The 57,671-nt window shown below is 45.3% G+C and carries 60 protein-coding genes (1 of these 60 running past the window's edge); 6 read left to right on the top strand and 54 right to left on the bottom strand.

Features of this window, described 5'->3' with window-relative positions:
• The 25 genes from fliY to sucC all read right to left on the bottom strand — a co-directional run.
• Window positions 1-580, bottom strand: partial view of a flagellar motor switch phosphatase FliY gene (fliY, locus tag AB4Z45_RS20945; protein WP_441911316.1) — the start only. The gene continues 689 nt to the left of window position 1, outside the view; the window shows 580 of its 1,269 coding nt (coding positions 1-580); the start codon lies at window positions 578-580; its stop codon lies off the left edge, out of view.
• The gene (gene fliM / locus AB4Z45_RS20940) at window positions 570-1,571 is read right to left on the bottom strand and encodes a flagellar motor switch protein FliM (protein WP_054028979.1); all 1,002 of its coding nucleotides are present in this window, start codon (window positions 1,569-1,571) and stop codon (window positions 570-572) included. The genes fliY and fliM overlap by 11 nt, the downstream gene beginning before the upstream one ends.
• Window positions 1,572-1,608: 37 nt before the next feature.
• The gene (locus AB4Z45_RS20935) at window positions 1,609-2,073 is read right to left on the bottom strand and encodes a flagellar basal body-associated FliL family protein (RefSeq protein WP_076269156.1); all 465 of its coding nucleotides are present in this window, start codon (window positions 2,071-2,073) and stop codon (window positions 1,609-1,611) included.
• Entirely contained in the window at window positions 2,070-2,297 is a 228-nt protein-coding gene (locus AB4Z45_RS20930; protein ID WP_054028981.1) for a flagellar FlbD family protein, read from the bottom strand. Before AB4Z45_RS20930 ends, AB4Z45_RS20935 begins: the two co-directional genes overlap by 4 nt.
• 56 nt (window positions 2,298-2,353) lie before the next feature.
• A complete protein-coding gene (gene flgG / locus AB4Z45_RS20925) occupies window positions 2,354-3,172 on the bottom strand; it encodes a flagellar basal body rod protein FlgG (protein ID WP_076269155.1) in 819 nt (272 codons plus the stop codon).
• A gap of 116 nt (window positions 3,173-3,288) precedes the next feature.
• Window positions 3,289-3,666 carry a TIGR02530 family flagellar biosynthesis protein gene (locus AB4Z45_RS20920; protein WP_441911315.1) on the bottom strand — a complete coding sequence of 126 codons (378 nt, stop codon included), beginning with the start codon at window positions 3,664-3,666 and terminating at the stop codon, window positions 3,289-3,291.
• Complete coding sequence (locus AB4Z45_RS20915) at window positions 3,666-4,199, bottom strand: flagellar hook capping FlgD N-terminal domain-containing protein (RefSeq protein ID WP_441911314.1); 534 nt, start codon at window positions 4,197-4,199, stop codon at window positions 3,666-3,668. Before AB4Z45_RS20915 ends, AB4Z45_RS20920 begins: the two co-directional genes overlap by 1 nt.
• Window positions 4,200-4,240: 41 nt before the next feature.
• A complete protein-coding gene (locus AB4Z45_RS20910; protein ID WP_441911312.1) occupies window positions 4,241-5,611 on the bottom strand; it encodes a flagellar hook-length control protein FliK in 1,371 nt (456 codons plus the stop codon).
• Between the two features lie 45 nt (window positions 5,612-5,656).
• Window positions 5,657-6,553 (bottom strand): MotE family protein, encoded by an 897-nt coding sequence (locus AB4Z45_RS20905; protein WP_441911371.1) that lies wholly within the window; start codon window positions 6,551-6,553, stop codon window positions 5,657-5,659.
• 46 nt (window positions 6,554-6,599) lie between these two features.
• Window positions 6,600-7,046, bottom strand: a complete 447-nt coding sequence (gene fliJ, locus AB4Z45_RS20900; RefSeq protein WP_441911310.1) for a flagellar export protein FliJ — start codon at window positions 7,044-7,046, stop codon at window positions 6,600-6,602.
• Between the two features lie 8 nt (window positions 7,047-7,054).
• Window positions 7,055-8,380 carry a flagellar protein export ATPase FliI gene (gene fliI, locus AB4Z45_RS20895; protein ID WP_076269150.1) on the bottom strand — a complete coding sequence of 442 codons (1,326 nt, stop codon included), beginning with the start codon at window positions 8,378-8,380 and terminating at the stop codon, window positions 7,055-7,057.
• The gene (locus AB4Z45_RS20890) at window positions 8,367-9,206 is read right to left on the bottom strand and encodes a FliH/SctL family protein (protein WP_076269149.1); all 840 of its coding nucleotides are present in this window, start codon (window positions 9,204-9,206) and stop codon (window positions 8,367-8,369) included. Before AB4Z45_RS20890 ends, fliI begins: the two co-directional genes overlap by 14 nt.
• Window positions 9,199-10,200, bottom strand: coding sequence for a flagellar motor switch protein FliG (gene fliG / locus AB4Z45_RS20885; RefSeq protein WP_179089844.1), 1,002 nt, complete (start codon window positions 10,198-10,200; stop codon window positions 9,199-9,201). Before fliG ends, AB4Z45_RS20890 begins: the two co-directional genes overlap by 8 nt.
• Window positions 10,201-10,223: 23 nt before the next feature.
• On the bottom strand, window positions 10,224-11,795 hold the full coding sequence (gene fliF / locus AB4Z45_RS20880) for a flagellar basal-body MS-ring/collar protein FliF (RefSeq protein WP_441911309.1): 1,572 nt from the start codon (window positions 11,793-11,795) through the stop codon (window positions 10,224-10,226).
• A 42-nt stretch (window positions 11,796-11,837) separates the two neighbouring features.
• Window positions 11,838-12,146, bottom strand: coding sequence for a flagellar hook-basal body complex protein FliE (gene fliE / locus AB4Z45_RS20875; protein WP_305953893.1), 309 nt, complete (start codon window positions 12,144-12,146; stop codon window positions 11,838-11,840).
• 36 nt (window positions 12,147-12,182) lie between these two features.
• Window positions 12,183-12,632, bottom strand: coding sequence for a flagellar basal body rod protein FlgC (flgC, locus tag AB4Z45_RS20870; RefSeq protein WP_441881295.1), 450 nt, complete (start codon window positions 12,630-12,632; stop codon window positions 12,183-12,185).
• A 2-nt stretch (window positions 12,633-12,634) separates the two neighbouring features.
• The gene (gene flgB / locus AB4Z45_RS20865) at window positions 12,635-13,048 is read right to left on the bottom strand and encodes a flagellar basal body rod protein FlgB (protein WP_441911308.1); all 414 of its coding nucleotides are present in this window, start codon (window positions 13,046-13,048) and stop codon (window positions 12,635-12,637) included.
• A gap of 216 nt (window positions 13,049-13,264) precedes the next feature.
• Window positions 13,265-14,035, bottom strand: a complete 771-nt coding sequence (gene codY / locus AB4Z45_RS20860) for a GTP-sensing pleiotropic transcriptional regulator CodY (protein ID WP_076269144.1) — start codon at window positions 14,033-14,035, stop codon at window positions 13,265-13,267.
• 27 nt (window positions 14,036-14,062) lie between these two features.
• Window positions 14,063-15,463 carry an ATP-dependent protease ATPase subunit HslU gene (hslU, locus tag AB4Z45_RS20855; RefSeq protein WP_441881297.1) on the bottom strand — a complete coding sequence of 467 codons (1,401 nt, stop codon included), beginning with the start codon at window positions 15,461-15,463 and terminating at the stop codon, window positions 14,063-14,065.
• A 78-nt stretch (window positions 15,464-15,541) separates the two neighbouring features.
• Window positions 15,542-16,087, bottom strand: coding sequence for an ATP-dependent protease subunit HslV (gene hslV / locus AB4Z45_RS20850; RefSeq protein WP_076269142.1), 546 nt, complete (start codon window positions 16,085-16,087; stop codon window positions 15,542-15,544).
• 57 nt (window positions 16,088-16,144) lie between these two features.
• Complete coding sequence (gene trmFO, locus AB4Z45_RS20845; protein WP_076269141.1) at window positions 16,145-17,464, bottom strand: FADH(2)-oxidizing methylenetetrahydrofolate--tRNA-(uracil(54)-C(5))-methyltransferase TrmFO; 1,320 nt, start codon at window positions 17,462-17,464, stop codon at window positions 16,145-16,147.
• Between the two features lie 834 nt (window positions 17,465-18,298).
• On the bottom strand, window positions 18,299-20,407 hold the full coding sequence (topA, locus tag AB4Z45_RS20840; RefSeq protein ID WP_441911306.1) for a type I DNA topoisomerase: 2,109 nt from the start codon (window positions 20,405-20,407) through the stop codon (window positions 18,299-18,301).
• Between the two features lie 28 nt (window positions 20,408-20,435).
• A complete protein-coding gene (dprA, locus tag AB4Z45_RS20835) occupies window positions 20,436-21,569 on the bottom strand; it encodes a DNA-processing protein DprA (RefSeq protein WP_441911304.1) in 1,134 nt (377 codons plus the stop codon).
• A 177-nt stretch (window positions 21,570-21,746) separates the two neighbouring features.
• The gene (gene sucD, locus AB4Z45_RS20830) at window positions 21,747-22,679 is read right to left on the bottom strand and encodes a succinate--CoA ligase subunit alpha (RefSeq protein WP_053375706.1); all 933 of its coding nucleotides are present in this window, start codon (window positions 22,677-22,679) and stop codon (window positions 21,747-21,749) included.
• Between the two features lie 59 nt (window positions 22,680-22,738).
• Window positions 22,739-23,899 carry an ADP-forming succinate--CoA ligase subunit beta gene (gene sucC / locus AB4Z45_RS20825; RefSeq protein ID WP_076268348.1) on the bottom strand — a complete coding sequence of 387 codons (1,161 nt, stop codon included), beginning with the start codon at window positions 23,897-23,899 and terminating at the stop codon, window positions 22,739-22,741.
• A gap of 350 nt (window positions 23,900-24,249) precedes the next feature.
• Here sucC and AB4Z45_RS20820 point away from each other — a divergent pair, with 350 nt between their 5' ends.
• Window positions 24,250-25,818: a YifB family Mg chelatase-like AAA ATPase gene (locus tag AB4Z45_RS20820; RefSeq protein ID WP_441911303.1), complete on the top strand. Its 1,569-nt coding sequence runs from the start codon at window positions 24,250-24,252 to the stop codon at window positions 25,816-25,818.
• Between the two features lie 58 nt (window positions 25,819-25,876).
• On the opposite strand, the gene AB4Z45_RS20815 is transcribed toward AB4Z45_RS20820, so the two are convergent.
• From AB4Z45_RS20815 to rplS, 7 genes are all read right to left on the bottom strand, one after another.
• Window positions 25,877-26,281, bottom strand: a complete 405-nt coding sequence (locus tag AB4Z45_RS20815; protein ID WP_441911301.1) for a YraN family protein — start codon at window positions 26,279-26,281, stop codon at window positions 25,877-25,879.
• A complete protein-coding gene (locus AB4Z45_RS20810; RefSeq protein ID WP_441911300.1) occupies window positions 26,271-26,582 on the bottom strand; it encodes an EscU/YscU/HrcU family type III secretion system export apparatus switch protein in 312 nt (103 codons plus the stop codon). The genes AB4Z45_RS20815 and AB4Z45_RS20810 overlap by 11 nt, the downstream gene beginning before the upstream one ends.
• Window positions 26,579-28,405, bottom strand: coding sequence for a hypothetical protein (locus AB4Z45_RS20805; protein ID WP_441911299.1), 1,827 nt, complete (start codon window positions 28,403-28,405; stop codon window positions 26,579-26,581). Before AB4Z45_RS20805 ends, AB4Z45_RS20810 begins: the two co-directional genes overlap by 4 nt.
• Before the next feature lie 250 nt (window positions 28,406-28,655).
• On the bottom strand, window positions 28,656-29,270 hold the full coding sequence (locus AB4Z45_RS20800) for a ribonuclease HII (protein WP_441911298.1): 615 nt from the start codon (window positions 29,268-29,270) through the stop codon (window positions 28,656-28,658).
• 21 nt (window positions 29,271-29,291) lie between these two features.
• Window positions 29,292-30,158 (bottom strand): ribosome biogenesis GTPase YlqF, encoded by an 867-nt coding sequence (ylqF, locus tag AB4Z45_RS20795; protein ID WP_076268343.1) that lies wholly within the window; start codon window positions 30,156-30,158, stop codon window positions 29,292-29,294.
• 9 nt (window positions 30,159-30,167) lie between these two features.
• On the bottom strand, window positions 30,168-30,869 hold the full coding sequence (gene lepB / locus AB4Z45_RS20790; protein ID WP_339208903.1) for a signal peptidase I: 702 nt from the start codon (window positions 30,867-30,869) through the stop codon (window positions 30,168-30,170).
• A 97-nt stretch (window positions 30,870-30,966) separates the two neighbouring features.
• Window positions 30,967-31,308: a 50S ribosomal protein L19 gene (gene rplS, locus AB4Z45_RS20785; protein ID WP_053375699.1), complete on the bottom strand. Its 342-nt coding sequence runs from the start codon at window positions 31,306-31,308 to the stop codon at window positions 30,967-30,969.
• Between the two features lie 203 nt (window positions 31,309-31,511).
• Here rplS and AB4Z45_RS20780 point away from each other — a divergent pair, with 203 nt between their 5' ends.
• A complete protein-coding gene (locus AB4Z45_RS20780) occupies window positions 31,512-32,930 on the top strand; it encodes a CAP-associated domain-containing protein (RefSeq protein WP_441911297.1) in 1,419 nt (472 codons plus the stop codon).
• Between the two features lie 72 nt (window positions 32,931-33,002).
• Here AB4Z45_RS20780 and trmD read toward each other — a convergent pair whose 3' ends face one another.
• The 18 genes from trmD to AB4Z45_RS20690 form a co-directional block, all read right to left on the bottom strand.
• Complete coding sequence (gene trmD / locus AB4Z45_RS20775; RefSeq protein ID WP_339208901.1) at window positions 33,003-33,755, bottom strand: tRNA (guanosine(37)-N1)-methyltransferase TrmD; 753 nt, start codon at window positions 33,753-33,755, stop codon at window positions 33,003-33,005.
• Between the two features lie 3 nt (window positions 33,756-33,758).
• Complete coding sequence (gene rimM / locus AB4Z45_RS20770) at window positions 33,759-34,283, bottom strand: ribosome maturation factor RimM (RefSeq protein WP_076268340.1); 525 nt, start codon at window positions 34,281-34,283, stop codon at window positions 33,759-33,761.
• 162 nt (window positions 34,284-34,445) lie between these two features.
• Window positions 34,446-34,676, bottom strand: a complete 231-nt coding sequence (locus tag AB4Z45_RS20765) for a KH domain-containing protein (RefSeq protein WP_076268339.1) — start codon at window positions 34,674-34,676, stop codon at window positions 34,446-34,448.
• Window positions 34,677-34,701: 25 nt separating this feature from the next.
• Entirely contained in the window at window positions 34,702-34,974 is a 273-nt protein-coding gene (gene rpsP / locus AB4Z45_RS20760; RefSeq protein ID WP_053375694.1) for a 30S ribosomal protein S16, read from the bottom strand.
• 34 nt (window positions 34,975-35,008) lie between these two features.
• Entirely contained in the window at window positions 35,009-36,385 is a 1,377-nt protein-coding gene (ffh, locus tag AB4Z45_RS20755) for a signal recognition particle protein (RefSeq protein ID WP_076268338.1), read from the bottom strand.
• Window positions 36,386-36,411: 26 nt separating this feature from the next.
• A complete protein-coding gene (ylxM, locus tag AB4Z45_RS20750; protein ID WP_076268337.1) occupies window positions 36,412-36,774 on the bottom strand; it encodes a YlxM family DNA-binding protein in 363 nt (120 codons plus the stop codon).
• 163 nt (window positions 36,775-36,937) lie between these two features.
• Window positions 36,938-37,945 (bottom strand): signal recognition particle-docking protein FtsY, encoded by a 1,008-nt coding sequence (gene ftsY, locus AB4Z45_RS20745; RefSeq protein WP_441911296.1) that lies wholly within the window; start codon window positions 37,943-37,945, stop codon window positions 36,938-36,940.
• A 40-nt stretch (window positions 37,946-37,985) separates the two neighbouring features.
• Window positions 37,986-41,561, bottom strand: a complete 3,576-nt coding sequence (gene smc / locus AB4Z45_RS20740; protein ID WP_441911295.1) for a chromosome segregation protein SMC — start codon at window positions 41,559-41,561, stop codon at window positions 37,986-37,988.
• Window positions 41,562-41,771: 210 nt separating this feature from the next.
• The gene (rnc, locus tag AB4Z45_RS20735) at window positions 41,772-42,476 is read right to left on the bottom strand and encodes a ribonuclease III (RefSeq protein ID WP_076268334.1); all 705 of its coding nucleotides are present in this window, start codon (window positions 42,474-42,476) and stop codon (window positions 41,772-41,774) included.
• Window positions 42,466-43,707 carry a beta-ketoacyl-ACP synthase II gene (gene fabF, locus AB4Z45_RS20730; protein WP_054029014.1) on the bottom strand — a complete coding sequence of 414 codons (1,242 nt, stop codon included), beginning with the start codon at window positions 43,705-43,707 and terminating at the stop codon, window positions 42,466-42,468. Before fabF ends, rnc begins: the two co-directional genes overlap by 11 nt.
• Before the next feature lie 289 nt (window positions 43,708-43,996).
• The gene (locus AB4Z45_RS20725; RefSeq protein WP_053375686.1) at window positions 43,997-44,230 is read right to left on the bottom strand and encodes an acyl carrier protein; all 234 of its coding nucleotides are present in this window, start codon (window positions 44,228-44,230) and stop codon (window positions 43,997-43,999) included.
• A 91-nt stretch (window positions 44,231-44,321) separates the two neighbouring features.
• Window positions 44,322-45,071 carry a 3-oxoacyl-[acyl-carrier-protein] reductase gene (fabG, locus tag AB4Z45_RS20720; RefSeq protein ID WP_441911293.1) on the bottom strand — a complete coding sequence of 250 codons (750 nt, stop codon included), beginning with the start codon at window positions 45,069-45,071 and terminating at the stop codon, window positions 44,322-44,324.
• Between the two features lie 15 nt (window positions 45,072-45,086).
• Window positions 45,087-46,025 (bottom strand): ACP S-malonyltransferase, encoded by a 939-nt coding sequence (gene fabD / locus AB4Z45_RS20715; RefSeq protein WP_441911292.1) that lies wholly within the window; start codon window positions 46,023-46,025, stop codon window positions 45,087-45,089.
• A gap of 134 nt (window positions 46,026-46,159) precedes the next feature.
• A complete protein-coding gene (locus AB4Z45_RS20710) occupies window positions 46,160-47,146 on the bottom strand; it encodes a beta-ketoacyl-ACP synthase III (protein ID WP_441911290.1) in 987 nt (328 codons plus the stop codon).
• 9 nt (window positions 47,147-47,155) lie between these two features.
• Window positions 47,156-48,145 (bottom strand): phosphate acyltransferase PlsX, encoded by a 990-nt coding sequence (plsX, locus tag AB4Z45_RS20705; protein WP_430054995.1) that lies wholly within the window; start codon window positions 48,143-48,145, stop codon window positions 47,156-47,158.
• Complete coding sequence (gene fapR, locus AB4Z45_RS20700; protein WP_054029019.1) at window positions 48,129-48,725, bottom strand: transcription factor FapR; 597 nt, start codon at window positions 48,723-48,725, stop codon at window positions 48,129-48,131. The genes plsX and fapR overlap by 17 nt, the downstream gene beginning before the upstream one ends.
• Before the next feature lie 277 nt (window positions 48,726-49,002).
• Window positions 49,003-49,176, bottom strand: coding sequence for a 50S ribosomal protein L32 (gene rpmF, locus AB4Z45_RS20695; RefSeq protein WP_006036546.1), 174 nt, complete (start codon window positions 49,174-49,176; stop codon window positions 49,003-49,005).
• A 38-nt stretch (window positions 49,177-49,214) separates the two neighbouring features.
• Window positions 49,215-49,736 carry a YceD family protein gene (locus AB4Z45_RS20690; RefSeq protein ID WP_054029020.1) on the bottom strand — a complete coding sequence of 174 codons (522 nt, stop codon included), beginning with the start codon at window positions 49,734-49,736 and terminating at the stop codon, window positions 49,215-49,217.
• 161 nt (window positions 49,737-49,897) lie between these two features.
• Here AB4Z45_RS20690 and AB4Z45_RS20685 point away from each other — a divergent pair, with 161 nt between their 5' ends.
• On the top strand, window positions 49,898-51,148 hold the full coding sequence (locus AB4Z45_RS20685; protein WP_441911287.1) for a nucleotidyltransferase: 1,251 nt from the start codon (window positions 49,898-49,900) through the stop codon (window positions 51,146-51,148).
• Window positions 51,149-51,168: 20 nt separating this feature from the next.
• Here the strand turns inward: AB4Z45_RS20685 and AB4Z45_RS20680 are convergent, their stop codons facing one another.
• Window positions 51,169-52,224 (bottom strand): YlbL family protein, encoded by a 1,056-nt coding sequence (locus tag AB4Z45_RS20680; RefSeq protein ID WP_441911285.1) that lies wholly within the window; start codon window positions 52,222-52,224, stop codon window positions 51,169-51,171.
• 208 nt (window positions 52,225-52,432) lie between these two features.
• On the opposite strand from AB4Z45_RS20680, the gene AB4Z45_RS20675 reads away from it, so the two are divergent.
• A complete protein-coding gene (locus AB4Z45_RS20675) occupies window positions 52,433-53,704 on the top strand; it encodes a nucleoside recognition domain-containing protein (protein WP_441911283.1) in 1,272 nt (423 codons plus the stop codon).
• A gap of 39 nt (window positions 53,705-53,743) precedes the next feature.
• On the opposite strand, the gene coaD is transcribed toward AB4Z45_RS20675, so the two are convergent.
• The 3 genes from coaD to AB4Z45_RS20660 all read right to left on the bottom strand — a co-directional run bounded on the left by coaD (window position 53,744) and on the right by AB4Z45_RS20660 (window position 56,052).
• Window positions 53,744-54,247: a pantetheine-phosphate adenylyltransferase gene (gene coaD / locus AB4Z45_RS20670; RefSeq protein ID WP_076268326.1), complete on the bottom strand. Its 504-nt coding sequence runs from the start codon at window positions 54,245-54,247 to the stop codon at window positions 53,744-53,746.
• Complete coding sequence (rsmD, locus tag AB4Z45_RS20665; RefSeq protein ID WP_441911282.1) at window positions 54,234-54,830, bottom strand: 16S rRNA (guanine(966)-N(2))-methyltransferase RsmD; 597 nt, start codon at window positions 54,828-54,830, stop codon at window positions 54,234-54,236. The genes coaD and rsmD overlap by 14 nt, the downstream gene beginning before the upstream one ends.
• Before the next feature lie 508 nt (window positions 54,831-55,338).
• Window positions 55,339-56,052, bottom strand: coding sequence for a hypothetical protein (locus AB4Z45_RS20660; RefSeq protein ID WP_441911281.1), 714 nt, complete (start codon window positions 56,050-56,052; stop codon window positions 55,339-55,341).
• 488 nt (window positions 56,053-56,540) lie between these two features.
• On the opposite strand from AB4Z45_RS20660, the gene AB4Z45_RS20655 reads away from it, so the two are divergent.
• Both AB4Z45_RS20655 and AB4Z45_RS20650 read left to right on the top strand, forming a co-directional pair.
• Entirely contained in the window at window positions 56,541-56,681 is a 141-nt protein-coding gene (locus tag AB4Z45_RS20655; protein WP_441911280.1) for a hypothetical protein, read from the top strand.
• A 696-nt stretch (window positions 56,682-57,377) separates the two neighbouring features.
• A partial coding sequence (locus AB4Z45_RS20650; RefSeq protein WP_441911279.1) for a transposase occupies window positions 57,378-57,671 on the top strand: 294 nt, incomplete at its 3' end.

The following is a 57,671-nucleotide window of genomic DNA, read 5'->3' as shown; positions in this document are numbered from 1 at the left end:
TATCTACCGGTGGCAAATGTTCCATGCCATCACCGTTATTAACATCTAGAATGTCAATGCCCGGCGGCGAAATATTGACAAACCGATTAAATATCGTTGACATCGACGTAGCAGATGACCCCATCATTTGATTCATCGCTTCTTGAACTGCACTAATGTGAATTTCATTAAGCTCTTCTACAGTGATGTTGGTGCCTTCCCCGCCAAGCATCAGATCAGCAATGATTTGGGCATCTTTTGTTTTTATGACAAGTGAATTAATGCCTTGWAAGCCGTCTACGTATTGCACGCTAACTGCAACATGAGGCTTAGGGAAAATGTCAGCAAGCTCATCTTTTCTTACAATAGTAACTTGTGGAGTAGTAATATCTACTTTCTTGCCAAGCAACGTTGACAATGCCGTTGCCGCACTGCCAAATGTTATGTTTCCAATCTCACCCAGAGCAGACTGTTCCATATCGGATAAAAAGTCTGAAAGTTGTGTTCCGACTTCAGTGTGCTGCTCCGGTTCCGGCTCACTGGAGGATTGACGTAGCAATGCATCAATTTCCTCTTGTGACAAATAGTCCTTACTCGTCATAATCTTCTTCCACTCCTTCAGTGACAATCTCATCTACTTGAACAGCTAGCCGATCCTTAACAGAGCCTGCACTGCCAATGAATTTAAGCTTGTCTCCAACTTTAATGTTGAGACCATCATTAACTGATTTATTCAATGAAATAACATCACCAATATTCAGTCCTAGAAACTCTTGAATGGTTAGCGACGATTCGCCAAGCTCAGCTACGATAGGAAGCTTCGCTTTATTTACTCGCTGCTCCAATATTTCAACTTCCTCTGGCGCGCGAGCTTTCTTCTGCGATACAAACCAGTGATGAACAGACAGCCTGGACATAATCGGTTCAATAACGACATGCGGAATACAAAGGTTAATCATACCCGTCGTATCACCAATCTTGGTACTGAATGAAATGAGAGCGATCGTTTCATTGGGCGATACAATTTGCATGAACTGCGGGTTCGTTTCCAATGCTTCCAGCCTAGGAGAAATATCGATTACTGTTTTCCAAGCCTCCTGCAAGCCTTCAAACGTTCGACTGAAAATTTTCTCCATAATAATGGTTTCAATTTCAGTTAAGTTGTTGATTTTGGATGGCGCTATGCCTTGTCCGCCTAACATTCGATCCAGCATTGCGTACGCTACGTTTGGATGAACTTCAAGCACCATACGACCTTCCAGCGGCTCCGCTTCAAAAATGTTCAATATCGTCATCTTTGGTATCGAACGAATAAATTCATCGTAAGGCAATTGCTCGACCTGCACGACATTAATTTGAACAAATGTGCGAAGTTGTGCTGAGAAATAGGTTGTCAAATACCGTGCGAAGTTTTCATGAATCCGCGTCAAACTTCTAATATGATCCTTCGAAAAACGTACGGCGCGTTTGAAATTATACACACTGACTTTACGCGTCGTTTCTTCCTTCTTTAAATCCTCTGCATCCATTTCACCGGAATCCAAGGCAGCTAGTAGCGCATCAATTTCATTTTGCGATAAAACATCAACCAAATATCTCACCTCCTTCGAGGAATGTCTGCGTAGTCAGTTAAAGTGGAGCAAGTGTAAAGTCTGTGATTTCTACCTTAATCAGCTTCCCTTTAGGAATAATTGGGTTGATTAAGTTGAGAAGCTTCGACTCAAGTGCGTCTTCACCTTGAGAACCCTGCAGCTCATCTGCTGTCATATCAGCAATAACTCGGTTAATAATTGGGCGAACTTCAATCTCAAGCAGTTTATCAAAATCTTCTTTTGTTTTCTTCTTGTCGAGCTGGAAAGCAAAACTCAAAATAACGACATATTCACGATCTTTCAGATTTCTTCTGAATTCCTTTAATTCAGAAGTTACGGCCACACGCTCATCAGCCGATAAAGCTTTAACCTCAATCGTTTTTGTTTCCGTCGCCTGCTCCTTAGGGTCAGTAAAAAACGACTTGAACAAGATGATTGAAACAATGGCGATTAATGTTATGGATAACAAAATCGTAATTAACCAAGGTAGCATTTTCTTCATGACGATGGACCCTCCGTTTGCTCACTCTTTTGGGCCGCCGCAATAAGGCCAATTGTGCGAAGATACTGCCCATTAAGCTGCAACAGTTCCGTTGTTTTTTCTTTTACAACCAGCTTCTTGCCCGTCGTAAGTGTAATCACCGTATCCGCTGATTCTTCAATCATTTCAATTAATAAAGCATTTATGGTGACCTTTGTTCCGTTCAACCGCGTTACGGTAATCATCAGTTGCCCCCTCACACCTAGGGGAGGCGTTAAGCCTCCCGCTCGTTATGACTTACTTATCGTTTTAGATTAACTACCTCTTGCAAAATTTCATCAGAAGTTGTAATGATACGTGAATTCGCTTGGAAACCACGTTGTGCAACGATCATTTCTGTAAATTCAGCAGTTAAGTCAACGTTAGACATTTCCAGCTGACCGGCAATGATTGCGCCTGTACCGAATTCAGGATCAGTCGCAAACGTCATGAAATCCTCAATAGAAGCATCCGGATTAGCATTCGCTGTAACACGGTACATATTGCCGCCAAGTTTCTCAAGACCGCTTGGATTTACAACTTTGGCTACGCCAAGCTGTGCAACGGCTTCCGTACCATCCGCTGTTACACCCATGATCGTTCCGTCTTGACCAATGGAAAACGCCGTAATTGCCTCATCAAGTACGATAGGCTCTTGATCAACGCTTAGTACGAAATAGCCATCACCTGTAACAAGCTGTCTATTCGAATCAAGCGTAAAGTTGCCCGCACGTGTTAAAAGCATTTCAGAATCTTCGCTCGCTCTAACTACGAAAAATCCGTCTCCGTCAATACGAAGGTCTGTCGGTTGGTTCGTTGTCATTGCGCTTCCTGCGGTATGTACTGTATCGATAGAGCCGATAGACACGCCGAGTCCGATTTGTTTTGCGTTAACGCCGCCGCGCACGCCTTCCTCAGGTGCGGTAACGCCCGCAACCGTTTGGCTCAAAATATCTTTGAACATGACGCGCCCTGCTTTAAAGCCAACCGTGTTCACGTTCGCAATATTGTTACCAATAACGTCTAGCTTTGTTTGGAAGCCGCGCATACCGGACACACCCGAATACATCGATCTTAGCATTTTCGTAATTCCTCCTAGGGAATGGATTAAAATCTTATGGGCTTCAAAAAAATGTTAGCACTATCATAAACTGCTTCAATCGGTCCACAGCTTGAGGCTCCCTGATAGGTCCAGCCTTACGATAATATAATAGCGCTGTCTATTTGCGTAAATACGTTGCTTCGCATTTGCCCGCCATCCATGGCAGTTACAACTGTACGACTTGGGACATTCACAATCATTGCTATGTCTCGGAAAACGATTAATGAATCCTGAGCGCCTTTGGATGCAGCCTCTTCGACCGCATTCATTATTTTGGTTAATGACTCTGGTTGCAAGTTAATGCCTCGCTGCTGCATTCTAACCTCGGCATGATGACTGAACTTTAAAACCTTGCCATTAAGTATTTCTTGAAATTCAGATGGCTGAGCTGAACGGTTGGCAACTGTCTTGCTAGGCTGCAGAGGTGTCGACTTAACCGGGAAAATATGACCGATTTTTATGCCTTCACTCATTATTTATCAGCCCCTTCCTCAGCACCAGCTGGATCCGAAGGATTCTTGTCTACGCCTTTATCTTCACCTGTAGAATCCTCTGGCGTTGGTGTTTCACCCGTTGTTTCCGAGATAGAGTTGACATAATCAAGAGCAATCTCGGCTCCGCCTACCCTTGCATAAAGGAGACCATCCTTCGAAATAATGGAATCAACTACGCCTTTGGCGGTCTTGATTGCACCAGCATCATCATATTCATTCCATTCAATCGTTTTACCGATCAAGCTGGATGCTGAACCAATGTTTTGACGTATTAAAGATAGCTCGGTGGACATATTCATCAGCTGCTCTACAGAAGTAAATTGCGCCATCTGAGCGATGAACTCTTTATCCTGAAGCGGCTGCATAGGATCCTGGTTGCGAAGCTGCGTAACTAGAATACTTAGAAATTGATCTTTTCCAAGCGTATCCGTGTTTTTTTTGTTTGCTGCAGCTTGTACATTCTCTTTGCTGTAATTCGGCCAAACTACGCGAGTAGAAACGCTATCTGCCATTTCCGATCACCTCCGATCTCTCTGACCCTCTACTAACTTCTCTACGCTTTAACGTTGATGCCTCTGCCAAATCCAAGACCCTGAATTGTCGCTTGTTGAACCATTTCGGTTTCGAATTGAGACTCATTGACAGTATCGTCAGTGTTCACAGCATTACGATTGGATGACTGCTGCTGATTGCTTCCTTGTCCATGCTGCTGTTGAAACAGCTGCGCAGCTGACTGACCTTGCGAAACCTCAAGCTTATCTACCATAAGGCCTTGTGCTTGAAGCGCTGACCGCAGTTGAGCCATTTGATTATCCAGCATGTCCTTGGCCATTGCCGTATCCGTTTGGAAGATCGCGGTTAGAAGTCCATTTTGCATCGTTATTTTTACGTCTACTTGCCCTAAATGTTCAGGGTATAACATGAGTTTCGCTTCTGAAACGCCATTCAATGTTGTAAGATCAAATTTCTGTACGATCATACCTGTCATGGATTGGGCAAATTCATCAGCGACAACAAATGAAGTAGCTGCTGCTGCATTAGCAACAAGAGAAGTAAACGTCCGCATTGTATCCGGATTGTTTGTTCCAAGCTGCATTTGCGGAATCAATTCAATAGAAGAGTCAGATACATCTGATGCGTTTGCCTGCTCCATACCCTGTACTGCAGTTGTTAATAATGCAGGATGGGCGGTTTGCTGTGACAGTCGTTGCAATAGCGTACTAACGTCTGTTTGCTGTACATTTTGAGCTGTAAACAGTTGTTGTGTAAAAGCGGTCGATTTCGTATGAGTCTTAGTCGTATCCACCGGCTCGCCTTCCAAAATCGCTGTTAACGCCTTAAGCTGTTGCGCCACCAAAACCGTTGGCTCTTGCTGTCCAACCAATTTTGTTGTTCCCTGCTGAAGCATCACTTGCATTTGCAGCAACGTATCTTGCAGGCTTGACTTGATATTCACTGCATTTTTCCCCTCTAATGTAATAGAGGAATCTTCCTCACCGCTAGTCGGTTGACCAATCGGTTGCTGAATGACAGGCACTGGAATGCCAAGCAGAGCAAGCAAAGCATTCATTTGATCAAGCACGTCTTCCAACTGTTGGAGCTGCTGATCATCTTCAAGAGGAGCCTTGCCGTCTTCACCATTAGTTGCATCCAATTGCGCTAGCAAACCATCGATGATTGACATGAGGTCAGATAATGTTGGTGCTGCAGCAGCGCCGTCCACCAAAGCCATAGCTTCCTTAGATACGTTGGCAACTAAAGGTGCAGCTTGTGTCTGACTGCTGCTGCCAGCAGCTTCGCTATTAATTTGCTGCACTAACGTTTTCTGGAACGCTGCTCCGCTTGTATTGCCACTTGCTTGTCCCGTTGTTGTTCCTTGTGCTTGCGGTTGTACTACAGCAACTTGTGAAATGTTCATTTCCATTTTTCTCACCTCCTTTCAAATAGAGGGAAAACATAAGGTCAGACATTAACTTCCTGTCATTAATTTGGCTACAATTTTGGCTGTAGTCGTTTCATTAATTCCAGACATTTCTGCAATAATGGATGATCTTGTTTTATTGTCCACCGCATTTAATATCCGAAGCACTTTGCTTGGACTCACATCTATCATTTTGATAAGAAGCTCTGCAGCGCTCTTTGCATTCATAGCTGTAAACGTTGCACTTAATTGCTCTTGATCAAGAACAGAGGAAGCAGGCTTCGTTGTTGGCGATTTCTGCGAATCAAGTCTTGCTTGAAGGGCGGCAATTTGCAAATCCTTTGCCTGCACGTTATCCTTCAGCTTCATCGCTGCATCAGCTGCCGTCTGAGGATTCATCTTCTCCATAATGCGCACTCGATCGTCAGGCCGCATATTTGCAAATACGAGCACCATTTCATCTAAAGTCATACTTTGCAAGATTGGAGCAGCTTTACTTGGCGTAATTTTGGAAAACATGCTTGCCAGTTCTTGAATTTTCGCTTGATACTGCTCATCCTCAAGCAATTGATCATCGTTTACACCTTTAAGCTGGATGTTATCACTTTCCAAGTCCTTTACTTCTTGCTCAAGCGTTGCTTTCGTTTGATTCGCAGCTGCCAGTTCGCTTTCAATTGCAGTAAGCTGTGTTTGCAAATCTGCAATTTTTGCTGACATATTCGCTGACTTCAAAGCATCATCATTTCCAGGCCCGCCTGCAACCTTTGGCTCGGGAAGCACGTCTTTTAGAAATGGAACTGAGTTTCCGGCTTCCAGCATTTTATTGCGGAAATCAATATTGAACAAGGTGTACAAAACACCGAGCAATACGATTGCGAATAAAATTGGTGTCATCAAAAACATAATTCTCTCTAGCGTGCTATAGCCTTGCTTTTCATTATCCATACCCGCCAATTCCACTCACTCCCTCTAGCCGGTGTCACGCATCACTTTATGGGGTTGGTATCATGAAACGGACGCTTGCCATCTCATCTAGTTCGTTCTGCTCTTTGATTTGCATCGCATACTGGAACCGATCACGCGCATGATCTTTTGCTTTAAGCCACACTTTCTCATCTTTCATCTTGTCTGAAAGCTTAAGTCGGCTTTGCTCAACCGCCTTCTGTGCATGCAACACATCTTTCAATTTGCTTGTAATGCAAGTGACCAAATAGTCCAAATATTGCTGAATAACTTGAAGCTCAGATAAAGGAACAGCAGTCTGTGAAGATTCAATCAGCTTGCTTTCCCATTCTTGCTGCTTCGCACGCAATTGCTCTAACGACAATTCTTCAGCCGCTAGAGCACCAATGGCAGATGAAAGAATCCATTCCGCTTGTGTTTTTTCACTAGATTTTAAATCAACAACCTTTTGAAAAGTATAACGAAACGATGCCATCTCGTGATTCAACTCCTGTAGAAGTCATTAATTAAACGACTTTGCGCTTCCTCTAAGCTCACCTTTTCATTGGTCTTTTGCTTTGTGTAGCTTTGAATCGGTTCAATAAATTCTAGCGCCATATCAATTTCTACATTTGATCCTCGTTGGTACGCCCCTATATTGATCAGGTCTTCCGAATCTTTATATGTAGCTAGCATTTTTTTCAGTTCATTCGCCGCATCTTGCTGTTCTTCTGTGACAATTTCCTTCATAACACGGCTGACAGAAGCTAAAACATCGATGGCAGGAAAATGACCCTTATGCGCTAGCTGACGACTTAAAACGATATGACCATCCAATATTCCGCGGACAGCATCCGCGATAGGTTCATTCATATCGTCACCATCAACAAGAACGGTGTAGAAGGCGGTTATCGAGCCTGTTGGCCCTGTCCCTGCACGTTCCAGAAGCTTTGGCAGTGCAGCGAATACAGAAGGTGTGTAACCTCTAGTAGCAGGCGGTTCACCAATAGCCAGACCTACTTCACGAAGAGCCATTGCATACCTTGTAACGGAATCCATCATCAACATAACGTCCAGACCGCGATCACGGAAATATTCAGCAATGGATGTCGCAATTAATGCGCCCTTCATGCGAATGAGTGCTGGCTGATCTGAAGTTGCAACAATAACGACCGAACGGGACAAGCCTTCTGGGCCAAGATCCTTCTCGATAAATTCAAGCACTTCACGACCACGCTCGCCGATCAACGCAATTACGTTAACATCAGCTGAAGTATTGCGAGCAATCATGCCAAGCAGTGTACTTTTCCCTACACCGGATCCGGCGAATATGCCTACACGCTGACCACGCCCGACGGTAAGAAGCCCATCGATCGCTCTTACACCGATACCGAGTGGTTCAACGACACGCGGACGTTTAAGCGGATTGCTTGGTTCATTATAAGTAGAATAATGCGGCATACGCCTTGGCAAAAATGAACCATCCAGCGGATTTCCAAGTCCATCGAGCACTTTACCGAGCAGCTCTGATCCGACTTGAACAGTCAAAGGTTTGCCTGTACCTACAACATCACAGCCCGGGCTAATGGACTGAAGATCACCGAGAGGCATTAATATTACTTTATTATCACGAAAACCAACGACCTCTGCCTTGATAGGCTTTGCGCCTTTGGAAGGATAAATAAAGCAAACATCGCCAATGCTCGCATCAGGTCCTTCTGACTCCACGGTTAGGCCGATGACCTGAGTGACTTTGCCATTGACCCGAACGGGATCAAGCGGCTGCAAATGCTCGATATACTTAAGCACATCTAGATTATTCACTATCATAGGCTTGACCTCGTTCTTCGCCGCTATGATGAGCAAGATGTATTAATTCTTTTTTGATCTCAGCAAGCTGCGTGTCAATTCGAGCGTCTATGCTGCCAAATGAAGAGCGAATAACACAACCATTGTCTTTAACCGTCGAGTCAGGCAAAATTTGCAATTCCGCTTGTGAATCGATGGCCATATGAAGCTCTTCTCTTGCCGCTTGCACGAATGCAAGCTGCCCAGGTGCAACACATAGAGTAATAACTCCTTGCTCTCTGCGTCTAGACAATGATTTGCGAATGAGCTCGATTGCCATTTCAGGTGCCGTAGATAGCTGCTGCCCAATAATTTTTTCGGCAATCGCACAGCTTAGTTCAACAAGAAAGGGTTCTGCTTCCTGAATGATTTGTTCTCTCATTTGGAATGCAGTTTTTAGCACATCCGATGCTTCAGCCAGCTTTTGCTCCCAGATCTCACGCATTTCCTTTTCGGATTGCGCGGCTCCTTCGGCATAACCAAGCTCATAGCCTGATTGCCTGGATGCTTCTGATGCTGATTCATCTTCAGTACGTTTTTCGAGCCACCATACATCGATTTGCTGCTGTGTTTCAGCAAGAAGCTTTTCGCTTTCTTCTGCTGCATCACGCAGTCTCTCTTCTGCATATAGCTGAGCATCATTTAATATTTGATCTCGCAAAGTTATCGTTTCTTCATCAGGAACGGGTTCCATATCCTCTTCCTGATCCAGTGATTCATTGATTTCAAGATTCCGTTGATGCAGCCATTCGAGCTGCTTCAATTGATCAAGAGTAATCACACTCGAAGATTTGATCAAATTAGACAATGATATCGTCTCCTCCACCACGGGCGATGATGATTTCACCTGACTCTTCTAATCTGCGAATCGTAGCAACAATGCGAGTTTGCGCTTCTTCAACATCACGAAGCCGCACTGGTCCCATAAATTCCATTTCTTCTTTGAATGTTTCGGCCATACGCTTCGACATATTGCGGAAGATCGCTTCTCTAACTTCTTCACTTGCCACTTTAAGCGCAAGCTGAAGATCGGAATTCTCGATATCGCGAATGATTCGTTGAATAGAGCGATTGTCGATATTGACAATGTCCTCGAACACGAACATCCGTTTTTTGATTTCTTCTGCAAGCTCTGGATCTTGAATTTCAAGCGCGTCGAGAATCGTACGCTCCGTCCCGCGATCGACACCATTCAATATTTGAACGATAGAGTCGATACCGCCAGCATTCGTGTAATCCTGGGTAACAGTGGCGGACAGTTTTTGCTCAAGCACTCTTTCTACCTGCGAAATGACCTCTGGCGATGTGCTATCCATCAGAGCAATTCGCCTCGCAACCTCTGCTTGTTTCTCTTGCGGCAGCGATGAAAGAATGTGCGAAGACTGCTCCGATTGTAAATACGATAATACCAAAGCAATCGTTTGCGAGTTCTCATTTTGAATAAAGTTCAAAATTTGTGTAGGTTCCGCTTTTCTAGCGAAGTCAAATGGTCTTACTTGGAGCGTTGCTGTTAACCGGTTAATAACTTCAAGAGCTTTTTGTTCACCAAGCGCTTTCTCCAAAATGTCTTTGGCATAAGAAATGCCGCCTTGCGTGATATACTCTTGAGCCATACAGATTTGGTGAAACTCGCTTAAAATTGTTTCACGATCACTACTGTCCACTTTACGGACATTTGCGATTTCAAGTGTTAGCTGTTCAATTTCTTCATCTCTTAAATGCTTGAATATTTGAGAGGATACATCAGGTCCAAGCGTAATGAGTAAAATGGCAGCTTTCTGTCGACCAGATAATCCTTGCATTGATTTTGACACATGAACCACCTCTATTCATCCACAAGCCATGTGCGAAGAAGGTTAACGAACTCATCCGGTTTTCGTTTGGCAAGTGTTTCAAGATTTTTTCTAGCCTGACTGTCGTTGTTGACACTTTCCAAATCAAGTGTTGGATACTCCACTTTAGCTGGAGCAACCAATTCGATTTCTTCCTCGGCAACCTTCTTGCGTCTGCGTGCTAACATGTAGATCAGTCCGCCAATGATGGCAAGAGCAGCAACACCAATTCCGATAATCCAAGGTGTTGATAGGAGGCCTGAGTCCTTAGCAGAACTGCTTCCAGAAAATGTTCTTGCAATAAGAGCAACTTTTTTCTCTATCAATGCGTCATTGGTTACATCTTGACCAGAATCAGCTAGTTGTGCGCGCACCAATGCAGTCAAATATGTCATAATGGCCGTTCTGCTTGCTTCATCATTCATTTGTGACTGTTCGATGCCGATACTAATAGAAAGGTCTTTTAAAACAAAAGGTCCGGATTCAATGTTGTTGTTGATTCGCGTCACATCATAATTCCGAATGGTCGAGTTCGATTCTGAAGAATTGCTGCCCGTCGCAGCTGCTTCGTAGCCTGGTACGTCAGTCTCTCCAGTTCCTGCAACACCGCCAGCGTCTCCTGAATTGCCAGTCGAAGTACTGTTATTCAGCTGTTCACTAATGATGATGCCGTTATTGTTGTTATTGTCTAGCGGTTTCACAACAGATTCTTGAGATGTCTTCTTATCGAAGTTCATGCTGCTAGAAACTTGAACGACTAAATTATCAGCTCCAACGATTGTTCCTAGAAACTGCTGGATATTTTTCTTGAGCTCAGCCTCATATTTCCGCTGAATGACGAATTGGGACTCAACCGCATCTGAATTATTAGCTATTCCGCCAGCAACATCAGAGTAGATTAATTCGCCTTGAGGGCTTGAGATCGTAATATCCTTAATTGCCAAATCCGGAACCGCCGTTTTCACCAGGTTGTAATAGCCGTCGATTTCCTTCTGGCTTGGACGATATCCAGACACGAATTTCATCATAATCGATGCTGATGCTTGCTCCGCGTCTTCTGCAGAAAGAAATACACTTTCTTTTGGCAAGTTAACCAAAACCTTCGAACTGTCCACACCTTGCATCGCATTCAGCAACTGTTGAACTTCACCGTTCAAAGCATTCAAATATTTTACATTGAATTCATTTTCGGTTGTGCCAAACTGGCTTGAGCTTGCATTAAATGCTTCAAAACCAATAGAACCGTTTTGAACTAAACCTTGAGAACCTACATCTACTTTTATTCGTGCTGCATCTGTGCTCGGTACTGAAATGCTTTTCCCATTGTTGCTGAGCTGGTAAGGTATTCCGCTTCCGTCTAAGTAAGTCATAATAGCAGCTGCGTCTGTTGTATCCAAACCTTGAAAAGCAATTTCGTATTCCGTTCTCGTAAATACAATCGTTAACAAAATAATTGCTAACAATAGTCCACTAATAGATGCCCCCAACCAAATTTTTTGTTTTCTGCCCGTCTGGCTCCATAATTGTGTAAGCCTACCTCGAAACTGGGCGATTCTCTCGTTCACATTTTCACCTCACCCAAATACTATGCTAGGTCTTCATGATGGTTAAATTTGCATCCGCATCATTTCTTGATATGCCTCGACCATTTTGTTGCGGACTTGTGAGGTAAGCTGCAAACTTAGTTGCGCCTGCTCAGAAGCAATTAAAACCTTTGAAACGTCAACCTGACCTATTAAGTATTTGTCGTTAAGCTTATGAACGTTCTTTTCCTGATCACTTACATTATTAATTGCCGTTTCTAGATATTGACCAAATGATTGCGTCAATTGTGCCGGAGTCGCTTCTTGAACCGATTTAGTTTCAATGAGTTTGGTTGGCTGAACCGGGCTAAGCGACATCGCTTGTATCATCATTACTCCCCCAATACTTCATATGGAATTGTTAATCAATTACTTTCCTATTTCTAGTGCCTTAATAAACATTGATTTGGTAGCGTTTAGCGCGGTTACGTTTGCTTCGTAAGATCTTGTAGCTGCAATCATATCTACCATTTCCTTCGTTACATCCACATTCGGCATATTTACATAGCCGTTTGCATCAGCATCAGGATGCGTTGGATTATAAATGAGCTTGTTTGGCGATTGATCTTCTTTAATTCTCGTTACTTTAACTCCTTGAGCAGCGGAGTTTTCATTCATTTGCTGAGAAAGCACATTTGAGAAGGACTGCTGCAAAGGTTCAATGACAACCATCTTTCGCTTGTACGGCTGGAATTGTCCATTTACAAAACTGCCTCTCGTCGTTTCAGCATTCGCTATATTAGAAGAAATTACATCCATCCGCAGTCTTTGTGCTGATAGAGCCGAAGCGCTGATATCAAACCCTGTGGACAATTTCATCGTTAAGCTCTCCCTTCAATCGCTGTGCGCATCATTCTTACCTCATGATTAATCTGTTGGACATAAAAGTTGTAGCTTAATTGGTTTTTAGCTAGCAAAGACATCTCACGATCGACATCAACATTATTTTCATTGTTGTTCATCGAAGTTGTTTCATCGGTAATAAGTTTGGGTATAGGTACATTAGAAGAACTTGCTCCAATAGCAATATGCTTTTGATTCGTTCGTTTGCCGATCAATTGCCCTTGCGTATTTCCTATGGATTGCTCTAATAATTCCTCAAACAAAACCTCTGACCGTTTGAAATGCGGCGTATCACCGTTTGCCACATTGTTAGAAATGACGCGCTGCCGCATTTCAGCTGCTTGAAGCGCACCTTCCATTCTTCCAAATGCTGCGCCATTCAACAAATTCACGTAGTTTCACCACTTTCACATAGGGGATCTTCTTAACGTATTCAACAGATTACTGCTCATTCCTTCTTTGTTCGACAGTAAATATTAAAAAAATGAGATACATGTGTCGATTTTTGCCGACATGATAATATTCAACAATTTCCTAAATTATTACAATAAGAAAAAAGCCCTATCTTTAAAATCAGATAGGGCAAAAATGGTCTAAACGTCCTATAATTATCGCTTCATCTTATCTAATTCTTGCAATAATTGGTGATTTAATATTTTAATGTATGTGCCTTTCATGCCTAATGACCTTGTTTCTATGACACCAGCACTCTCCAGCTTCCTAAGCGCATTTACAATAACTGAACGAGTTATGCCTACCCGGTCAGCAATCTTCGATGCGACAAGCAAACCTTCCTTGCCATCAAGCTCCTCGAAAATATGCTCGACCGCTTCTAATTCGCTAAATGACAACGAACCGACCGCAACGGCAACGACTGCACGACTGCGAACCTCTTGCTCAATCTCATCCGCGCGCTCCCGTAAAATCTCCATGCCAACAATCGTTGAACCATATTCAGCTAAAATAAGGTCATCGTCATCGAAAGTACCAGACAAACGGGTCAGGACCAACGTACCTAGACGATCTCCTCCGCCAATAATAGGTACAACCGTCATAATTTCTTGATCGCCTAACCGCGGAAAAGTTTCGTAAATTCCCGAATCAGGCTTGACATTCGTCATCGATTCCTGCATATCAAGAAACCGAACGTTGCTCTCTTGCGGGAAACGAAGCTCATCAGCTGATAACGTTCGCATGAAATCGTGATCAAACGCATCTACTGCGGAGCAGCCAAGTATTTTTCCTCTCCGGCTGACGACAAATACATTGGTTTGGATCGTTGTACAAAGTACTTCTGCCATTTCCCTGAAACTCAGCGCTTTGCCAGCTGCGCGTTGCAACAACCGGTTCAGCGTTCTAGTCTTTGTTAGTAAAGTCATTCTAATGCCTCCCAAAACTCATAACAACTACAGTATATATTGACTCAAATCGCGATTTTGCGCAATGCTTCCGAGTTTTTCTCGAACGTATTCCGGCGTAATCGTCATTTTTTCGAGCGACAGCTCAGGCGCTTCAAAAGATAGATCCTCCAGCAGCTTCTCCAAAATCGTATGCAAGCGACGTGCGCCAATATTTTCAGTATTGCGGTTAACGTCTGCGGCAATGGACGCAAGCTCGCGAATCGCCTCATCCGTAAATTCGATCTGAATGCCTTCCGTTTCTAGTAGAGCTGAATACTGCTTCGTTAAAGCATTTTTTGGTTCTTTCAAAATACTTACAAAATCGTCCAAGCTAAGACTAGTCAGCTCTACCCGGATCGGGAAACGACCTTGAAGCTCTGGTATCAAATCCGAAGGTTTGGCAACATGAAACGCACCAGCAGCGATAAACAACACATAATCCGTTTTAACGGGACCATATTTTGTCATGACAGTAGAGCCTTCAACGATAGGCAAAATATCACGTTGAACACCTTCCCTAGATACATCTGGGCCAGATCCACGTGATGGGCTCGCAATTTTGTCAATTTCATCTATGAAAATAATGCCGGATTGCTCAGCTCTTGTAATCGATTCGGTAATGACATCATCCATATCGATTATTTTGTTAGCTTCCTCCTGCGTCAACACCTTGCGAGCTTCCTTTACAGGCAGCTTGCGCTTCTTCGGCTTCTTCGGCATTAATTGACCGAACAGCTCCTGCATATTCATGCCCATGCCCTCTGGGCCCTGGCCTGAAAGCATATCCATCATATTAGGTGAGGAGTCCTCTACCTCAATTTCAATGATTTCGTTTTCCAGCTTGCCTGCCGCGAGCTGCTCTTTAATTTGCGAACGTTTTTGAAAGAGCGCATTTTCCACTTCCGGCTCTTCCTTTTGCTCTTCTGATTGCTGTTGATTGCCAAACAACATTTCAAATGGATTTTTTTGCGATTTAGCCTTAGCCGTTGACGGAGCAAGCAAAGAAACGATGCGATCATTAGCTAATTTTTCTGCTCTGTCTTTTACTTTTTCCGTTTTTTCTGTTTTCACCATACGTATAGCTGTTTCCACTAGATCGCGGACCATTGATTCAACATCACGGCCTACATATCCGACCTCAGTAAATTTCGTCGCTTCTAGTTTCACAAATGGTGCCTTAACCAGCTTTGCCAAGCGGCGTGCGATTTCCGTTTTACCTACTCCGGTAGGTCCGATCATCAAAATATTTTTCGGAACGATTTCATCGCGCAGCGTTTCATCGAGCAAACTTCTCCGGTAACGATTGCGAAGCGCAATGGCTACAGAACGTTTCGCTGGTTTTTGCCCAACAATATACTTATCAAGCTCCGCTACGATCTGACGAGGCGTCAGTGCATCATTTCCCATTATAAAATCCCTCCGATTTCTATTCTTCGCTAAGACTTTCCGAAGTTTGGCCTTCTATCCAAAATCCTGTTACTCGATTTATACGATCTCTTCAACAATAATATTATGATTCGTGAATACACAAATTTCTGCCGCTATTTCTAGCGATGAACGTGCGATATCCTTTGCTTCCATTTGAGGTGCATGACGCTGAAGCGCTCTTGCTGCCGATAATGCGAAGCTGCCGCCTGAGCCGATTGCTAGAATGCCGTCATCTGGCTCAATGATCTCACCGTTGCCTGAAATAAGCAGCAAGCCGGTTTTGTCCATAACGAGCATCATCGCTTCCAATCTACGAAGGACACGGTCTGAACGCCATTCCTTGGCAAGCTCAACAGCTGAGCGCTGCAAGTTGCCGTGATGCTCCTCCAGCTTTGCCTCAAACTTCTCGAACAAAGTAATGGCATCTGCAACTGATCCTGCAAAACCTGCGACGACTTGACCGCGATAAAGCCTTCTTACTTTTTTAGCAGAGTTTTTCATGACCATGCTATTCCCAAAAGTGACCTGACCATCCCCGGCAATTGCACCTTTTCCCTCATGACGAACTGCGCAAATCGTTGTAGCGTGAAATTGCATTTCCATTGCTTTGCCTCCTCAAGGTTCCAAATAATTAAATTGCCATGCCTTCATTACGCAAGATTATTGCAAATGTTCCTTTTTAAATTGCTCAATACCTTCCAAAGCGCGATTCGCAATCATTTCGTTCTTTTCTTTTTTGCTGCGGATCTTCTTCTCAAGCGGTGGAAATAAACCGAAATTAGCATTCATCGGTTGGAAATGCTTGAAATCGGCTGTTGTAATATAATGAGCCATACTACCAAGCGTAGTTTGCTCCGGCAATACGAGTGGTTCAAGATCTCGAGCTAATCTTGCAGCGTTGATTCCAGCAATCAAGCCGGAAGCAGCAGATTCCACATAACCTTCAACACCGGTCATCTGGCCTGCAAAAAATAAGGTCTCGCGGTTGTTAAGCTGATAGGTAGGCTTAAGCAAACGAGGTGAATTGATAAACGTATTGCGATGCATAACGCCGAAACGGACAAACTCAGCATTTTCCAGACCTGGTATTAATGAGAAGACGCGTTTTTGCTCTCCCCACTTGAGATGAGTCTGGAATCCAACTAGGTTGTATAATGTTCCTGCAGCATTATCCTGACGAAGCTGAATTACAGCATGCGGCAGCTCACCCGTGTGCGGATTTACAAGTCCAACTGGCTTCATAGGTCCAAACAATACGGTTTGTTTGCCTCTGCTTGCCATAATCTCGATCGGCATACAGCCTTCAAAGTAGACTTCCTTCTCAAAATCCTTTACTTCTGCTTTCTCAGCTGTTGTCAGCGCTTCGTGGAAAATTTCAAATTCTTCTTCTGTCATTGGACAGTTCAAATAAGCAGCCTCTCCTTTATCGTAACGGGAAGCTAAATAAACCTTGCTCATATCGATCGAATCCTTTTCAACAATTGGCGCTGCAGCATCATAGAAATAAAAATACTCTTCGCCCAGCAGCTCTTGAATTTGTGAAGACAAGCCCGGTGCTGTCAGTGGGCCTGTAGCAATAACAACAATTCCATCCTTCGGAATTTCTGTTACCTCTTCATTCCGTACTTCAACAAGTGGATGCTCATGCAGCCTGCGAGTAACTTCACCAGAGAAACCGTCGCGGTCAACCGCCAGCGCTCCTCCCGCAGGTACTGCGTGCTGATCAGCACAGCTCAAAATAAGCGAGTCTAGTCGGCGCATCTCTTCCTTTAATACTCCTACAGCATTTGCAAGACCATTAGAACGCAAGCTATTGCTGCATACAAGCTCTGCAAATTGATTCGTATGATGAGCAGGTGTTTTTGTGACTGGACGCATTTCATACAAAACGACAGGTACTCCTTGTGATGCAATTTGCCATGCTGCCTCGCTGCCTGCTAGTCCTGCTCCGATGACGGTTACTTTTTGTGGTTGTGACAAAATATATTCAATCCTTTCAGATATAGTTCACGTAGGTTGACCTTTGGCGCTACTACCTTGCCTTCAAAGGTTTTTTTTATTGTAAATTAATAATTTCAAACCTTCCAATAATTTCAAACATTTTGAAAGTTGTGAAGTTTTTCAACTTTAAAACTTTATAAGCTTTTTGAAGGATGAAAGAGCTTTTAGATACTTTCATGCTTTACAAAACTTTTAAAACACTTTTTGTATTTTAAAATACTTTTACAACAATTTTATAACACTTTTACAAGCATTTTAAAACATTCAATTCCTTTTTAAACATCAAACCCTTTTAAAACTTAAAACACTTTTAAAACTTAAAACCCCCCCAAGCTTTTCGAACCCACCCAAACCCTCCCTTCCAAGGGAGGGCCCCAAGGACTGCGTCCTCTGGACACCTGCAATTGAACTAACCTCTGTGTTAATCAGTCGATTATCCATCCCATTGCCGTAAGATCGCTTCCGTCACTTCGTGACACGCTTCCAGCTTGCGCAAACAAAGATCTCTTCCATCAGCATCAGTTAATGATATGAGTTCAACTTGTGCAGACAAAGATCTCTTCCATCAGTTCGTGATATGAGTTTAGCCTGCGCAAACTTTTGTACCACATGAGTGAAAGACACTAGAAGCTTTGGTGCGATTTGAGCGATTTAAGCCAATTGAAACATCAGAATGAATGAAACGATTATAAATCGATTACAGCAGCTTAATAGCCCGTTTAACAACGGTGTCCCCCCTTTGTAAAGGGAGGACGGGTAAGGCGGTTGTCATTCGATTCTGTAGTATGGCTACTATTGCTAGCTCATGCTTAATTAATCCGTATCGGTACCTTGCTCGTCTTCATCCAATACCTCTTCGGAATAATCACATGTTGAGCAAAGCAGCTTTGCTCCGCTGCGATTGCGCTTTTCAACAAGCTTGGACTCGCCGCATTGCGGGCAAGGTTTGTTCGTCGGTTTATCCCATGACACATAATCACAGCCGGGATATTGATCACAGCCATAAAATATACGTCCCTTTTTGCTCCGACGCTCAATGATTTTGCCTTCTGCGCATTTTGGGCATGTCACACCGATATCTTTGACGATCGGTTTCGTATTGCGGCAATCCGGGAAGCCCGAGCACGCAAGAAACTTGCCGAATCGGCCCATCTTATAGACTAAGTGGCGTCCGCACTTCTCACAAAGCTCATCAGACACTTCATCTTGAATTTCGATTTCCTTCATTTCATCTTCGGCAACTTCTAATCTTTTCTCAAAGGATTCGTAAAATGTAGCGAGCACCTTTACCCAATCCTCTGTGCCTTCTTCCACATGGTCGAGGTTGCCTTCCATGTTCGCTGTAAACTCCGCATCCAAAATTTCAGGAAAAAACTCTTCCATGAGCTGTATGACAAGATCTCCAAGCTCAGTTGGCATAAATTTTTTCTCTTCCATTGCAATGTATCCGCGCTTCTGAATCGTTTCCAATGTCGGCGCATACGTACTTGGACGACCTATACCGAGCTCCTCCAGCGTCTTTACTAGTCGTGCCTCCGAAAAACGTGGCGGCGGCTGCGTAAAATGCTGTTTTGGATCTATCGATTCTGATTGAATGACATCACCTGCGGCTAGCGGCGGCAAAAACTTATGTTCTTCAACCGTGCCATCATCGTTGCCTTCCACATATACCTTCATAAAGCCGGCAAATTTCACTTTAGAACCAGTAGCTCTAAACGTTGTATCGCCTGCCTGCAAATCCACGGTCATCGTGTCAAGCACTGCCGACTGCATCTGGCTCGATACGAAACGTTCCCATACGAGCTTATACAGTCGCAGCTGATCACGACTCAAGAACGGTTTCATTGATTCGGGATCTCTTAATATGGACGTTGGCCGAATCGCTTCATGCGCGTCTTGAGCGTTGCTGTTTTTCTTTGTGTAAATGCGTGGTTGTTCAGGCACAAAAGCTTCGCCATACTTCTCAGAAATGAATTCTTTCGCTTCTTCTTGAGCGATAGGCGAGATGCGCGTAGAATCGGTTCTCATATAAGTAATTAAACCGACTGTACCTTCTTTACCCAGCTCAACGCCTTCATACAGCTGCTGTGCTACTGACATCGTCTTAGAAGCCCGGAAGCCAAGTTTCCTTGCCGCTTCCTGTTGAAGGGAGCTCGTTATAAATGGAGGCGCTGGATTGCGCAGACGCTCCTTCTCTCTCACGTCAGAGACTGTGAGCTTGCTGCCCTTCATCGCTTGGAGAACTTCCTCAACGTCAGCTTCCTTGCCCAACTCACGTTTTTCTCCAAGAATGGAATGATATTTCGCATCAAAAGGAATTCCTGCATGAGTCAGCTTCGCAGTGATGGACCAGTATTCCTCAGGGATGAATGCATCGATTTCGTTCTCACGATCGATGATGAGCTTTACAGCAACCGATTGAACCCTCCCGGCAGACAAGCCCTTCTTTACTTTTTTCCATAGGAGCGGACTAATCTTGTAACCAACCAATCGGTCCAAAATCCGTCTCGCCTGCTGCGCGTTAACTAAATCCATATTAATTTTGCGCGGTGTCTTAAATGCATCCTTCACGGCCTGTTTCGTAATTTCATTAAATACAACGCGGCAAGTATCGGTCTCATCCAGCTCCAAGTAATGCGCCAAATGCCAAGCAATCGCTTCACCTTCGCGATCCGGATCGGCTGCTAGAAAGACATGTTTCACTTTTTTGCTGGCATCCTTCAATTCCTTGAGGATGCTGCCTTTGCCGCGGATGGTTATGTATTTAGGGTTAAAATCATTTTCAACCTCGACGCCGATCTGGCTTTTGGGCAAATCGCGAATATGTCCCATAGAAGCTTTAACGATATATTTACTGCCAAGATATTTACCAATCGTTTTGGCTTTCGCGGGTGATTCGACGATAACTAAAGAATCTGCCATGTAAGGCGCCTCCTCTCTCCATTGCAAGCTATAAAGCAATATATATTGATCCGGGCTGCAATTCAATTTTGCGTTTTATACATAAATTTAGCAGAAGTGCGTTCAAATGTCCAAACGGGAAGCCGGAGAGCTCGTGCAACTCATTAATAGATAAGGGCTGATCTCGCAAAAAAGCAATCAATTTACTCTCCTCAGGCGTGAGCTCCGGCTTATTTAATTCCTGTTCGGACTTGTTCGCTGCATCTGCTTCCTTGTAAGCTTTAAGTGCTTCCGGCAGCCAATTCAGCTCATCGATAATGTCTTCAACGCAGCTAATAAGCTTTGCTTCTCCGCGTTTGATGAGTGCATTTGGCCCCTCACTCTTAGGCGATGAGTTTGGACCGGGTATAGCAAACAACTCCCGAGACATGTCCATTGCATGCTGTGCAGTAATCAGAGAGCCGCTCTTCGTTGCGCCTTCCACAATAACCGTTCCTACAGATAAAGCCGCAATAATGCGATTGCGCTGTGGAAACTGTCCAGGATGCAGCGGAGTACCGATTGGCGTTTCTGAGACGAGCAAGCCATGCTCGGCAATTTTGTGAAACAATGATAGATTCTCAGTTGGATAACACTTATCAATAGGCGTAGGCAGAACAGCAATCGTTCCTCCCGCTCCATATAACGCTGCTTCATGGGCTTTGCTATCGACACCTTTGGCTAGGCCGCTAACCACCGTCAAGCCTGCAGAGGAAAGCTCCTGTGCAAGCATAGTCGCTGATTGCCTGCCATAAGCGGTCGGCACTCTTGTACCTACTACAGCAATTGCAGGGCGCTGCAGCAGCTCAAGACGTCCTCTAGCATACAAGACCCAAGGCGGCTGTGCAATCTCTCTTAAAATTTTCGGATATTCAGTATCATAAGGCGTTAATGCGATTGCATTTACTGCAGCAACTGCTTCTGACGGATCTTCTGTCAAAATCCATGGACGCTCTGCATAACGTTCAGCCGCTGCTTTCGCTTGACCACGATGCAGGCCTATAGCAAGTAAATCTTCTATGCTCCATGATCGTTTATTCCAAAATTCATGGTGAACAGCCTTCTGAATTGCATGCCATCCGATGCCAGGAATTTCGTGAAAGGCAATAACCATTTGTCTACGAATATCTTGTTTTTTAGTCATCAGTACCAAGCCCCTTCTCTACTCGGGCTGGCCTACATACTTATCTATTGTGCGGTAGATAGCATAAGAATGCAAGTCAGCCGATAAAATAATGGCAATCCGCAAAAAAAAAAGCAACCTTCCAACTCCCGTTATCGGGTCGTTGAAAGGTTGCTTACCTTAGATCAAACTATTTAATTATTTGCGTGTGATACATTTTTCAAGAAGGCCTTGCTCTTCAAGAACACTCACAAGCGTTGAACCCATCTCAGATGGTGTTGGAGCTACTTTAATGCCGCAAGCTTCAAGCGTTGCGATTTTTTCAGCAGCTGTTCCTTTACCACCGGAAATGATTGCGCCAGCATGTCCCATCCGTTTGCCCGGAGGCGCTGTTGCCCCGCCAATGAAGCCGACAACTGGTTTTTTCATGTTTGCTTTAATCCATTCAGCAGCTTCTTCCTCTGCTGTACCACCGATTTCACCAATCATGATAACCGCGTAGGTATCTGGATCTTCATTGAAAAGATTCAAGATATCGATAAACTCAGAGCCCTTAACCGGGTCGCCGCCGATTCCTACTGCAGAAGATTGTCCAATTCCACGAGTCGTCAATTGATGAACCGCTTCATAAGTCAATGTTCCTGAGCGAGAAATTACGCCAACATGTCCAGCTGTATGAATGTAACCAGGCATAATGCCGATTTTGCATTCATCCGGCGTAATTACGCCTGGGCAGTTAGGTCCGATAAGAACGGTTTTGCTGCCGTCCATGTAACGTTTAACTTTTACCATATCCAGCACGGGAATGCCTTCTGTAATACAGATAACAAGATCAAGCTCAGCGTCAACCGCTTCCATGATTGCATCTGCAGCAAATGCAGGTGGTACATAGATAACTGAAGCATTAGCGCCTGTAGCAGCTTTTGCTTGAGCAACCGTGTTGAAAACAGGCAATGATACGAGCGTGCCGTTATCAAGTGTAATATCAACGTTTGTGCCACCCTTACCAGGTGTTACGCCGCCGACCATTTGCGTACCGTATTCCAATCCGCCTTTGGTATGGAACAAGCCAGTTGCTCCTGTAATACCTTGGGTAATGACTTTTGTATCTTTATTAACCAAAATGCTCACTCTTAACTCACATCCCCTGAATGAATTCGTATGCGGCCTATGCCACACAGCAAGTTATCTTATTTCACGAGAGCGACAATCTTCTGCGCGCCGTCCGCCATGGAATCCGCAGCCACGATGTTCAATCCCGATTCTTTCAAAATAGTTTTGCCGAGGTCTACGTTAGTACCTTCTAGACGAACAACGAGCGGACGGTCAAGACCGACTTGCTTCGCTGCTTCGACAACGCCATTTGCAATTACGTCACAACGCATAATGCCGCCGAAAATGTTAACGAAAATACCTTTAACTTTTTCATCAGACAAAATGATTTTGAACGCTTCTGTTACCTTCTCAGCTGTAGCACCGCCCCCTACGTCTAGGAAGTTGGCAGGGTCGCCGCCGTAATATTTGATAATATCCATTGTTGCCATCGCTAGGCCTGCACCGTTGACCAAGCAACCGATGTTGCCGTCAAGAGCGATGTAGCTAAGGTCGTATTTGGACGCTTCAATTTCTTTTGCGTCTTCTTCTTCCAAATCGCGAAGCTCAACGATATCTTTGTGACGATAAAGAGCGTTTGAGTCGAAGTTCAATTTAGCATCAAGAGCAATAACTTGTCCGTCGCCAGTTACAACAAGCGGATTGATTTCTGCAATGGATGCATCTTTCTCAACAAAAGCGGTGTAAAGAGAAATCATGAACTTAACTGCTTTGTTAACAAGCTCATTAGGAATGTTGATTGCATAAGCTAGTTTGCGAGCTTGGAACGCTTGCAAGCCAACAGCAGGATCAACGATCTCCTTAATGATTTTCTCCGGGGAGTGTTCAGCAACTTCTTCAATCTCAGTGCCGCCCTCTTCCGAAGCCATCATAACGACACGACCTGTACCACGGTCTAATACTACGCCGATATAATATTCTTTCTTAATGTCGCAGCCTTCTTCGATCAGAAGACGTTTGACTTCCTTGCCTTCTGGACCTGTTTGATGCGTAACAAGCACTTTACCTAGAATCTCACTAGCATAAGCGCGCACTTCATCAAGATTTTTTGCTACTTTAACTCCGCCCGCTTTACCACGGCCGCCAGCGTGAATTTGTGCTTTCACGACAACAACCTTTGTTCCGAGCGATTTAGCCGCTTCAACAGCTTCGTCTACAGTGAAGGCTACTTTACCTTCAGGTACGACGACACCATACTGTTTAAGGACCGCTTTCCCTTGATATTCATGGATATTCATTGTTGAAATCCTCCATTTCACAGACTGAAATCAGTCATATGTACACAAACCTCTATTATTGTAGCACCTTTCCCCGCCAGTTACCTTACTTTCACGCATAATTAATACGGCTTTTTTGATATGGGTTTCATCTCAAAATGAGATTAAAGCAATAAAACCAGCTGGAATGCTCGTTTTATAAGGGAAAATACCACGCCATTTAGTATGACCCAATCCTAAAAATCATACCCGAAACATTTTAAATATTGACAATGCGAAGATAACTAAATTATGATATTGGCAAATTCATAACGATGGAACGGAATCGTAAGGAAGCACCTTCATTCACACATATGGAGGTGCTTTTTGTCGTGTTTAGTTTAATTCAGAGCGCAAGCGTTTATGGAGTAGATGGTAAAAGCATTTCGGTTGAGGTTGATATTTCCAGCGGCTTGCCCCAAATCAACGTAGTGGGTCTGCCTGATCCTGCTGTTCGCGAATCTGTTGAACGTGTTCGAGCCGCTCTAAAAAATAGTGGTTTTACTTTTCCTATGGACAGAATTACGGTTAATCTAGCTCCTGCCGACTTGCGCAAGGAAGGCACATCCTTTGATTTAGCCATTGCGGCGGGCATCTTAACTGCAAGCGGACAAATTAGCGTTGCCCCTTTTGAGAATACGCTTCTTCTTGGAGAGCTCTCACTTAACGGGAATGTCCGTCCGGTAGCCGGCGTACTTGCCATGATTGAACAAGCGAAACGACTTGGCTTTAAGCGTGTGTTGCTGCCTGTAGCGAACGTCAAGGAAGCCATCTGGATTTCTGATATGGATTTGTTTGCGCTAAGCCACCTGAAAGAGCTTGATTTAATCAAAAAGAAACAATCCGACTGGAACGATATTCGTGTCGATCATAGAAACGATTCCAGCTTTAATCAAAGTGAAAACAAAGCATATATAGATAAGCAAGATGAAATTGGTGATTATGGAGATGTTATCGGACAGCATCAAGCCAAGCGAGCTATGCTTATAGCCGCGGCTGGCAAACACAATATTTTGCTCAGCGGACCTCCAGGCACGGGTAAAACGATGATGATTCGACGTCTGCCGGGGATATTGCCCTTATTGACTGAACAAGAAGCGCTGGAGGTTACAAAAATTTATAGTGTGGCTGGCAAGCTGCTGGATAGCTCCCATGGCCTTATTACACATCCACCATTTCGCGCTCCGCATCATACCATATCGTCTGGCGGACTGATCGGCGGCGGCTCTATTCCGAAGCCGGGAGAAGTTACACTCGCTCATCGCGGCGTGTTGTTTCTTGATGAATTGCCAGAATTTCCGAGACAGGTACTTGAGGTTTTACGTCAGCCGCTGGAGGATCGTATAGTAACCATTTCCCGCTCCAAAGCCGTGTTCCAGTTTCCAGCCAGCATTATGCTGGCTGCCTCCTTTAATCCATGTCCATGCGGCTATTATGGGCATGAGTATGGCGATAAACGCTGCACTTGCAGCGCTACACTCATTAGCCGCTATCGATCTAAAATATCAGGGCCATTGCTTGATCGAATAGATTTACAGCTAGAAGTGCCAAGACCCATTTCTCTAGAGCATGCTTCAACTGGCCCATCACTTAATACTGCCCAAATGAAGCAGCTAGTGTTGGGTGCATATGCCTTTAAACAAGATCGCACAACAGGCATCAGTCACAATCCTATTGGATCATTAAATGGCGCTGCCCTTCGAAGGTCTGTAAATATAAAGCCAGAAGCCGCAAGCCTGCTGGAAAGTGCTTTTGAAGCGCTTGGAATCAGTATGCGGGCATACGATAGAATGCTGAAGCTGGCACGCACCATAGCCGATCTTGAAGCAAGCGACGCAGTCGATACGATGCATATCGCGGAAGCTATTCAATATCGCGGGCTTGATAAGCCGCTTTCATAATAAAAAAACTTTCTCTGTAGGTTAGCTCCTGTCAGAGAAAGTCCAATTTGTTACCATTTTAGAACGCTGCCTCAAAATGCTTTAAAGAAGTGACGATCTCATCTGCACGGCTCAACGTTATCGCAATAACATCAAAGCGAATGGATGCATCTGAGCGCCCAACACTGCGTAAATAAACTTGAGCCGCGTCTCTTACCTTCTGTTGCTTGCGATAATCCACCGACTCCGCTGCTGTGCCGTATTTACTGCCTTCTTTTCTTGTACGCACCTCTACAAATACAAATCTATCAGAATGTTCAGCAATAATATCAATTTCTCCTATTCTACATCGCCAATTCCGCGTGAGAATATTATAATTCGCTTCTATTAAATACAAACAAGCTGCTTCCTCGCCAAGCTGACCCGTAGCTTTCCTATTATCTAGTTTCCGCGTCCCTTTCGCTTTTCCCTCATCATCTCCCATCTATCATTTCCCTCGCTTTTCGGTCCGAACGATAAACAAAGCTTAAAATTTCTGCGACGAGCGTATACAACTCGCCCGGAATTTCTTGATCAATATCAAGCTTAGAGAGCACTTCTACTAACGAGGAATCCTCTTGAACAGGAATGCCATTTTCCTTCGCTTTCTCAAGGATGAGATCCGCCAAATGCCCTTTCCCTTTAGCGACCATAACCGGAGCAGTGCGTTCGCCTGGCTCGTATTTTAAAGCGACTGCTTTCCTGACTTTCGTTTGTGGCTGATTTTCACTATGATCGCTGCTCATATACGATAATCGACTCCTTTGTAACGATTGGCTGCAAAGGCGCTCATATCCGTCATTTGCTGGTTCTTAACTGCTGCTGATGCTGCATCCACCTTTGATTCCCCCGCTTTGGGAAGCGGCGTTGTTCGAAGTGAAAGCAGCTGATAGCCTGCTTGCTGCAGGCTGGCAGCAATTTCATTTCGAGATCCTTCTGCAAGCGATGAGATTGCAGGATGATCATTCCACAAGTTTAAACTTACAATTTTGTCCATCACATTTACGTCAACCATCGTATCGCCCAGCGTATTCATCGACAAATTAAAGAGCAATCTGCAATTCGAAGCGTCAAGCTCTCCTTTTCGTCCTCTTCTTGTCTGAATGTGAACTGAAGCGGTTTGTTTACCGTCTGCGTTATTGATTGGAATAAACATCGTCACATGTGTGAGAACCGAGCTGTTCCGCTCAGGAGTAAGCAAAAGCTGCTGGCCTGTTATTTGCTGTACAAGCTGCTGCGCTGTCTCTTTGAGAGCAGGAGGTGTATGATCCGATGAAACAAGAGCTAGCAAGGCACTTTTCAATGATTCCTGCTGAGCAGGCGGCGAAGAATCTGTCATTGGAATGCTGTCTGCAACGGTCGAAAGAACCGCTAAGGCTGCTCGTTCAACCATATGCTTTTGATCCGGCAGCCTCGCTTGCTGAGAATCAGCGGTTTCAAACTCTGCTGCTTTTGCCAGCATTACGGTTGGAGTAGCTTCTTTGCTCTTAGCCTCGACGATAGGAGTCTGCAGCGGTGGTGCTGAAGCAGACGCTACAGTCGCCGGCTTTGCAGCAGTTTCCGTTGTTGCTGGCTGAGAAGCCTGTTCTTGCTGGCTCAATTGAGTATCCGCTGTAAAAACTTTGGCAAGCTGAAGCTCATGATCGACGCCCATCCATTTCATCATCTGACCCAGCCAGTTGGGCTGACTTGACTGACTGGCTAATGCTCTAGCCGCTTGAGGATTAGCTTGTTGATCCGGAGCTTCGTCCTCAGACATAGCGGCAGGTGCTGCTGTTACCTGCGGCAAGTCCGTTTTGACGATTTGCGCGTTTAATTGCTTTGCAGTCGGAATGTCCTTTGTAACGGCTTCTCCTGATCTTGCTGCACCAGAATCAGCCGTCACTCCACGAAGCAGCTCGAGCCCTTCCGTCAGAAGCGCTTGAACACGTGCAGCTGCTTGAGTTGCGGCTTTTGTTTCAACTGTCCCTTCATCCGAAACGCTCGTGAATGAAGTAATTTGCTTCTGCAACGTCTCAAGCAGCTCATGCGTGCTGCGCCCGAACATAACCTGCTGCATCGCACCTACAGTAGCACCAGTCATAGGCAATCCTCGTTTAAAGGTTGCAGCAGCGGACTGCATCCATTGCTCCGCATCTCCACCAGCCGGCATCGCGGATGCAGCCTGTTGAAAGGCTTGCGCAACGTCGCGGTTCAGAATAACGCCTTCCTTCCGCAAATCCTTTACGATCTGTGCAGCCCATTTCTGCTCTGGCAATGCCAGCTGTTTAGCCCATTCCTTGAACGTATCATCAGGCAATCCCACTTGACCAGGTTCAACCTGTTTAAGCATTACAAGCGCTCCGCTTGATTGAGGCTGCACTTGGAGCATTGCGGATTGTCCCACTTGAAGCGGCAGCTCTAGCTTCGCACGCACTTGTACACCGTTAATTTGTACGAGCGCTTCGTTATTTTCCATTACCTGCAGGATGACGCCTCTTACCACTTGTCCAACTTTAAGCTCCACAGCTCGTGTATCCGCACTAGAAGCCTCTCCTAAGAAGCTTCGCATCATTTGACTTATATTCATTTGTTCATTCGCCTCCGTTGCTCCAGCGCCATTCTATGCGTTTGCTCTTTGCATTTAAGCGAGCTCTTTACATAAGCATGTACGACTTCATTAAACCTATAAGCCTTATATCGGTCAAAATGAGCAAAGCTTGTAGCCGTTCGCCCCAAAATACAGCACAAAAAATAAAATAACGCCCGATAATTACACCAGGCATCTTTTGCCTCGCACAATCCATCGAGCGTCATATAATATGTGCTGCGAGATGCAGCTAGAAGAGAAGCAGCTGCTCCTCTGTAAATAAGTTGCCGAGAAACGATCTGCGATGCAGAGGACTTGGTCCATTAGCTAGCAATCGCTCCCGATGAAGCTTCGTTGCATATCCTTTGTGTATAGCAATGCCATAAGCTGGATATTCCTGCTCCCATTCGGTCATACAAAGCCTATCGCGCGTAACCTTGGCAACGATAGAGGCTGCAGCGATCGATTGGCTTGTAGCATCCCCTTTAATGATCGAGAGCTGCGGCAGACTAACATCGACCTTCTCCGCATCAACAAGCAAATAGTCAGAAGGAACCTGTAACGATTCCACTGCAATTTTCATTGCAAGCCTAGCTGCCTGCTTAATATTGATTCGATCAACCGTTTCAGCATCAACACGAGCAGCCGACCACGCAACACATTCCTGCAAAATGATATCATACAACTGGTCACGCTTTTTCTCGGAAAGCTTCTTGGAGTCGTTAACCCCTTCAATCACTAGCCCTGGCGGTAAAATAACGGCAGCTGCCACGACGTCTCCGAACAAGCAGCCTCGGCCAACCTCATCTACACCAGCAATCGCTTTAAATCCTTCTTCCCATAACGACTGTTCATATTGCAGCACGTTACGTTCCCCCGTTTCACATCAATAAGGTGGCGCTTCGAGCGTAATTCTTCCTAGCTTGCCTGAGCGCAAATCACGCAAAATGATTCCGGATGTTTTCTCCAAATCGACGTGTCCACCGCTAACAAGGCAGCCTCTCCGACGTCCGATATCTTCCATCACGCGCACGATTTCATCTGAATCCGTAGCGTCCTTTGGTGGCGTTTCAAGCTCATACCGCTCTTTCATGTTAGGCCAGTAACGATCTACCAGCTCACGCATCGCAAAAAACGCGATATCGTCAACATTCAAAATTTGCTCTCTAATAGCACCTGTCATAGCAAGCCTGTATCCGACGAGCTCGTCTTCAAACTTTGGCCACAATATGCCCGGTGTATCGAGCAGTTCCATTTCAGTTCCAATCTTAATCCATTGTTGTCCCTTCGTAACGCCAGGACGGTCGCCGGTTAAAGCAATAGCGCGTCCAGCGAGCTTGTTGATCAACGTGGATTTCCCGACATTCGGTATACCTACAATAAGTCCGCGAATTGCACGCGGATTTATGCCTTTTGCAATTTGACGTGCAATTTTCTCATGCAAAATTTGCTTTGCTTTGAGCGGAACCTCATTTACCTTCGTACCTGTTGAGGAATCAATTGCGATCGATTCATGGCCTTCATTACGGAAATAAGCCATCCATTGCTCTGTCGTTTTTGGATCAGCCAAGTCGGATTTGTTTAATACGATCAATCTTGGCTTGCCGTTCAAAATTTCCTCAATCATCGGATTACGGCTAGATAGCGGAACCCGTGCATCCAATAGTTCGATGGCAAGATCGATTAGTTTGAGCTTGTCTTGTATTTGCCGTTTCGCCCGCGTCATATGACCCGGAAACCATTGAATGGTCATTTACTCACCTCATTTAGTCCAGTGCTTTATAAACTCTAGTTTGTTCAACGGCCAAAAAATAATATCGGCACGTCCAACAACCTCTTTATCCGATACAAATCCGATAACCCTGCTATCTGTACTATCGCTGCGATTGTCACCAAGTGCAAAAATCGTGTCCTCAGGAACAGTGATTTCAGATACATCGGAATTTATTCCTTTTTCGTTGTATAGCTTGCCTTCGGCATGTGCTGCCGCAATTGCTTCTTTTAAATAAGGCTCGTCTATTTTTTTATCATTAATATAAAGGTCATCGCCTTCGAGTCGAATTTTATCACCCGGTACGCCAATCACTCGTTTTATAAATTTTCGACCTTGTTCTGGAACATCGAACACTACGACCTCACCAAATTTCGGCTCGCGTATCGTGTACAAAATTTTATTTACTATTAACCGTTCGCCGGTCTCGAAATTAGGCTTCATGGAAGGTCCGTCGACGATGAATGGTGAAAACAAAAATTGACGAATGAGAAATACGAGAACGACCGCAATGACTAAAGCCTTGATCCATTCTACGACTTCTTTATAAGCTCCGCCCTGTTTTCCTGAGCCGGATGCATGGGCTGCTGCACGGTTTGGTAAATTCTGCTCAATGTCCGCATGTTCCTGCGTATTTTTCATTTCATGATCATTGCCATTGTCCAGCCCGTCATTTCGCTGCTGTGAGTCCATTCAGTCCGCCTTCTTCCCATATGCTGTAATATGTAAATGACCTTTGAGAAAAAACGAAAAGGAGCTTGTTTGCGCAAGCCCCTCTTGTCGTTTGTTCTTAACGAATTTCTTTAATACGAGCAGCTTTTCCGCGAAGACTACGTAGGTAGTACAATTTCGCGCGACGTACTTTACCACGGCGAGCCACTTCGATTTTTTCGATTTTAGGCGAGTTAAGCGGGAAAGTTCTTTCCACACCAACACCGTAGGAAATTTTACGCACTGTAAAAGTTTCGCTGATTCCACCGCCGCGACGTTTGATTACAACGCCTTCGAACAATTGGATACGCTCACGAGTTCCCTCGATAACTTTTACATGAACTTTTAGCGTGTCACCTGGACGAAAGTTCGGTAGACCTTGGCGCAGATTTTCTTGCGCGATTGTTTGCAAAAGATTCATTTGATTCACTCCTTCCACCATAGACGTTCTTATAAGCTCACCGGATTCCTCTGAATCGGTTCATCGCTGATAGCGGACCGTCCGACTTTACGAACAACATTAGAAATTTTACCATAGCTAGCCCAATAATACAACACGATTTTTTTATTCATAAATCATGTATACTAAATGATGACAAACACCGACATGAAGAGGTGACAAAATTGCACCATAATAAACAATCTTTTTGTAACAAAACAAAAGGGGGAATCGCATCTGTACTATTAATATTAACCATTTCTGCACCATTGCAAACCTCTGCTGAATCCTTGGCTTTTAAAGATACGAATGGACACTGGGCTGGCTCCTATATTTCTTGGGCTGTTGATCAGAAATTAGCTCAAGGTTATGGGGATAATTCCTTCAAGCCAAACAAGGTTGTTAATGAAGCTGAGTTTCTTGCTATGCTATTGAGAGCCTATGGATTAGTCACAACATCATCTTCCAGCGCCAGCAATTGGACCAAGCCTTATTACGATTATGCGAATAATTTGGGCTGGCCTATCAATAACGCTTCTCAAAATGTCGAATTCCGACGTGGACAAGCTGCGTTGCTTCTAGCTTCCGCGGCAAATGGAAAGGAATTTACAGAGCAAAGCGCAATTCAGTGGCTGCTTGATGAGAAAATATCGAATGGACGCACCTCTGCCACCGTTAGCGGCTTCATACCAGATGGAAAGCTTACACGCGCTGAGGCGCTTACCTTCTTCTATAACCTCAAACTTCACTCAAAAGCGTTGTCCGATGCTAAAATTATTAACACCGTTGATCGCCTTCAAGAAATAACGTTAAACGATTCGCTGCAAAAGCTTCAACAAACGCTCGGAAAACCGTCAAGAATTGATCCAAGCGAATATGGTTTCTCCTGGTACGTTTATAATAGCAGCTATACCAACTACATGATGTTCGGCATCCAAAATGATCGGGTAATCGCACTTTTCTCCAACGGCAAAGATAGCTGGGCGATGAAGTCGGGCATCCAGATCGGTCAAACGATTGGTAATGCCAAAAAGCTGGTTGGCGAAGCAACCAATGTCGAGACAAATAACGATTATTATGCTTACACTGCAAAAAAAGTACATACCGTTCTCTTCATTGACCGACGTGATGGAAACAAAATAGCTGGTGTCATGCAAATGGATCAAGCCGTTTCCAAATCCACAGCGTTAAAATCAGCTAATACATCCAAGCTGGCAGACGCATATGAACAACAGCTCTTTGATCTTACTAACGCTGAGCGCGCTGTTCGCAAAATACCTCTGCTGCAATGGGACAAGCTCGCTGCTGCCTCTGCGCATGGTCACAGCAACGATATGAGTACACGTAAATTTTTTGACCATACAAATCCAGATGGCTCGTCTCCCTTTGACCGAATGAAAGCAAAAGGCGTTAAGTATCACTCAGCTGCTGAAAACATAGCTGCCGGATACAAAAATAGCATTTTTGCTCACTATGGCTGGGTCAATTCAACAGAAGGCCATCGTGAAGCACTATTAAACAGCAAGCTTGAGCGACTAGGTACAGGTGTTGCATTAGGCGGAACCTATAACGTCTACTATACCCAAAACTTTTATACGCCATAATCATCGAATACTTCTAAATAAACAAAGCCGCAACGAATTTCGTTGCGGCTTTGTTTATTAGCTAGGGTCGTACTATTTGCCCGTCTTATTAGGCTCCTGCTTTAACTGTGAAGCCACCCATTTGCGTTCCTTGTCCGTAAGCGGAGCGCTCTTCAGAAGGTCAGGACGGCGCTGCAGCGTCCGCAGCAGCGACTGCTCACGACGCCACACCTCAATATTCGCATGATGACCAGATATAAGAACATCCGGGACATCCCAGCCGCGGAACGACGCAGGCCGAGTGTAATGGGGGTGCTCAAGCAAACCTGTGCTATATGAATCTGTAACGGCAGAAGTTTCATTGCCAAGCACTCCTGGAAGTAATCTAACAACGCTATCGATGAGCACCATCGCAGGTATTTCTCCACCCGTAAGCACGTAATCACCAATCGACAGCTCGTCTGTTACAAGATGCTCGCGTATACGCTCATCATAACCTTCATAGTGACCGCAAATAAGAACCAAATGCTGTTCCTTTGCAAGCTCTTCAGCCTTCTTCTGCGTAAACTGTGCACCTTGCGGGCATAGAAGAATAACACGCGGCTTTATATTGTCATCCAGCTTTAGATCCTCTACCGCAGCAAAGACCGGATCTGGCTTCAAGACCATGCCGCCACCGCCGCCGTATGGATAATCATCAACCGTATTATGCTTATTGCCTGAATAAGCACGGAAGTTGATTGCTTGAGGGGATACGATCCCCTTCTCTTTCGCTTTTCCTAAAATGCTCGAATTGAACACGCCGTCGAACATTTCGGGAAACAGCGTCAGCACATCTATTTTCATCGGTTAAATCAATCCTTCCATCAAATGGACCGTTACGATTTTCTCTTTTGTGTCGACATTGACTAAGACATCATCGATAACAGGCAAAAGCAATTGCTTCCCCGAGCCCTTCGGACGATCCACTACCCACACATCATTTGCGCCTGGGCTTAAAATTTCCGAAATCGTGCCCAGCTCCTCGCCTTCCTCAGTAACGACACGGCAGCCTATAATTTCGTGATAATAATATTCGCCTTCTTCAAGCTCAAGCTGCTGGTCGGCTGAAATTTTCAATACCCAACCTTTATATTTCTCAACCGCATTAATATCAGTGAAGCCTTCCAGCTTCAATATGTATACGTTTTTGTTCGCGCGTGAGCTGATTACTTTTACTTCCAGCGAAGCTCCGCTTTCCTCGTTGACCATAAGCAGCTTGTTTCCAGAAGCAAATCTATCCTCTGCAAAATCCGTTTGCGAAAGAATTTTCAGCTCTCCGCGGATACCGTGCGTATTAACGACTTTCCCGACTGTAAACCATTTTTCGTTCATTAGAACCAGCCCTTCATATGTGTATAGCCTTATTATACATGCAAAAACGGCTTCGTTCCATGTTGAAGAACGAAGCCGTAATGATTAGCGACATCCATGGATAAGTGTACATATTGAAAAGAAGGTTAGGACATTCATCCCAACCTTCTCTTCATACGTACATCATGACATAATGTCGACGATGACACGCTTTTGCGATTTCACGGAAGCAGAAGTCACTACCGTGCGAATCGCTTTCGCTATGCGTCCCTGTTTACCGATGATTTTACCGATATCCTCGGGGTGAACCGAAAGCTCGTATATCGTGCCACGGTCATCATCCTTCACATTGATTTGCACCTGTTCAGGATGATCAACCAATGCCTTCGCTATGACAAGAATCAATTCTTTCATCTCAAGGCCCTCCGCTATTCAACAGTTATTTCTGTTGCTTAAGCTCATGGAACTTTTTAAGAACACCAGCTTTGGAAAGCAAGTCACGAACGGTATCAGAAGCTTGAGCTCCAGTTTGCAACCATTTTAGCGCTTTCTCTTCATCAATCTTAACTTGAGCCGGTTGTGCAACCGGGTTATAAGTACCGATTTCTTCGATAAAACGACCATCACGCGGCGAACGGGAATCCGAAACTACTACGCGGTAGAAAGGAGCTTTGTGAGCACCAATTCTTTTCAAACGAATACGTACTGCCATTAAAAATTCACCTCCTTCAAAGAGTAAACAACCATTAAAACGGGAACTTCATATTTTTGCCGAGCATACCTTTCAGGCCCTTCTTGCCGCCCTTAGGTCCTTTCGGTCCCATCATCGATGAGAATTGCTTCATCATTTTTTTCATATCGTCAAACTGCTTAATGAGGCGGTTAACCTCAACGATCGTTGTTCCGCTGCCTGCAGCAACACGCTTGCGGCGACTGTGATTAAGCAGCTCTGGCTTTTGCTTCTCCTCTTTCGTCATGGAGCGGACAATAGCCTCGACGCGGCCGATTTGTTTCTCATCGACCTTCATATCCTTCATGCCCTTCATCTTGTTCATGCCGGGCAGCATATCCATAATTTGATCAAGCGGCCCCAAATTGCGAACCTGCTCCATCTGTTCAAGGAAATCGTCGAACGTAAACTCTGCTGTACGCATTTTACGTTCCATTTCCTTCGCTTTATCTGCATCAATATTCGACTGCGCCTTCTCAATAAGCGATAGCATATCGCCCATGCCGAGAATACGGGAAGCCATTCGCTCTGGATGGAACGGCTCCAAGGAGTCGATTTTCTCACCCATTGCTGCGAATTTAATCGGACAGCCTGTAACTGCTTTTACCGACAGCGCCGCGCCACCGCGAGTATCGCCATCGAGCTTCGTTAGTACAACGCCTGTTAAAGCGAGCTGTTCATGAAAGCTCTGTGCAACGTTTACAGCATCTTGTCCTGTCATTGCATCAACAACGAGGAGAACCTCATCCGGCTTTGTAACCTGATGAATTTGCTTAAGCTCTTCCATCAGCTCTTCGTCGATATGTAAACGACCGGCGGTATCAATGATGACATAATCATTGCCGTTCTCTTTGGCATGCTGCAGTCCAGCACGCGCAATCTCTACAGGTGAAGTCTGATCACCCAAGGAGAAGACCGGCGCATTGATTTGTTCACCAAGCACTTGAAGCTGCTTAATGGCTGCAGGACGATAAATATCACAAGCGATAAGAAGCGGCTTATTGTTGCTCTTCTGAAGCAATTTTGCCAGCTTGCCTGAAGTTGTTGTCTTACCCGCACCTTGCAAACCCGCCATCATAATGACTGTCGGAGGCTTATTAGCCTTTACCAGCTTGCTCTGCGTGCCGCCCATCAGCTCGGTCAGCTCTTTATTTACGATATCGATGACGACCATGCCGGGCGTGAAGCTCTTGGATACATCGAGGCCAATAGCCCGTTCCTTCACCTTCGCAATAAAGTCCTTCACGACTTTAAAGTTAACGTCTGCCTCTAGAAGCGCCAAACGTACTTCACGCATTGCTTCGCTAACATCATCCTCGGAAACCTTGCCTTTGCCCCTCAGCTTGCTGAACACATTTTGAAGCCGACTCGATAAGCTCTCAAATGCTGCCATGTACCGTCACCTCCATTCTTCCTATTTTATTCGGCTAATTTAAATTGTGCAATGACACTCATAAGCGCCTGCTTGTCCTGCTCTGCAATGGAAAGCTCGTTAACGCTGTTTACAAGCTGCACAGTTAATTGTTGAAAGGATTCATGTCTTACAAGCAAGCCTAGCTTGCCTTCATAACTTTCCAGCACTTGTTCTGCACGCTTGATGTGCTCATATACCGCTTGTCTGCTAATTCCAAACTCGCCAGCAATTTCCCCAAGTGTGAAGTCGTCGTGAAAATAATATTTGAGAAACGTCCGCTGCTTCTCTGTCAAGAGCGGCTCGTAAAAGTCGAACAACAAGTTTATTCGGGTTGTCTTGGACAAGGCATCTGGTTCATTTGCTTTCATCCCCTCAGCCCCTCCTGTTATTTGCTTGTTCTGCCGACAAGGTAAACACCTTTACACCAGCAACGTCTTTTATAATACATGACACTATAGGCTACTGTCAAGTATTTTCCCTTGTCACCTTTACGAGCTGTTTTACCTGCTCCAAACCATCATTAACTGCAGCCTACTCCGCCGTTTTTCCAGCTTCATAATCATCTTCACGTTGGATTAATCCAGCAAACAAAGCATGAATAAATTGCTCTGAATCGAATTGCTGCAAATCGCCCATTTTTTCGCCAAGACCTACAAGCTTAACCGGAAGGCTTAGCTCATTTCGAATAGCAATTACGATTCCGCCCTTAGCTGTTCCATCAAGTTTAGTCAGTACTAGACCGGTTACACCGCTTTTCTCGCCAAACAATTTCGCTTGGCTAAGTGCGTTTTGACCAGTCGTAGCATCAAGCACAAGAAGAACCTCATGGGGAGCGTCAGGGAGCTCGCGCTGAATCACGCGGAAAATCTTGTTCAGCTCTTCCATCAAATTGGTTTTGTTTTGCAGCCTGCCAGCCGTATCGCATAACAGAACGTCTACGCCGCGCTGCTTTGCAGCTTGCACCGCATCGAACATCACAGCTGCAGGGTCAGCTCCTGATTGCTGCTTAATGACATCGACACCAACACGTTGCCCCCATACCTCGAGCTGCTCAATAGCTCCTGCGCGGAACGTATCGCCAGCTGCCATAAGCACACTCTTGCCTTCGCTCTTGAATTTATGAGCAAGCTTGCCAATGGTTGTCGTCTTGCCAACGCCATTTACGCCAACGAACAAAATAACAGTGATGCCGCTTGGTGCCATCCGCAAGCCGGAATGATCGTCACCCTTCATGAGCTGAATCAGCTTCTCAGAGAGAATAGGCTGCAAATCCAAAGCATCCTCGATCTTCCGTTTTTTCACTTCGACCCGCAGATCATCAATAAGCTGCATAACGGTATTCACACCAACGTCGGCGCCAATCAATATTTCCTCTAGTTCTTCATAAAACTGCTCATCGATTTTTTTGCGGCGTGTGATTAGCTCTTCTACCTTTTCCACAAAAGCTGTACGCGTCTTCGATAAGCCTTCTTTGAAAATATTTGTCACCGCTTCTGTCTTTGTAGCGATGCTTTCCTTCAGCTTCTTAAAAAAACTCATCGTTCCAACTCCCCATCCTCACGTTGCCGTTTTCTATAAGTTATGCGGATACCGGCTCTTCATCCTCTAAGCGCACAGAAACGAGCTTCGATACGCCGCCTTCCTCCATCGTAACACCATATAGCACATCCGCTTCCTCCATCGTGCCTTTACGATGAGTAACGACGATAAACTGCGTAAGCTCTGAAAACTCACGCAAATATTGAGCAAAGCGTGACACGTTTGCCTCATCAAGCGCAGCTTCAACCTCATCAAGCACGCAAAACGGAACGGGTTTCACCTGTAAAATTGCAAATAGCAAAGCGATTGCGGTCAAAGCTCTTTCTCCACCAGAGAGCAGCTGTAGATTTTGAAGTTTTTTGCCTGGCGGCTGAGCGACGATGTCGATTCCTGTATCAAGAACACGATCCGGCTCAACGAGCACAAGATCAGCACGGCCACCACCGAACAGCTTCGCGAATACGATAACAAAATGACTGCGAATCGCTTCAAACGTCGCTTTGAACCGTTTGGACATCTCATCGTCCATCTCGCGAATGACCTGGTACAACGTCGTTTTTGCGTCGATCAAATCATCCTTCTGCTCGGACAAAAACTCAAAACGTTCGCTGACTCGCTCATACTCCTCGATTGCACCTAAGTTCACTTCGCCAAGAGCGGTTATTTGACGTTTAACGTCTCTAACCTCATTTTGTGTACCGAGAACATCCTCAGGTATAGGGTACTGCTCCTTAGCGAGCTCATAGCTAAGCTCATATTCCTCACTGAGCTTCCGAAGCAAATTATCAAGCTCCACGTCTAGACGGTTAGCCGCAATTTCGGTCTGCCTCATCTGCTCTTCAACCGTCCGAAGTTGTCCGCGCTGCTCCTTCGTTTCACTTTCGCCCAAATCGAGCTCGGCAATACGCTTAGCGCGTGCTGATCGTTTGAAATCCGTTTGCTCTGCACATTCCTGCTTCTTCAAACGCAGGTGATTGAGCTGTTCAATCTGCTGTACCGTTTCATCGGCATGCCTTGCGATTTCTTCCTCTTGCTGAACGGACAAGGAGCGCAAGCTTCCAAGCTCTTGCTTCGCCCGACCAATTTCCGCACGCACTCTCGCCGATTGATCTTCGAAAGATAATTTCTCTTGATCAGTCTTCGCTGCAGCAATCTTAATATCGGTAAGCTGGCCTTGCAGCTCTTCCTTCGCAAATTCGCTAGCTTTACGCCGCTCTTCTGCCATACGAATCGCTTCCTGCAGCCTCGCTTCATCTATAACCAGCTGCTCTAACCGGAGCTCAGCAGCTTTGGCTGCTGCCTGAACATCTTTCTGCTCAGACAAATGAGTGTTACGATCCGCTGAATACAGCTGACGCTGCTCGTCGAGATGCTTCGCCTCATTATGAAGCTGCTGAAGCTCAGCTCTAATTTGCTGCTCTTCAATACGGCTTTTCTCGCCCTCTGCACGCAGCTCTTCAATATTATGCGTGCGAATAGAATGCTCTTTGCGCAAATCGCTTAGCTTATTACGAAGCTGCTCTACCATCTTGCGAGCATCTGCAATCTCTTGATCAAGCGCGTCGATTTGACGTTGACGACCAAGCAGGCTAGCGCCTTTCTTCTGCAAGCTGCCCCCCGTCATTGAACCGCCAGCATTGACAATATCACCTTCAAGCGTGACGACGCGGTATCGATATTGGCATTTCGATGCAATCCGGTTGGCTTGCTCCAGCGTTTCTGCAAGCAAAACATTGCCAAGCAAACTGTTCACAATCGCTGAATAGCGGTCATCCGAGCTTACCAAATCAGCAGCAACGCCTACAAAGCCCTCAATGGATTCGGCTATTCGCTTGTCATGCTCAGGAACTTGTCTGCCACGAATAACATCGAGCGGCAGGAAGGTAGCTCGTCCTAGCTGACGCTGCTTTAAGAATGCGATAGCTGCGCGAGCCGTTTTCTCATCCTCCATGACCACATGCTGCAAGGCCCCGCCCAGTGCAGTCTCAACGGCAGTCTCAATGCGTTCAGGAACACGAACAAGCTCCGCAACCGCGCCATGAACACCGCTGATTCCACTATTGCCGCGTCTGGAAGCTTTAAGAACTTCCTTTACGCCCTGCATAAAGCCATCAAGCGCATCCTGCATTTCTTTCATGGTATCGCGCCTAGAAACATGGCTGTCGAGCTTCTGCTCCCACTTTCGCATGGCTAAAGTGACCTCTTCCAAACTTTGAGAAATCTTTCTCGTTTGTTCAGATTCCGAAAGCGTTTTGTTTCTTGCCTGCTCTAGTCGCGCTAGCGTAGATTCAAGCGCAGCCGCAAGTGAAAAGCGTCTCTCGTCCAATTTTTCCTGCTGCTCCAGCCATTTTGTCTCATCCTCACTAATTCGCTCCATCCGCCGCTGCAATGCTTCTTGCTGCTGCGAAGCATAACGAATTTCGTTGCGGTGCTGCGCCATCGAGCTGAGCACTTCCAATAGCTCGCTTTTGAGTGTTTCTTCCGCATCAACGACTGCTCCGCCTGCAACGCCTACAAGACGCGCTTCTTCATCGGCTATTTTCGAGCGCAGATCTGCTAGCTGCAACTGCAACGCAGCTGCACGGCTGCGAAATTCCGCTTCTTCCTGCGTCATTGTGACAATGCGAGCATCCTGTGCAGCGATTGACTCTTCAAGCTGACGTTTATTTTGCTCCAAGTTGCGCTTGCGTTCCTTCAGTACCTCGCCGTATCCTTCACATTTCTCGAAATCCTCACTAATTTGCAGCATCGCTTCATGAAGCTGATCAAGCTCAAGCTCAAGCTCCCGCAGCTGCTGACGATCCTTCTCCAAATGTGCATCATGTTTGCTGACAACCGTAGATAGCTGAAGCTGCTCCTGCTGCAAACGCTCAAGCTTGCCGTTTGCCTCCGTCCATGAACCGTGAATCTGTTCGATGTTATGTACGTACATAGAGATTTCCTTCGTTTTCAGCTGTTCCTTGAGCGCTTTGAAGTGAATGGCTTTCTCCGACTGCTTGCGAAGCGGGCCAACCTGATCCTCTAGCTCAGTCACCAAATCATGAATGCGAAGAAGATTTTGCTCAGTTTCATCAAGCTTCCTCTGTGCCTCGCGCTTACGCGACTTGTATTTGACGATGCCAGAGGCTTCTTCAAATATTCCCCGACGATCCTCCGAGCGCGTGCTCAAAATTTCTTCAATTCGCCCTTGTCCAATGATGGAATAAGCTTCTTTACCGATACCGGTATCCATGAATAGCTCGGTAATATCTTTTAGCCTGCATGGCTGCTTGTTTATTAAATATTCGCTATCTCCGCTGCGATGTACGCGCCGTGTCACTGTTACCTCGTTATACTCGAGCGGCAATGCCCCATCCGAGTTGTCAAGAGTAAGGGATACTTCGCTGTAATTGACAGCTTTCCTAGCATCGCTTCCGGCAAAAATAATATCTTCCATCTTGCCGCCGCGGAGGCTCTTTGCGCTTTGCTCGCCGAGCACCCAGCGTATGCCGTCCGAGATGTTGCTTTTTCCACTGCCGTTCGGCCCTACAACCGCAGTAATACCGGTTACAAACTCCATTTCGGTCCGATCTGCGAAAGACTTAAAGCCTGATAATTCGATCCGTTTCAGAAACATGTCTTGGTTTTCACCTCACCCCTCATTGTACCACATCTTATGGGCCTTGATAACCATTTAAGCTACTAAAAGCAACCAAATGCTGCGTTTATCACCTTATTTCAGCTGGTTAAACCGCTCTTCCTTTTTATCAGGTCCACATAATAAACGTTCATAAAAAAAGAGAGCGCCCGGCAGGTCAGAAGACCTTCCGGAAACTCTCTATGCTGATTAGCCTTGTTCCTGCGATAGCGTGCGCCATGCTTCAGCTGCAGCACGCTGCTCCGCTTCCTTCTTCGTCCTCCCGCTGCCGACGCCAAAACGCTCTTCACCGAGATATACTTCAACGACAAATTCACGGTCATGCGCAGGTCCACGTTCTTCAATGATTCGGTATTCCACCGCACCAAGCCCATGATGCTGCGATCGTTCCTGCAGCTTCGACTTGGAGTCTTTAACAAGAAGACCATAGTCGTTTGACTCAACAAAAGGAAACATATGCTCATTAAGAAAAGCTCTCGTTTCCTCAATTCCTGCGTCAAGGAAAATGGCACCGACAAACGACTCGAACAAATCAGCTAGCAATGCTTGCCTTTGCCGACCGCCTAGCTGCTCTTCACCGCGTCCGAGAAGCACATGCGAACCGAGCTCCAAGCGTTCAGCAAATTGGGCTAAAGATGGCTCGCAGACGATTGATGCACGCATTCTCGTGAGCTCGCCCTCAGGCCGCTGCGGATACGTTGCGAACAAATACTCAGAAACGAGTAATTGAAGCACCGCATCTCCCAAAAATTCCAAACGCTCATTATCCTGAGCTGACCCGCGCTTGTGTTCATTTACATAAGAAGTATGAGTGAAAGCTTGCCTCAGCAGCTTTGTCCGCTTAAAACTGAGCTGCAGCCGCTGCTGCAGCTCATAGAAGGAATCACGCTTCATAAACTTTCATCACGATCGATGCATTGTGGCCGCCGAAGCCAAATGAGTTGGATAATGCTATCCTTACATTCGCTTCACGCGGTTTATTAGGTACATAATCAAGATCGCACTCCGGGTCTTGATTGTCTAAATTAATAGTCGGAGCGATGATACCGCTTTTGATAGTCAAGCCGAGAATTACAGCTTCAACGCCGCCAGCAGCACCTAGCAAATGACCTGTCATCGATTTCGTTGAGCTGACCGCTACTTTATAAGCATGGTCGCCGAGCGCTTTTTTGATCGCTTTTGTCTCTGAGCGATCACCGACAGGTGTCGAAGTGCCGTGCGCATTGATGTAGTCGATCTCAGAAGGATCAATTCCAGCATCCTTGAATGCTTTCACCATGCAGCGAGCTGCACCATCTGGGTCTGGCTCAGTCATGTGATGAGCGTCACCGCTCATACCGTAGCCAATAACCTCAGCATAAATTTTTGCACCGCGTGCCTGCGCATGCTCAAGTGATTCAAGCACGAGTACACCAGCGCCTTCGCCCATTACGAAACCATCACGGTCAACGTCGAACGGACGACTTGCTTTTTCAGGCTCTTCATTGCGAACGGACATCGCACGCATTGAGCAGAAGCCTGCCATGCCAGTCGGTCTGATCGTCGCTTCTGCTCCGCCAGCAATCATCACGTCAGCGTCGCCGCGTTGAATCAATTTGAAAGAATCGCCGATGGAATGAGTGCCCGTAGCACAAGCGGTTACTGCCGTGCTATTTGGACCCTTCGCACCAGTAAGCATGGATACTTGTCCAGAAGCCATGTTCGCGATCATCATCGGAATAAAGAAAGGGCTGACGCGCTTAGGGCCTTTCTCCAGCAAAATATTGTGCTGGTCTTCCCAAGTACCTAGTCCACCGATACCGGAACCGACCATAACGCCAACACGCTCAGGGTCTGCATTTGTACCAATTTGCAAATCAGCATCTTTAACTGCCAATTGACTAGCTACAGCAGCAAATTGTACGAAACGGTCCATTCTGCGTGCTTCTTTTTTATCTAAACCGTAATCTTCGGGATTGAAATTTTTAACTTCTGCGGCAATGCGCGTCGGATACTCAGAGAAATCGAAAGCTTCAACAACCGATACACCTGATTTTCCGTCCAGCAAGTTACCCCAGAACTCTTCCAAATCGGAACCGAGTGAGGTAATAACCCCCATACCCGTAACAACAACTCTTTGTTTCATTCGATTCACCTCTATGTCCAGCAAATTTGATGCGCAAGCTGCGTCACCTTTGTTAATCGGTCAATGTTGCTATATTGCGTATACCCTGCTTATATTTCTCCGTAAATACAAGCCTAGCCGTACCAAACGGCGAAACCTTTACGCTTGAAATATAAGGAGGTATAAATGAGATGCACATAAAGCCATTCACGCTTCTTTATATAAAAGCTGCCTTGCTTGCTTAAGTGTAATGCAGGAAACTGCCTAGATGGAGAGAAGTCCCGTTTATTAAAAACGGGACTTGTCCTTCTTACGTATGAGATTGTATGTATTTAACTACTTCTCCCACAGTGGTGATTGTCTCAGCATCTTCATCAGAAATTTCCATATCAAACTCGTCTTCTAGCTCCATGACCAATTCAACGACATCAAGAGAGTCAGCGCCGAGGTCATCTTTAAATGAAGCTTCAAGTGTAACTTCCGCTTCGTCTACGCCTAGTCGGTCGATGACGATACGTTTTACGCGATCTACTACTTCGGACATCCGGTTCACCTCCTCCATGGTATTATACGAGAATTAAAGATAAAATGCCATACGTAACCGTTTTAATTCATTATTGCCGAATTATCTGGTGTTACATATACATACCGCCGTCCACATGAATCGTCTGTCCAGTCATATAGGCTGAAGCATCCGAAGCAAGAAAACGGACTGCGTTTGCGATGTCGCTCGGATCACCGAGACGGGCAAGCGGAATTTGGCCAGATAAAGATTGGCGCATTTCTTCCGGCAGCTTGTCCGTCATTTCGGTTTGAATAAATCCTGGGGCTACACAGTTAACTGTAATGCCGCGTGACGCAAGCTCGCGGGCACTAGCCTTAGTAAGACCAATGACACCAGCTTTGGCTGCAACATAGTTAGCCTGCCCAGGGTTTCCGAGCACACCAACAACAGAAGAAATGTTGATGATTCGGCCGGAGCGTTGTTTCATCATAGAGCGAGTGACCGCTTTAATGCCGTTGAAAACCCCTTTTAAGTTGGTTTCAATGACTTGGTCAAACTCGTCTTCCTTCATACGCATGATTAAATTATCTCTTGTAATGCCCGCATTATTCACTAATATGTCAACCGCTCCGAATTGCTCGATGACTTCCTTGACCATCGCGTCAAATTCATCTACTTTGCCAACATTAGCTTTAATAACAATAGCGCGTCTACCGAGTGCTTCTACAGCTTGCGCCGTTTCAACTGCTGCCGCTTCGCTGCCTGAGTAGTTAATGGCAACATCCGCGCCTGCCTCGGCGAGGGCAATAGCAATCGATCTGCCAATGCCCCGCGATGCGCCTGTTACGAGTGCTTTTCTTCCTTCCAAGCTAGCAAACATCGAATCCCCTCCATCCTATTGTTCATTCACCTGCAGCGCTTCAAGCGCACTGATGCTGTTAATCGAGATGACGCGTAGATTTTTGTCGACTTTTTTGATCAGGCCGGCAAGCACCGTTCCCGACCCGATTTCCACAAATGTATCAACGCCCTGCTCGACTAAATAACGTACGCTATCTTCCCAAAGGACAGGTGAGCACACCTGCTCTACGAGCAGACCACGTATCTCATCCGCCGATGTTACCGCATTGGCAGTGACATTCGCCACAACAGGAACATTAGCATCCTTCATCGCTATATCAGCTAATGTCGCTTGAAGATTTACAGCTGCAGGCTTCATTAGGGATGAATGGAATGGACCGCTTACTTCAAGAGGAATAACCCGCTTAGCTCCAGCCTCTTCTTTGCCGCGCTGGACAACAGCATCAACACCTGCTGCAGTACCTGACACCACAATTTGACCAGGACAATTCACATTTGCAAGCTCAACAGCCGAGCCTTCAGCGGTAATTGCCGCACAAAGCGCTGCGAGCGTATCGCGTTCAGCGCCGAGCACTGCTGCCATTGCGCCTTGGCCGCTAGGAACAGCTTGCTCCATAAATTGACCGCGAGCACGGACAGTACGAACAGCATCTTCAAAGGATAGGACTCCAGCAGCGACAAGCGCGCTATACTCCCCAAGACTGTGCCCAGCAACAAAATCCGGCTTCAGACCCCGGCCTTCCAACGCTTCCAATAGCGCAACGCTAACGGTAAGCAGTGCTGGCTGTGTATTCGCCGTTTGTTTAAGCGTATCTTCTGGTCCTTCAAAAATAATCTGGCTTAATGAGAAGCCCAGTGCCTCATCCGCTTGTTCAAAAATCGCACGGGAACGATCAAACGCATCATATGCGTCTTTGCCCATTCCGACAGCTTGTGCGCCTTGCCCCGGAAAAACAAATGCTATTTTACTCATAACGTTTCCCCCTTACACACGTATACGGCTCGAACTGCATCAGACAGTATAGCTCGTTTCGCGGTGATATGTAAGCTCGTCATAAGAGGAAAACTTATAACGTCTTATTTTTTCAAAAAGCTGCTGCTTTCATACTACCATACCAGAACCGAAGCTCCCCATGTCAGGCCGCCGCCGAAACCTACAAGCACAAGGCGATCTCCTTCACTCACACGACCCTGCTCAACGGCTTCAGCCAGTGCAACTGGAATGGATGCCGATGACATATTACCGTATTTGTCCAAATTAATCATCGCTTTATCTTCCGACAAGCTTAGTCTGTTTAAAGCGGACTGGATAATCCGAATATTCGCTTGATGAGGAATAAGGAGATCAATATCTTCTTTGTTTAGGCCAGCTTTCTGCAAAGCCTCTTCAGCCACGCTGCCCATAATTCTAACCGCAAACTTGAATACATCATTGCCAGCCATATGAATGAAATGCTGCTTCGACTGGATGCTTTCTTCCGATGCTGGAACGCGTGATCCGCCTCCATGAACCTTCAGCAGGTCTCCACCGCTTCCGTCTGCGCCAAGCACAAACGATTGGAAGCCTCGGCCTTCTTCAACCGGTCCAAGCACAACTGCACCTGCACCGTCACCGAACAATATGCATGTGTTGCGATCCGTGTAATCAGTAATTCGCGATAGCGTCTCAGCGCCTACAACAAGCACATTCTTGTACATGCCGCTGGCGATCATACTCGTTCCTGTCGCTAGTCCATATATAAACCCGGAGCAAGCAGCCGACAAATCGAACGCAGCCGCTTGCTTTGCTCCCAGCTTATCTTGAAGCAAGCAGGCAGTCGAAGGGAAAAACATATCAGGCGTAATTGTAGCAACTATAATGAGATCGATATCTTCTGCCGTAAGGCCAGCAGCGGCAATCGCTTCACGCGATGCATGCAGCGCAAGATCGGATGTTGCTTCTTCCGCTGAAGCTAGGCGGCGTTCTTTAATGCCTGTGCGAGTAACAATCCATTCATCATTTGTTTCAACCATTGCTTCTAGCTCTTTGTTCGATAAAATACGTTCTGGCACGTATTTACCAGTACCAATTATTCCGACAGGATGTAAACCCATTTCGCACACTCACTTCCCGTTGATTTCTGATGCGATTGTTTCAATCAATTGTCCTTGAATGGCGCTGCGAGCCTGTCTTACGGCATTTTTCACAGCGAGGGCATCCGAGGAGCCGTGGCATTTTACTACAAGGCCATTCAGTCCAAGCAAAGGTGCACCGCCATGCTCCTTATAGTCCATTCTCTTCTTAAGCACACGCAGCTTAGGAAGCATGATTGCCGCAGCAAGCTTCGTTAACAGCGTCTGACCGAAAGCGTCCTTAAGCGAATCAAAAATCGTACCCGCGGCGCCTTCCATGGCTTTCAGCATAATATTGCCGGCAAAACCGTCGCAAACAAGGACATCGCAATTTCGATTTAGAACATCCCTTGCTTCAACGTTGCCGATAAAATTCACTGGAGCTTGCTCAAGCAAAGCGTAAGCCGCTTTAGCCATCTCATTGCCCTTCATCGCTTCAGTTCCCACGTTCAGAAGCCCAACTCTCGGCTTCTCCAGTCCGTGAACCTTGGCACGATAAATGCTTCCCATAATTGCATATTGCAGCAGATGCTCCGGCTTTGCATCCATATTCGCTCCCAAATCAAGCGTAAGAATGCCGACATCATCCATCGTAGGCATCATAGGAGCGAGCGCGGGCCGTTCGATTCCATCCATTCGACCGACAACAAGAAGTCCAGTCGCCATCAAAGCGCCAGTATTGCCTGCTGACAGCATAGCATCTGCCTGCTTTTCACGAACGAGTTGTCCAGCAACGACCATGGATGCTCCTTTTTTGCGGCGCACCGCTTTAACAGGCTCATCATCTGGACCAATGACCTCATCAGCATGGCAAATGGTTATATTAGCGGGCTTCTGCCCTTTCATGAGCGGTTCAATAACAGACGTTTCACCAACGAGCAGCAGCTCTGTATCGGGCCACTGCGCCGCCGCGTCAAGCGCTCCTTGCACAATTAAGCCAGGGGCATTGTCTCCCCCCATAGCATCAATAGCGATCCGCACGTACGTCTCCTCCTTCAGCATCTGTGTCTCCCGCGGACCGATAAATAACAAAGTTACCCTGGAACACCATTTCGTCTCCGACATATGTGAACAGCTCTACCTTCGCCTTGCTTCGCTCGCCCGAAATGGAACGAACATAAGCCTTGGCAATACATTTCTCCCCAAGCTTAACAGGTCGAATGAATCTAATGTCCGCTGTTACGGTAAGTGCAATTTCATCATCTATAATAGCAACGGCAAGTGAATTTGCTTGTGCAAATACGTGATGACCGCGTGCAATGCCCGTTCTGGAGAATACATGTTCTTCACGAATCTCGAATACCGAGATGCCGCTCTTGTCCAATTCCAAATCGACAATATCACCAATCACCTCGTGCAATGCGAGCGATCGAACGGAGTCGTATGAACGTTCTGCCATCAGCTTCAGACGTTCTCTAAGCTCTGGTATACCAAGCTCCATCCGGTCAAGGCGTATCGTCTGGATGCTTACTTTGAGCAACCTAGTCAGTTCCCGATCCGTTATAAAAGGATTTTCATCAATGTGTCGGGCAAGCTGCTGATGCCGCTGCCGTTTGGGCATTCGTTCGATGTTCGGCACCACCTTTTACCAAATAGTGAATGATAGACAATCTTATATCCGTTCCGCGGCCTCGTGAGGCATCAGTACGATTAGTATATGTATGTTGCTTGATATTATCACCTGGTACTAATTAAGTATATAAAAAAATACGCTCGAGCGCAATGTTGCATAAAAATATAACTGCTTTTTCATCCATTCACTAGCGTCATACGAATCGATATGAACAAAAAAATAGCACTTCACCACTTGGATGAAGTGCTATCCCAGACATCATTTCTTATTGGGAAATGATCTCTTTTGTTTTGTAATATCCACAAACTTTGCATACGTGGTGAGCCAATTTCAGCTCGCCGCATTGCTCACACTTCACCATGCCCGGTACTGCAAGTTTGAAATGCGTACGACGTTTATCACGGCGAGTCTTGGATGTTCTACGCTGAGGTACTGCCATATTTAACACCTCCTTCAAAAATTCAATCAGCACTACTCTTATTCCTTAAATAGATCCTTTAGCGCTGCAAAACGGATATCAACCTTCTCCGTGGAGCAGCTGCATTTGTGCTCATTTAAGTTCTGTCCGCAAGTCTGACAGAGACCTTTACAATCATTGCTGCAAAGCGGCGCAAAAGGCATGAACAGTTGAAGTGCTTCTTCCACATAAGGCTTCAAGTCCAGTCTGTCCGCATTTACTTCAATGAAATCACTCTCTTCCTCTTCCATATCCTCATCACGGTCTTCGTCAGACGTAGCCCGCTTAAATACTTCAGAGAATCGAATAACCGTATGATCCTTTACCGGTTCAAGGCAGCGTGAGCAGGCAAGCTCGAGATCGATGGCAAGCTTGCCATCCACTTCGATAAACTCTTCGTGCCCAGTTACCTGAAGCGATACATGGAGAGGTCCCGTACGATAAACATCTTGGCGTCCTTTAAAAAGGTCACTAACATCGAGCTGTTCGTCGATTGTAGTTTTCAACCCTTTGGACATTGTTTCTTGAATATGAAACTGCATCAGATCACCCCAAACAAACAAAGATTATTATATCTATCAGACTACTGTTTTGTCAACATTTTCACACGGTTTTTCAATAACACTTGATGCAGACCGTGATTGTGCTCCCTCTCTATGCTATAGTGAAACAACCAACATTTAACAGAGAGAGGATCAAGCGAATGCGCACCGTCGGGCTCATTGTCGAGTATAATCCATTTCACAACGGACATTTGTATCATTTGCAACAATCGCGCAAAATAACGCAATCTGACGCCGTCGTTGCCGTCATGAGCGGCCATTTCCTGCAACGCGGCGAGCCCGCCCTGCTGGATAAATGGGCTAGAACACGCATGGCGCTTGAAGGCGGCTGCGATCTTGTCATTGAATTGCCGGTTGCTTACGCAACACAGGCCGCAGAGTGGTTCGCCTATGGCGCTGTGTCCTTATTAGAGGCGACAGGCGTCATTGACAGCTTCTGCTTCGGAACGGAAAACGGTGAGCTTGAGCCGCTGCTACAGGCAGCAGAGCTCATTACAAACGAGCCGCCAGCCTTTAAAGCCTTATTGAAGCAGCTGCTTCAAACGGGAATTAGTTATCCGAACGCGTATAGCAGCGCCATCACCATCTACTTATCGGATCAGGGCTATTCCTCTGCCGCTAATTTTCCATTCGCGCTTCCTAATCATACATTAGCGCTCCATTATTTGCTTGCGCTGAAACGGCTAGGCGGCAAAATGGAGCCGCACACGATCACACGTGAGAAAGCGCAGTACAATCAAGAAACCGCAACCGACAGCCAAATCGCAAGCGCGACCGCAATCCGCAAGCTGCTGCTCGAGAAACGCTCTCTTGAGGAAGCGCGCGCTTATGTACCGGAATCCACAACGCGAATCCTGCAGCAGGAATGGGAAAGCGGACGTTGCCCGATCAGCTGGGAGCCTTTTACGAATGCGCTGCTTCACGCGATTGTAACTCGCTCGTCATATGAACTTTCGAACCTGCATGAGATGACAGAAGGATTGGAGCATCGCATTTTGAATGCCCTTCCCAAGCTGCCCTCGCGCCAGTTCGATGACCTGCTAGAAGCTTTAAAAACGAAGCGCTATACGAGAACGAAGCTGCAGCGTTCACTTCTTGCTATTCTGCTTGGACATCAGAAATCTGATTTCACACCGGATAAGCTTGCTTCGGGTGTTGAATATATAAGAGTGCTTGGTTTTACGGAAAAAGGCAAGCTTTTATTGCGACGCATGCGAAATTGTGCCAAATTGCCTGTGCTGCTGAGTGCAGCAAGAGCACCAAAGCCCTTCCGTTATTTGGAGCTTGATACACAAGCGAGCAGTGTCTATTCACTAGGCGTACCGGGCATTCATGCCCCTCAATCGTTATTCCGTGATTTTACGGAAAGACCCGTAACCATCGATTCCTAATCGAATTAAATAATTGAAAGTTACCTTTCGTTCCCAGTGAGATAAACTTTTACTTGCTCCACAGCTTCCTTCAACGTACTTACGCTGACCACCTTCATCGAGGCGTTAAGCGCTTTTGCTTTCGCCTCGGCATCCTTATAGTTATCAGAAGGAACAAGAAACAGCTCCGCGCCTTCCTCGCTTGCAATGACAACTTTTTGCTTTATTCCGCCGATAGCTCCGACCTCTCCGAGTGGAGTAATCGTGCCTGTCGCCGCAATTCGATGACCTCCCGACAAATCACCGTTCGTTAGCAGATCCAGAGCTTGCAAAGCAAAAACGAGACCGGCTGATGGCCCCCCAATATCGCCTACTTTTATACTGATGCGGTTATTGTGATCCGATGGGTCCAAGCCGCGTTGTTCCGTCAAGTTTACGATGCCCAGAACACTCAAGAGCTGCTCGTTAGTCGAGACCGATTTTAATGTATCCGATGAGTAAGAAACCTGTAGTTGCTGCCCTTTGCGCTCCACATCAAATAAAACGTTTTGCTGCTTATCATAAGCTTTAAGTGACTCAAACAAATCCGCCAAGCTGTTCGGCGGTTTTTCGTCATGTATGCCTAAAAGCTTATCTCCTGCTTTGAATGAACTTTTCAAAGGGTGATCGATAGGGTTTACTTCCGTAATAACAAAGCTGTTCAGCTTGCTTGCATAGGGTAAACCTGCGTAATGATAAGCAGCTTCAATCGCATTGTTTTGCGAGCCCTGCATGATGATGCTTAGCCTTTGTGCATACTCTTCTTTTGTGTAACCTTGCAGCACATCTCGTTTGAGATGAACATCCATATTCGAATTCCACATCGATTGAAAAGTCCGCAAGAAATTAGGCTCCGTCATTTTCACTGCTGTCAGCAAAAAGTCGCCTTTTCCTAAAGCGTCTCCCTTTTCAATCGTTACCATCGGTTTAACAGGGACAGCAATCCCCGGCTCATAAACAACATAGGGCGTTGGAGCATATAACAATACCCACATCAAAGCCGCTGTCGATACAGCGATCGTTGCTATTCTGCGAAAATCTGATCGTTGTTTTTGCAATCGCACACCCCGTTCAAACTTCCAATTTGCCAGTCAAATATAGCATTAACTATTCTGAGGCAGACAAGCTGCTCCAAATGGTCTATCCATGACTTTATACGCGTACTATTTAACGTATATGATTGTCCATCTCATGATGCCCTAGCCCTGCATTTCGGCGTGTCGCATCATTTGTATTTTTGCAGCAGATTAAAGGAGTGGAGTAGCATTGGCTAAAACAGTTATGTTAGCGTTCCTGTCCGTATTGCTCGTTGTTGCCATCATCATTCAGCCAGATGCTGCGTTTCAAGCCTCGCTTCAAGGACTCACCGTCTGGTGGAACATTGTATTCCCCGGTTTATTGCCGTTTCTCGTATTGTTTGAGCTTATTGCAGCCTTCGGGCTCACACATGCGCTAGGCTCTCTGCTCCAGCCGCTGATGAGCCGACTGTTTAAACTGCCAGGTGAAGCCGCGCTTGCGATAGTTCTTGGTTGGATGGGCGGTTATCCCGCGGGAGCAGAAGCGACAGCTTCCTTACGCAAAAGAAACGTCGTGACAAAACAACAGGGCCAGCGGCTGCTAGCCCTCGCTCATATGCCAAACCCATTATTTATGCTTGTCGTTATCGGCGCAGGCTTTCTGCACAAGCCCATTGTAGGTGCCATTATTGCTGCAGCCGTATGGATATCCGCGCTATGGGTCATGTTTATAATGACGCTGTTCAGCCGTAAAGAAAAGCCTGGTCAGGAGCGGTCAGATCAGGAACAGCCAGGTCAGCAACTAGGTCATAAACAATCAGCTACAGCCAATGACGCGGAGCATCGCAGCACCATCCTTCATCGTGCAGCAGAGGCATTTCGCCTCGGAAGAGAGCAGGATGGGCGCAGCTTCGGCAAAGCGCTTGGAGACTCTGTTGCAGCAAGTGTTCAGAAGCTTATGATGATCGGCGGATTTATGATTTTTGCTGCTGTGCTTGCAAAATTATCAGAGCCGCTGTTCTCTCCTTGGCTGGATAAGGCTGGGCTAAGCTTTATTAGCCAAGCTTTTTTTGAAGGTCATATGGGTGCTTATGCGGCTGCAATCTGGGATGCTCCTGGAGCTGGCATGCTCGGGAATGCTGCCGCTATCGCGACTGTGCTTGCATGGAGCGGACTAAGCGGCATTTTACAAGCTGGATATTCGATTACAGGGACGGACCTTAAGCTGCTCCCATTCGCATTATGGAGAATCATTCATGCTCTCCATGCCTGTGTATTTATGATCATTCTGTGGAAGCCGCTCACTTCAATGCTTCGTCCGATACTCGCACCTGGAGCAACGCCAACGTTGGCGCCATCTGATCCTTACTCTATACAACACACTGTCGCTGAGATCATAAACGCAAATGATTTACCATTTTTATGGCAGTTCTCCATATCAGCCTGTATCCTACTTACTTTTATGGGACTGTTTGTATCCCTCATTCTACTGCCATTTCGGAGAACAGGTAAATCGATATAATCCAAAATAAGATAAACAATGGCTTTTTCAAACATTTATTTAAATTTTCGAGTTATATTTCTCTCTTAGCTGCTTCTCCACAATTGGCGGTACCAGCTCATGCACTGCGCCGTGAAATTGTGCGATCTCTTTGACGATGCTTGAGCTTAAGTAGGAATACTTCGGATTCGTCATCATAAACATCGTATCTATTTCATCATCAAGCAAATGATTAGTTGAAGCGAGCTGCAGCTCGTATTCAAAATCAGTTACTGAACGAATGCCTCTAATAATGACATTAGCTTGCCGTGTTTTCATAAATCGAACGAGCAAATCCCGGAAACTGTCAATTTCCACATTTGGAATATCGCGCGTCACTTCGGTAAGCAGCGCTTTGCGCTCCTCCACGCTGAACAAAGGATTTTTACTCGAATTGTTCAATACAGCAACGATTAACCGATCAAATTGTTTGGCAGACCTTCGAATAATATCCAAATGCCCATAAGTTACAGGGTCAAACGTGCCGGGATATACAGCAACGCGCTCTTGTTTATTCGTTAACATCGGATTCACTCCCGTCTTGATGACTGTCATCGCTGTAATATTGATATATAGAAACGGCAATATCCCCGTATTTCGCATGCTTCAGTTGGTCAAAATATTCCAGCTTCTCCGGGTAACGGTGAGCTGCATCGTGCTCGACTACGATAATCGCATCCGGCTCAAGCATCTGATTTTGGGCAAGCTGTGTCATAAGACTATCCATCGTAATCATTTTGTATGGCGGGTCAAGAAAAACAAGCCGGAACTTTTGCTCCCGCTTCGCTAGCGCTTTCAATGCGCGCTCCGCATCATTTTTATAAATTTCAGCAGCGCTTCCCATCTTCGCCGTTTCAACATTTTGACGAATCGTATCAATGCTTATTCTTTCCCGATCAACAAAAACAGTACGTTCTATGCCTCTGCTCCAAGCCTCAATACCCAATCCACCTGTACCTGCGAACAGATCCAGCGCTATTCCTCCGTCAAAATAAGGTCCGATCATGCTAAAAATAGCTTCCTTAACCTTATCCGTTGTCGGTCTCGTATTCATACCAGGCACAGCCTTAAGCGTGCGGCCCTTGGCCTCGCCCGCAATGACTCTCACTTGCAATTGCCCCCTTCTATCTCATTCCCGCCTATCGTACCATAGAATCCCGTTCATAATAAAGCAGTTGCATCTCGAAAGTTGAGGACGCCGCCAGCCTATATCTGCGCTAGGATATTTTTTTCATTCTGAACAAGTATATTTACCAGTAATAAGGACAAAATAAATTTATCGGCGTCGCAAGATGTCGTAGACAACCGCGGAGAAGACTTACGTTTCCCCATAAGCTCTTCGTCCGGTTTCTCCTCTCCCATGAAAAGGGCGCTCCGAAAGGGGCGCCCGATTTTTTGTTTTAATCCCCAGTATAATAAGGTCTTTTATGATTTGTATTGAATACAATCGAATTCATTGTCCACCAATTGTCCACCAAAATTAATAACCAAATAACTATCTAAGCTTTTGATCGCTGGATTCTCAGACAAGCTGATTTCTATGTACCTTAAGGATTAACTCGCGTACTATAGGTTGCACTTTCAGAATTTTTAAAGAAAGTAATTAATTTTATAAATTACTCCCTCATTTGAATCATGACATCATCAAGTATGTTTATAAGATGAACTCTTCTATAACGGTCCTTATTAACTATCATTTCTGTTAAATCATCTTTCATTCGACTAAGCATAGTAATCGTAGCAACTATAGCCATAGACAAAACTAATACTGTTAAGAAAATCACAATTTCAATGTATGGACTGGGGACACTGAAAAACTCGTAATCATAAATGCGACTTAGTAATTGAGTGAGATTTGGAATAGACACAGCTAAAATTATCCCCGGGGCGATTAAAGGGGGTAATTTCCCTTTTTCATTTTCTAGCTTATAAGCTTCAATTAGCTTTTCTATTTTCCACCTATAATATAAATCATGTTCTATTAGATACTCAGAAATTAAATGAACTTGTATTTCAAATGTTGTTGACTGCCAATCTTTAAGATCGGGAGTAATTGAGTGTTCCTGCTTTATTATTCTCCTAGCCTTACTATTTAGTGTTTTGTGGAGCAAAAGAATAGTAGAAATTAATAACGAGATAATAAATAGAGACCATATAATCCATAAAAGAGAGATTTTAATAAACAGTACTGAAACTACTGTAGATAAGCTTATTAGTAAAAAGAATATTAAAAAAATTATGTAGAAATTATAGAATTTTTTCATATAGGAGAACACTAATGCGTAATTTGAACCTTCATTCTTGTAATATTTGAATAGTTGTTCTTTCATACTTCACCCACCATTTTGTAATATTTCACGTATTAATTCTCTATTAATTCATTATCTTTCACATAATCCACTAAATTCATAAATACTCCAAAATTCACAGTTCCTAATTACTATAATATATAAAAAAAATTTTAAGGAAAAATTGTGAGATACATTATTCTCTTTATTGAACGCAACACCACACCGAACATCAATCGGCATTGAAATATGCGAGAGTGGCGATTATGCCAAAGGATTGGTTAATGCTTTCGTTTATTGTGTAGGCTGGCCGCTTGGTTGATCTGGGGCAGGAATCATACTAACCTCTTCAGACGCAAATAAATAGCGTAGTATTGGTGTTGTCATACATACCTTTTTAATATCTATGATTTGAGCGATTGCCACGATTAACTCACCTGTTTCTGTATAATGACCTCTAATGTTTGCTCTCCAATTTTATTACCATCACAGTATAAGACAATTCTAATTCAGTCTGGGTGATTTTTAAATTGCGGGTTGCAGCTAAGTTGCAGCCGACGCCAATAATTAAACCGCAGGTGAAACCGCAGATGACTAAAGAGGATGCTAATAAAATCATTGAATTTTTGAAGGCTGGTTTTGGTATCGTTGTTGATCCAGCATCAAGCTGATTTGGACATACCCAAATCCAAAGTATCATCATAAGAAATATCATTCATATCCGATAAAACGTGTTGACGTCTTTCTGTTTTTACTACATTTGCACTCGAGGATGCTCGATTGGTACATCATTTTTCCCCCGAATGCACGTAATTTAGCTGTATATACAGTCCCTAAATCTACTGCAAGACGAAAATGTTTTATCTTTTAGTGCTGCCGAAATGCTAGTTACCCAGTCCAAACCGATGACAACAATTAAGAGCAATATCGGTATTAACCGACCATTCCCGTAAATCAAAGAGACCTATGGAGCAATTGCAGCTCCTATTATTGCTGCAATTTCTCTATCTTCCGTTACATCTACTGATATCCATTGTTTAAACATTGATGTTCATCCTCTTAATTTGCTTTTATTTATCTAACCGAGATAAGAAAGGGGCTGTCCCAAAAGTTGATTTCGGATTTATTGAGCCCCACTTGGAATCAAATACCTTCTAAAAGAAGGACCTAAACCTCCACTTTGTAGTGGATTTCGAGGTCCTTTCACGTGTTAAATGGGATGTTCTCATGTCATACGAACACTTTTGAGACAGCCCCCAGGCTGTCGAGAAAGTCTCGACAGCTATATTTATACCTGCATAGTTTATTACGACACCGCGTTAATATGTTATAATGGTATTAACTCGTTTGAATGGAAGGTGTCGTCTATGCTGCGTTCTAATCGCGAAAAACAACAAAGCCTTGAATTGGTTTCTATTGAGGATTTAGTTCCTACTGACCATATGCTTCGGAAGATCGATAAGTATATCGTTTTCTCATTTATTGATGAAAAGGTACGCCATCTTTACTCGCTGGATAATGGACGTCCTGCTATTGATCCACTTGTACTTTTTAAGATGATTTTCCTAGGCTACTTCTATGGGATTCGTTCGGAGCGTCAGTTGGAACGTGAAGTGCAAACTAATCTGGCTTATCGCTGGTTTTTGGGCTTAGGATTAACC

This window comes from Paenibacillus sp. MCAF9, assembly GCF_052114265.1.
In the GTDB taxonomy this organism is placed as follows: Bacteria; Bacillota; Bacilli; order Paenibacillales; family Paenibacillaceae; genus Pristimantibacillus.
The sequence above is the reverse complement of the archived record's forward strand: the minus strand, read 5'-3'. Positions and strand labels throughout refer to the sequence as shown.

Excerpts from the sequence above, each read along its gene's own strand:
- hslU (WP_441881297.1), bottom strand. The coding sequence starts at position 15,463 with ATGGGAAATGATGCACTGACGCCTCGTCAGATCGTAGCGGAGCTTGAT.
- smc (WP_441911295.1), bottom strand. The coding sequence starts at position 41,561 with ATGTTTCTGAAACGGATCGAATTATCAGGCTTTAAGTCTTTCGCAGAT.
- fliI (WP_076269150.1), bottom strand. The coding sequence starts at position 8,380 with ATGATAGTGAATAATCTAGATGTGCTTAAGTATATCGAGCATTTGCAG.
- rplS (WP_053375699.1), bottom strand. The coding sequence starts at position 31,308 with ATGAATCTTTTGCAAACAATCGCGCAAGAAAATCTGCGCCAAGGTCTA.
- rimM (WP_076268340.1), bottom strand. The coding sequence starts at position 34,283 with ATGAACGAAAAATGGTTTACAGTCGGGAAAGTCGTTAATACGCACGGT.
- AB4Z45_RS20915 (WP_441911314.1), bottom strand. The coding sequence starts at position 4,199 with ATGGCAGATAGCGTTTCTACTCGCGTAGTTTGGCCGAATTACAGCAAA.
- sucC (WP_076268348.1), bottom strand. The coding sequence starts at position 23,899 with ATGAATATCCATGAATATCAAGGGAAAGCGGTCCTTAAACAGTATGGT.
- ylxM (WP_076268337.1), bottom strand. The coding sequence starts at position 36,774 with ATGAAAGCAAATGAACCAGATGCCTTGTCCAAGACAACCCGAATAAAC.
- AB4Z45_RS20685 (WP_441911287.1), top strand. The coding sequence starts at position 49,898 with ATGCGCACCGTCGGGCTCATTGTCGAGTATAATCCATTTCACAACGGA.
- flgG (WP_076269155.1), bottom strand. The coding sequence starts at position 3,172 with ATGCTAAGATCGATGTATTCGGGTGTGTCCGGTATGCGCGGCTTCCAA.
- flgC (WP_441881295.1), bottom strand. The coding sequence starts at position 12,632 with ATGAAATTGTCCACAGGGTTTGATATCAGCGCTTCGGCTCTATCAGCA.
- ftsY (WP_441911296.1), bottom strand. The coding sequence starts at position 37,945 with ATGAGTTTTTTTAAGAAGCTGAAGGAAAGCATCGCTACAAAGACAGAA.
- AB4Z45_RS20660 (WP_441911281.1), bottom strand. The coding sequence starts at position 56,052 with ATGAAAGAACAACTATTCAAATATTACAAGAATGAAGGTTCAAATTAC.
- AB4Z45_RS20810 (WP_441911300.1), bottom strand. The coding sequence starts at position 26,582 with ATGAGCAGCGATCATAGTGAAAATCAGCCACAAACGAAAGTCAGGAAA.
- trmD (WP_339208901.1), bottom strand. The coding sequence starts at position 33,755 with ATGAAAATAGATGTGCTGACGCTGTTTCCCGAAATGTTCGACGGCGTG.
- AB4Z45_RS20920 (WP_441911315.1), bottom strand. The coding sequence starts at position 3,666 with ATGAGTGAAGGCATAAAAATCGGTCATATTTTCCCGGTTAAGTCGACA.
- rpmF (WP_006036546.1), bottom strand. The coding sequence starts at position 49,176 with ATGGCAGTACCTCAGCGTAGAACATCCAAGACTCGCCGTGATAAACGT.
- AB4Z45_RS20805 (WP_441911299.1), bottom strand. The coding sequence starts at position 28,405 with ATGAATATAAGTCAAATGATGCGAAGCTTCTTAGGAGAGGCTTCTAGT.
- ffh (WP_076268338.1), bottom strand. The coding sequence starts at position 36,385 with ATGGCAGCATTTGAGAGCTTATCGAGTCGGCTTCAAAATGTGTTCAGC.
- dprA (WP_441911304.1), bottom strand. The coding sequence starts at position 21,569 with ATGACTAAAAAACAAGATATTCGTAGACAAATGGTTATTGCCTTTCAC.
- fapR (WP_054029019.1), bottom strand. The coding sequence starts at position 48,725 with ATGCCCAAACGGCAGCGGCATCAGCAGCTTGCCCGACACATTGATGAA.
- topA (WP_441911306.1), bottom strand. The coding sequence starts at position 20,407 with ATGGCAGATTCTTTAGTTATCGTCGAATCACCCGCGAAAGCCAAAACG.
- fliE (WP_305953893.1), bottom strand. The coding sequence starts at position 12,146 with ATGATGATACAAGCGATGTCGCTTAGCCCGGTTCAGCCAACCAAACTC.
- fliJ (WP_441911310.1), bottom strand. The coding sequence starts at position 7,046 with ATGGCATCGTTTCGTTATACTTTTCAAAAGGTTGTTGATTTAAAATCT.
- coaD (WP_076268326.1), bottom strand. The coding sequence starts at position 54,247 with ATGTTAACGAATAAACAAGAGCGCGTTGCTGTATATCCCGGCACGTTT.
- fabD (WP_441911292.1), bottom strand. The coding sequence starts at position 46,025 with ATGAGTAAAATAGCATTTGTTTTTCCGGGGCAAGGCGCACAAGCTGTC.
- codY (WP_076269144.1), bottom strand. The coding sequence starts at position 14,035 with ATGACTTTACTAACAAAGACTAGAACGCTGAACCGGTTGTTGCAACGC.
- fliG (WP_179089844.1), bottom strand. The coding sequence starts at position 10,200 with ATGCAAGGATTATCTGGTCGACAGAAAGCTGCCATTTTACTCATTACG.
- AB4Z45_RS20710 (WP_441911290.1), bottom strand. The coding sequence starts at position 47,146 with ATGGGTTTACATCCTGTCGGAATAATTGGTACTGGTAAATACGTGCCA.
- AB4Z45_RS20930 (WP_054028981.1), bottom strand. The coding sequence starts at position 2,297 with ATGATTACCGTAACGCGGTTGAACGGAACAAAGGTCACCATAAATGCT.
- lepB (WP_339208903.1), bottom strand. The coding sequence starts at position 30,869 with ATGGACTCACAGCAGCGAAATGACGGGCTGGACAATGGCAATGATCAT.
- AB4Z45_RS20690 (WP_054029020.1), bottom strand. The coding sequence starts at position 49,736 with ATGCAGTTTCATATTCAAGAAACAATGTCCAAAGGGTTGAAAACTACA.
- AB4Z45_RS20910 (WP_441911312.1), bottom strand. The coding sequence starts at position 5,611 with ATGGAAATGAACATTTCACAAGTTGCTGTAGTACAACCGCAAGCACAA.
- hslV (WP_076269142.1), bottom strand. The coding sequence starts at position 16,087 with ATGGAAATGCAATTTCACGCTACAACGATTTGCGCAGTTCGTCATGAG.
- fabG (WP_441911293.1), bottom strand. The coding sequence starts at position 45,071 with ATGTTTGCTAGCTTGGAAGGAAGAAAAGCACTCGTAACAGGCGCATCG.
- AB4Z45_RS20935 (WP_076269156.1), bottom strand. The coding sequence starts at position 2,073 with ATGAAGAAAATGCTACCTTGGTTAATTACGATTTTGTTATCCATAACA.
- rpsP (WP_053375694.1), bottom strand. The coding sequence starts at position 34,974 with ATGGCAGTACGTATTCGTTTGAAAAGAATTGGTGCTCACAAAGCTCCT.
- AB4Z45_RS20765 (WP_076268339.1), bottom strand. The coding sequence starts at position 34,676 with ATGAAAGAATTGATTCTTGTCATAGCGAAGGCATTGGTTGATCATCCT.
- ylqF (WP_076268343.1), bottom strand. The coding sequence starts at position 30,158 with ATGACCATTCAATGGTTTCCGGGTCATATGACGCGGGCGAAACGGCAA.
- AB4Z45_RS20725 (WP_053375686.1), bottom strand. The coding sequence starts at position 44,230 with ATGTCCGAAGTAGTAGATCGCGTAAAACGTATCGTCATCGACCGACTA.
- AB4Z45_RS20815 (WP_441911301.1), bottom strand. The coding sequence starts at position 26,281 with ATGGGAGATGATGAGGGAAAAGCGAAAGGGACGCGGAAACTAGATAAT.
- rnc (WP_076268334.1), bottom strand. The coding sequence starts at position 42,476 with ATGAAGCGTGATTCCTTCTATGAGCTGCAGCAGCGGCTGCAGCTCAGT.
- fabF (WP_054029014.1), bottom strand. The coding sequence starts at position 43,707 with ATGAAACAAAGAGTTGTTGTTACGGGTATGGGGGTTATTACCTCACTC.
- AB4Z45_RS20905 (WP_441911371.1), bottom strand. The coding sequence starts at position 6,553 with ATGGATAATGAAAAGCAAGGCTATAGCACGCTAGAGAGAATTATGTTT.